The following is a 57671-nucleotide window of genomic DNA, read 5'->3' as shown; positions in this document are numbered from 1 at the left end:
CAAGATCCATCGATGTCACAAACGCTTTCGGCAGATCTTCTTCATCAGCCTCTGGGTTGTTTTTCAAGTATTCAGTAACGATATCCGCTTTCACTTCAATAAACTTGCCGAGACGGCCGCTGCGATAGTATGTGAATGAATAATAAGGTTCTAGTCCTGTCGAAACGCCTACCATTGTTCCGGTCGATCCGGTCGGTGCAACCGTCAATAAATGAGAGTTGCGGATCCCGTTTTCGAGAATCGACGCACGGACCGTTTCCGGCATTCCTTGCATAAAGCCTGTTTCAGTGAAAGCTTTGCGAAGCGCTGCTGTTTCTTCATCTGTATTGCCGATTAGGAACGGGAAGCTTCCGCGTTCTGCTGCAAGTTCAGTTGATTGTTCATAGGCTGCGATGGCAATCGTCTTGAAAATTTCATCGACCAGTTCATTGCCTTCCGGAGAACCGTATTCCTTATCGCAATAGATCAGTAAATCTGCAAGGCCCATGACGCCTAGTCCAACGCGGCGTTCGCCAAGAGCCTGGACACGGTTTTCTTCAAGGAAATACGGCGTTGCATCGATTACGTTATCTTGCATGCGAACACCTACGCGCACGGTTTCTTTCAGTGCTTCAAAATCCACTTGCTTTGTTTTCGGATCAGCAAATTGCGCCAAGTTTACCGCTGCCAAGTTGCAGACTGAATAAGGGGCAAGCGGCTGTTCGCCGCACGGGTTGGTTGCCACAACTTTTTGTCCGTAAGCACGGGCATTTGTTTTTTCGTTGGCATTATCGATAAAGAAAATGCCCGGTTCTGCTGAGTAAGTGGCACAGACGTTGATCAAATTCCAAAGGTCGCGGGCTTTCATTGTCCGGTATGTGCGGACTTTGTGTCCCATGCGCTCCCATTCGCGGACATCTCCGATTTCATGCCATTGTTCGTTGTAAACAGCCATTTCTTCTTTTGAATAAGACTCCACTGCCGGGAAGCGAAGTTCAAAGTCAGCGTCTTCTTCGACTGCCTTCATGAAATCGTCCGTCAATGTTACGGAAATATTTGCACCTGTCAAAAATTCTTCATTATGGACCGTGTAAGTACCGCCGTCACGCAGCTTCGTTTCAGCATCGCGCATAATTTTTTCATTGAATCCGCCCATTCCAGGAATCGCCCGGTAATTCAGGATTCCTTGATACATCGCTTCTTCTTGTTGAGTAAGCGGTTTGAATTTCAGTTTCTCGTGAGCGAGTTTCTTGATCGTCTCGTCATTCGTATTTTCAATCAAATAGCGCAGGATGCGCGGATTCTGCATTTTCGAGATGATGAACTCAGCAATATCCGGATGCCAGTCAGCAAGCATGATCATTTGTGCGCCGCGGCGAGATCCGCCTTGCTCCACCAAATGCGTCAATTTCGCAATATCGTCGAGCCATGAAACCGACCCTGATGATTTGCCGTTTACTCCGCGCGCCAGCGTATTGCGCGGACGCAATGTCGAACCGTTTGTTCCGACGCCTCCGCCTCTCGACATGATTTCCATCACTTGTTTGCGGTGGTCAGAAATGCCTTCACGCGAATCAGCTACGAATGGCATCACGTAGCAGTTGAAATACGTAACATCCGTATCAGCGCCTGCACCGTAAAGAACGCGCCCTGCTGGAATGAATTTCAAATCCACCAACTGTTTGTAGAATTTCTCAAACCATTCCTGGCGTTTTTCAGGTGTTTTTTCAACAGAAGCAAGCCCTGTTGCATTGCGTTTTGCAATTTGTTCATAGTAGACTTCCAACGGCTTTTCAATCACGTCAAGAGAACGGTTGACGATGCCGCTTTGGATTTCGTCTTCTTTGTCAATCGCACTTCGGTAATCTTCTTCAATCCACACTTTAGCGGTATTCGCTTCTTTATCGACTGATACGATAAAGCCGAGTCCGCGGGCCGGGAACTTCGGATCTTCCTTGACGGTAAGCACGACAAAATCGCCAGCTTTCAGCGTAGTCTTCGCTGTGTCTTTGAAAGAGTACCGGTCGATCATGACCAGACGAGAAACCCCTTTATGAGTTGTCTTCATGTCCGGCGTAATTTCATGCACCTGCGGGAAAAGTTGAATGTCCTTGTTTAATAAATTTGGATCAAGTGTATATTGGGATTGTGCAACGGAAACCATTTGACAATTCCTCCTTTATATTATATGGAGATAAACACTATATATAGTATTAGTACATTTCCCATCATACTAGATGTTGAAACGTTTTTAAATAACAAAATTATATTTTAAAGTTTAAAAAACCCGCAAAGCCGAATGCAGCGGGCTTTCCATTTTGAAAATGAGTCGAAAGTCTCCTCACGCTTTAAAATTCCACGAATCTGTTGCATATTTTTCTTCCTCTAAGCTCTTGACATATTCCATTTGCTCTGAAGTCAATATGTATGGTTCCAGCTCAATTTCAAGAGAAGTCTGAAAACCATTCTTGAAGGCTTCGACGCATTCTTCCATCGTCGCTTGCTCGCTGCGCAAGGAATTGATGGATACTGCCTTATGCGGAATTTTGCGGCGCATCTTTTCTTTTGCTTCAGCGTTTGAAAAGCGGAAAAGAGACAACAGCTTTTCGGCATCCAAATCGATTAAAATAGCGCCGTGCTGCAGAATCACGCCTTTTTGACGTGTCTGTGCGCTGCCTGCCACTTTTTTTCCTTCAACGACCATTTCATACCAGCTCGGCGCGTCAAAACAAACTGCCGACTTCGGTTTTTTCAAGTCCGCCAATTTTTCTTCAGTATCCGGCACTGAAAAATACGCATCGAGGCCTAAATTTTTAAAGCCCTCCAGCAAGCCGCCGCTTATAATCCGGTAAGCTTCCGTGACGCTTTCGGGCATGTCGGGATGCCCCTCGCTGACAATGACGCTATACGTCAGTTCGTGTTCATGCAGGACTCCCCTGCCGCCTGTGGGCCGCCTCACGAATCCGAGGCCAAGCTCTTTCACCCGGTCTAAGTCGATTTCCGTTTCCGCTTTTTGAAAATAGCCGATCGACAAGGCGGCCGGCTGCCAACCATAGAACCGGATGACCGGCGGAATCAACCCTTCGCTGTGCCAATTCAACAAGGCTTCATCAAGCGCCATATTGTACGAAGGGCTGCAATACCCGGAATTGATAAAAAACCATCTGCCATATTTCACAAGATCGCCTCCTAAATCCATTAATAAGTGTAACATTGCCATTGAATAAGAGTCACTCCTTCTTTTATAATAGAAGGAGAATAGAAAGGGGCAAGACAATGGATTTTCTGTATGTTATTTTAGCAGTATTATTGATCGTCATTATCTTTGCGGTTATTTCCTACTACCGCATTAAGAAAGCTGTTACTACATTGACCCAGGAACAATTTATCGAAGGGTACCGAAAAGCGCAGCTGATCGATGTCCGCGAGCCGAAGGAATTTGCAGGCGGACATATCTTAGGAGCCCGCAACTTGCCGCAATCCCAATTGCGCCAGCGCTACAAAGAAATCCGCGCCGATAAGCCCGTCTACCTTTACGACCAAAATGGTGCACGCAGCGGCCGCGTAGCTTTATTCCTCAAAAAACAAGGCTATACGCAGCTCTATCAATTGCAAGGCGGATTCAAGCAATGGACCGGCAAAATCAAGTCTAAATCATAATCAAAAAGCCTTTCCGGGATGGAAAGGCTTTTTTTCTACCTATCAGGTGGATATCATCTAAATTCAGGAGGCAGCACATGAAAATACCTATCCTATTTCCGAATACGGTTGAAGTTCAAGAAGCTTTGCCCCATTACGCCGCTTTTTCCGTGGTTTCGGATAAAATCTTTTCTATATTGACGAATCGTTCGAATGGACCATGGAAGCAGATCGATATCTCAGAGCCCATCATCCAGCTGAGCACGCACCTTCTGGATATGATGGAAAACGGCCATTTGCCCTACGAGACGCTTTCCTATATATATGAAGCCAAACCGCTCGCCAAAATTTCCAACCTTTCTGACAGCAGCGACAAAGGCCATATTAAAATACAGGAAACTTTCGAAAACCGCTTAATTTATTTTCCAAGCCACGATGTCGCGCTTGCACAGATTTCTTTTTTTACGCCATCTGAGAATAGCTGGCCAGAATTTCAGTGCTTTGCCAAGACCGTAGAAGATGCGTTTGCATTTTTGGAACATGCCAATGAGATGGTGCGCCTAGCCCTGATGAACAACATCACTTTCCTTGTCGATACGGAAGACGGAGTGAAACGGCGGAATTACGGAGAAATGGCCATCGTCTCCAGAGAAGATGTCATGCTTGAAACCAAGGTGAAGACGGATATTTTCCGCTCCATCGACGAATTTTTCAAGGACGGCGGCCAGTTCTTTAAAGAGTACGGCGTTCCTTATAAACGCGGCATTTTATTGTACGGGGCTCCAGGCAACGGCAAAACGACGCTGGTCAAATCCATCACAGGCTCTACCAATGCACCTGTGATCTATTGGCAAATCACGGAATACACAAACAGCTATACCGTCCAGGAAGTTTTCGGCATCGTTTCACGCTTAGCACCTGCCATCCTGGTCATTGAAGACATTGATTCCATGCCCGAATTCACCCGGTCGGTTTTCCTCAACACGCTAGACGGCACACAATCACGCGAGGGCTTGTTTATCATCGGAACGACCAACTATCCGGAAAAAATCGATCCCGCTTTGATCAACCGCGCCGGGCGCTTTGACCGGGCATATGAAATACCGTCACCAAATAAGAGTCTGCGAAAATCCTATTTGAAAAAACTCGACGTCAAGTCGATTTTCACCGACTCCCAACTGGAGCATATGGCCGACTTGAGCAAAGGGCTTTCCATTTCTCAGATGAATGAACTGTATATGTCTTCTGCACTGAACTGGCATTACGAAGGCGATTCCAATTACGAAAACAGCATCCGTGAATTGCAAAAGCAAAACAAGCGCACTCAGCAGAACGACTGGGTCGAACAAGATGCCACAATCGGTTTTTGAACCTAAAGAAGCCCGATGGAAAAATTCCATCGGGCTTCTTTTTTAGTTCTATTCTGGTTTGGTATAGCGCAGCACCGGTTTGCGGGCTGCTTGGGTTTCATCCAAACGTTTGATGACCGTCGTATGCGGTGCATCTTGGACGATTTCCGGATTTTCTTCCACTTCTTTCGCGATTTGGATCATCGCGTCGATAAAGGCATCCAATGTTTCTTTGGATTCAGTTTCAGTCGGCTCGATCATCATACCTTCTTCCACATTCAATGGGAAATAGATGGTCGGCGGATGATAGCCGAAATCGAGCAGGCGCTTCGCCATATCCAATGTACGGACGCCGAGTTTTTTCTGGCGGCGGCCGCTTAGTACGAATTCATGTTTGCAATGGCGGTCATATGGCAAATCGAAATGCGGCTGCAATTTCCGCATCATGTAATTTGCATTCAATACCGCATATTCCGTAACAGCCTTCAAGCCATCTGGCCCCATTGAACGGATATACGTATAAGCCCGGACGTTGATGCCGAAGTTGCCGTAGAATGGCTTGACGCGCCCGATGGATTCCGGACGGTTATAGTCGAACGTCAAGCCTTGTTCCGTTTTAACAAGTACTGGTTTTGGCAGGTACGGGATCAAATCTTTTTTCACGCCGACTGGGCCGGATCCCGGGCCGCCGCCGCCGTGAGGGCCTGTAAACGTTTTGTGCAAGTTTAAGTGGACGACATCAAAGCCCATATCTCCCGGGCGTGCTTTTGACATAACCGCGTTCAAGTTCGCGCCGTCGTAATACAGCTTGCCGCCGACTTCATGGATGATGGCAGCCATTTCAAGAATTTGCTCTTCAAACAAACCGAGCGTATTCGGGTTCGTCAACATTAGAGCAGCTGTGTCTTCGCCCACAACCCGCTTAAGATCTTCCAGATCCACAAGGCCCTGTTCATTCGATTTCACCGTTACGGTTTCAAATCCGGCAACTGTAGCTGAAGCCGGGTTCGTCCCGTGCGCAGAATCGGGAACAATGACTTTCGTGCGCTTCATGTCGCCTCTCGATTCATGATAGGCACGGATCATCATCAGGCCTGTCCATTCGCCGTGTGCTCCGGCAGCAGGCTGAAGCGTGACTTCATCCATTCCTGTAATTTCTTTTAAATGTTCCTGAAGATCAAACAATAATTCCATTGCGCCTTGGACAGTTGATTCATCCTGCAACGGGTGGATATTTGCGAATCCCGGGAAGCGCGCAACCGATTCATTGATTTTCGGATTGTATTTCATTGTGCACGACCCGAGCGGATAGAATCCGGAATCCACGCCATGATTGCGTTTTGAAAGAGCCGTGTAATGGCGCATGATATCCAGTTCGGAAACTTCCGGAAGGTCTGCTGCTTCATCGCGCACTAATTCTTCCGGAAAGAGCTCAGCAAGATCGATTTCCGGCACGTCCAAATCCGGCAGGCTGTAGCCGATGCGGCCTTCTTTGGTCATTTCAAAAATGAGCGGTTGATTGTCCTTATGCATGAGTAGCCCCCACTTCTTGCACTTTCGCAGTCAATTCCTGCACAAATGCATCGATTTCTTCTTTTGTCCGCTGTTCCGTCACACAAACAAGCATATGGCCGTCCAATTCATCGTAGCTGCGGCCAAGATCGTAGCCGCCGATAATCCCTTTAGCCAATAAACCGTCATTCAATTCTTTGATCGGCGCATTGACTTTCACGACAATTTCATTGAAGTGAGCGCCGCTGAATGGAAGCTCGAAGCCGGCTCCTTTTAATTGCTGTTTCATATAATGGGTTTTCGTGATGTTTTGGACTGCCATTTCTTTTGTTCCGACTTTTCCAAGTGCTGTCATTGCAACAGAAGCAGCGAGTGCATTAAGCGCTTGGTTTGAACAGATATTTGAAGTCGCTTTGTCGCGGCGGATGTGCTGCTCGCGCGCTTGCAGCGTCAAAACAAACCCGCGTCGGCCATCTTCATCGACCGTTTCGCCGACTAAGCGTCCGGGCACTTTACGCATCAATTTTTTGGTAACAGCGAAATATCCGCAATGCGGGCCGCCGAAAGCTTCAGCAATTCCAAAAGGCTGGGCGTCTCCGACTGTGATATCCGCGCCTAGCTTGCCTGGAGCCGTTAAAGCGCCAAGTGAAAGCGGGTTTGCTGATACCGCAAATAATGCGCCAGCCTCGTGGATGATCGGCTCCAATTCTTTCAAGTTTTCGACTTGGCCGAAGAAGTTCGGATATTGCACCATGACGGCTGCAACATTGTCGTCGATCATGTTTTTCAAAGCTTCCAAATCAGTATGGCCGTCTTTCAGCGGAATTTCTTCCACTTCAATGGATTGTCCAAGCGCATACGTGCGCACAACATCGCGGGATTCCGGATGGACAGCACGTGATACGAGAATTTTTTTGCGGCGCGTATGTCCGGCCGCAAGCATTCCTGCTTCCGCCAAAGCCGTTCCGCCGTCATACATGGAAGAGTTGGCGATGTCCATGCCCGTCAATTCACTGATCATCGTTTGGAATTCGAAGATCGCCTGCAATTCACCTTGGGAAATTTCCGGCTGGTACGGTGTATAAGCCGTATAAAATTCTGAACGGGAAATGACATGGTCAACGATAATCGGTTTGTAATGGTCATAGACGCCGGCTCCAAGGAAAGAAGCAAAGCGGTTGGAATCCGCGTTTTTCGCTGCCAGGGCCGCAAGTTCCTTCGTCAAAGAAGACTCCGATTTGGCAGGTTTGATCTTGTATTCGCCTTTAAAACGGACTTTTTCAGGAATATCTGCAAACAATTCATCTATTGATTCGATTCCGATAGCTTCCAGCATTTCTTTTTCGTCTTGAGACGTCATTGGTAAATAGCGATGTTTCATAGAGTGCTGACCCCTTTTCAAATTGAATTATTTGGAACGTTTGTAAAACGGCGTTTCAACAATTTTTGCCTTCAGGCGCTTGTTGCGGATTTCGATTTCAACTTCTGATCCAAGCTCTGCATGTTCTTTGGAAATAAGGGCTAAACCAATATTTTTTTTCAAGCTCGGCGATTGGGTGCCGGTTGTGACTTCGCCGATTTTTTCACCGCTGGAGTAAACTGCATAGCCATGGCGCGGAATTCCTTTGTCGATCATTTCGATTCCCACAGATTTTCGCGGGATCCCATTTTCTTTTTGGAAAGCGAGAGCTTCTTTGCCCATAAACGCTTCTTCTTTATTCAATTTCACGACAAAATTCAATCCCGCTTCCAGAGGCGTGATGTTTTCGGAAATTTCCTGGCCGTAAAGCGCAAGGCATGCTTCAAAGCGCAAGGTGTCGCGTGCACCGAGACCGCACGGGACCAGTCCGTCTTCAGCGCCTTCAGCCAAAATTGCATCCCAAAGTGCCACTACAGCTTCCGGGCTGCCGTAAATTTCAAAGCCATCTTCACCGGTATAGCCTGTCCGGGAAACGATTACGGAATGCCCATCGATCGAAACATCCGTTTTAAAACGGAAAGCTTTGATTTCGGCCAAGTCTTCCCCAGTCAGCCGTTGAAGGATTTTTTCCGCGAGCGGTCCCTGCAAAGCAAGCAATCCATACGCTTCTGAATGGTTTTCCAATTTCACATCACCAAAAACCGTTTTTTGCATCCACTCAAAATCTTTTTCAATATTAGATGCATTGACCACCAATAAATAATGGCCATCTTCAATTTTATAAACCAATAAATCGTCGACTGTGCCGCCATTTTCATAACACATTGCTGTATATTGGGCTTGCCCGTTTTGGATTTTGGAAACGTCGTTGGTAACGAGCTGCTGCAAATAAGCCAAACTGTCCTTGCCTGTGACGAAAATTTCACCCATATGCGAAACATCGAAAAGGCCGGCTTTTGTTCTTACCGCTTCATGTTCTTCTTTAATGCTTGAGAATTGCACCGGCAATTCCCAGCCGCCAAAATCGATGGTTTTTCCGCCATACTTTGCATAAGATTCAAAAAGTGGTGTTCGCTGTAATTGGTTTGTCAGTTCTCCCATTCAACTTCCTCCTTAGTTGTCAGATCCTTCAGCATGGCTAATCCGCCAATATTCGCTCCCAATCGGCATTTTTCCATGAAAAAAGGACAGAGATTCCCCTTTTAAAGGGAAATCTCTGTCCTGGAACCTGAAAGTTTACCTTTACGGCTTTCCTCTTTGGTAGCTGCTGTGCAGCATTCTCCAGAGATGCGTCCCGTACGAGTCTTTTTGCCTGAGAGATTCATGACTTTTTGTCATTTGCTCCTTCGGCGACGCTTTTGCGTTCTCTCCCCGTACAATCATCCGCCCAAATCAATTTGATTGGTCCAAAACGTTATACTGAATAGTACAACTTTGACTATATCCTAACATTGAAATGGCGTAAGCGCAAACTTTTTTCTATTGAGTTGTAAAATGCGAACAATAAGAATTAAAATTCTTAGATTATTCGCCTTTCAAGCGATTTGCCTGGAAGGCTGCATATTGCGTAATTTGCCGAAGCGTACGAAATTCTGTGCGGATGGTGATGTGGGCAGCAGCTTTGTATGTCCGGTACCGCGATTTAAACATCGCTTCAATTTCTTCTCTCGTGGAATCCCTGACAATCGGACGGTTTGGATCTTTATGGATCCGCCGCCAAATTTCCCGAAACGGGGCATCCAAAAATAAGACAAGGCCGGTTTCCCGCATGATTTTGCGATTGCGCTCTCTCATTGCCACACCGCCGCCCGTCGAAATAATGCATCTGCTGTTGCTGAAATTCTCTAAAAACGCGGTTTCCAAATCCCTGAAATGCTCTTCTCCGTATTGATCGAAGATTTCAGGTATCGTCATCCCTGTTTGCCGTACGATTTCTTTATCCATGTCGTAGAAAGGCAACTTCATTAAAAAGCTGAGCCTTCTGCCAACCGCGCTTTTGCCGCAGCCCATGAATCCGATCAAATAAATTCTTTTCATCCTACCACCCAATGCCACCCTACTGTTCAGGTATTTTATTTTTCTGAATTTCCATTAGTAGTTGTATAGTAGCATGTCTATGCATATTTTCCAATCCGTCATATGTTTTATAATGTACGGCGTACAAGGAAAGGCTATGGGATAGCAGGATTAAAGCAGACAGAAAAAACACAAGCGAAATCGGATACAAGGCCCCTTTTTCATTTTTCAGCATGCGTATAAACATATTCAGCCTCCGCTGTTCGGCCATTTGCGAAAACCGCAAACACCATCAAGTTTGTGCCATTCAATCGAAAAGAGCAGGATTTCAGCTTAGTGGCCATCACTTCGTGCCCTTGCCTGAATTTCTGCTTCCGGAGCATATTCCCGTACAGTTCGATATCGTATTCCACTTCTTCCTGCATGATCCTTATGCCGCTGCCGCTGTTAATCACTTCGATGGAATCGACTTTCGTCAAATAGCTTTGCAGTTCGTAGGAAAATAAATGCCATTCCGCATTGCCGGCATCTGTTTGTTTATCGACATGAATCATCAGGCTGAAGAAAATGACGATCAACGGCAGAAAAGCCATGAGGATGAAGAGTTCAAAAAGCGAACCGATAAAAGTAAAGCCGTCCTCATTCAACCGTTTTAATTTAAACATACAGTTTCATGCTCGCCTCTGTAGTTTTCATAGCTGACGCATAAATCGCCTGAGAACTCCCAACGATAGAGCGTGCCGTCCACTGTTCTCTGGCCGGATACCGTCCCGCTCGCTATTTGCTTTGCGCCTTCATGCATCGTCTCAAAAGCGACCATCTTTTCTTTTTTCAAATGCATCGCTTGCTGCGTGTATTGGAATGTCGGCAAAAGCGTTCCGAAGACGATAAAAAACATGGATAGGCTAAGCATGGTTTCCGCCCAGGAGACCCCTTTTTCATTCAGAAAACACCACCCTCCCTTTGCCCAAATGGACCACAATGGATTTAATGCCTGCACTCGTTTCGAAATTCAATGTACCGGACCCCGATATGGAGCCATTGCCGGTAAAATGGATTTCTTTCAGGTTGCTGGTCTTTTTCAGCTGCACGCTTTCCGGCATTTTCCTCGATAACAGCGCACCTCTGAACGTCTGCACGACTTCGCTTGAATGGCTGGCTTCCCTAAAGACGACCATAATCGGCGTTTTGGACCGGTAGCTTTCGCTTTGGGCAAAATAAACATCCTGCTGCAGCAATTCAAAATAGCGCTGTTCTTCCTTTTCGATTTCAAACGCCCGGTAATTCGGAACGGCGATGCCTGTCACAGTCATCAGCACGAGCAGCACCAGCAGCATTTCAATTAACGTGAAACCCTGCTCCCCTTTAATTATGGCGTGCCTTTCTTAGAAGTCGTCACGACGCCAGCGGTTGAAATCGATACCGGGTCGCCGTTCGGGCAGCTTGTTTCATTTTCTTTCAAATAGCCTTTATCTACGAGATTCGTCATCGTCGGCACCGTCTTTTCATCCATACGGTAGGATTCGACCTGGCCCTGGACCATATGCACATAAGCTTTGCAGCCCTTGTCTTCGACGGCCGAAGTCTGCTTGGTGACATTGGGTATCGCAATCGCGATTAAAACCGTGATGATCAACATAACAATCAGCATTTCAATTAATGTAAATCCTCTTTGGCTTTTTAGAATTTTCATCTTTCTCCTCCTCAAATCGTATGGACTAGATTGTACATCGGCAATAAAATCGCCAAATATGCACCGACAATGCAGCAGGCGATGATAACAAAAAAAGCTGGCTGGATGATCTTCAGCATCGCTTGGGACTTTTTCTCGATCCGTTCCATTAATACTTCGCTGTACAGAATCAGTTCTTTCCCAAGATGCCCCGTCAATTCCCCGTGCTGGACGAATGAAGCCATATCGTCCGCAAAAAAGGACTGGCGGGAAAGCGCTACGGATAGATTCTGGCCGCTAACGATTTCATCACGGCAGGCAGCAGCCATAAACTGGATGATTGAATGGTACGTCTGGTCTTGCAGCAATTGCAAGGATTGCTGCAAAGAGATGCCGCTGTGCAGCAAGGTGCCGAGCTCCCGGGAAAAAAGATGCGACCAGTAGAGCCGCATATAGCTCCGCAGCAGCGGCAATTTCAAAATCCAGCTGATTTGGACCGGGATTTTCTGTTTTTGCAAGACGATCCAAAAAACCGCAGCCGCTAAGCCGAATGCTGCAAAGAGGCCGATGAAAACATCCGGCAAATTCAATAAATACGTCGGCACACCGGAAGTGTCGTCGCCGGATTGCAGCGATTCCATGAGTTCCGTCAAGTTTGGCACATAGTTCGTCCGAAAAAATAAGAACAGCATGGAAGTGAAAAGCAGCAAAGATACGGGATAGATCAAAATATTTTTTAATTTCTTCTGGACTTGTTCTGTCCTCGAGAAACTTTTGGCGATGCTCTCGATCGACTCAGGCAAACGGCCATGGAATTCCGCAATTTCCACCGGAAACAGCACACGGTCTTTGAAGCCAAGAAATTTCAGGATTTCTGCAGCCGTACCGCCACTTTTCAAAATAACGCCGATGCCATCGAGTGCTTCTTCGAGTTTTTTCGTGTGCACCGGAAGCAAAAGCTGCAGTGCGGTTGGCAGCAGGTAGCCTTCTTTCATTAATACGGACAGTCTGCTGAGAAAATGCTCCCGGTCATGAATAGGGATTGTTCTCGGCTTCAGGGATCGCTTCAATCGCACCGATTTTCACCCCTTCCCGGATCTGACCGCCAAACGACAAATGTTCAGGCAGCCGATACGGTTTCTTTTCTTTCGCCGAATCCAGCGCTTCCATCAAACGTTCCCCGTGCAAAATTTCATATAATGCACGGTACGAAGTTTCCAGCTGGTCCATGCTGTTGTATACAGGTATGATTTTCTGCGCAGATATCGCAATCAGCGTCTGCGCCATATCTTCATAAGATACGCCGAGGTCATAAAGCCGGTGAAGGCAGCCGACCGAATGCCTTGCATGGATGGTCGATAGCACGAGATGCCCTGTCAATGCTGCCCGGACCGCTATTTGTGCAGTTTCGGCGTCCCGGATTTCGCCGATCATGATAATATCCGGATCATGCCGCAAAATCGCTTTCAAACCTGCTGCATAGCTTAATCCCGCTTTTTCATTCACTTGTATTTGCAGAATCGAATGGTTTTTCCGCTCCACTGGATCTTCCAGCGTGATGATATTGCGGTTTAGCCGTTCAGCACAATGCTTCAAAAGCGAATACAAAGTTGTGGATTTGCCGCAGCCGGTAGGGCCGGTGAACAGCAGGAGGCCTTGCGGCGCTCCTGATAACTTCTCGAGCAAATGGGCGGAATCCCGAAATGCCGCAAGCGTATGGATGGAAACGGCCGCATCATCTGCCATAATCCGGATCACGATGCTTTCTTTTGTTAAAACTGACGGCAAAGTTGATATTCTAAAATAATAAGGATGATTTTCAATTGGAAGTTGAAATGAGCCTGTTTGAGGTTTTCGCTTTTCGCTCATATCCAGAAGGGAAAGGTATTTAAAATACGCAATCATGCGATTGCCTAATTCTAGGGGGATTTTGGTTACTTGCTTGAAAGCCTGAAAAGAACGGAACGAAATGGAATAGCCATCTTGCTCAGGTTTAATATGGATATCGGTTGCAGCATTTTCCACTGCCTGGCTCAGCAGATCGCTGCACCGCCGTTCGACGATTTCCTGCATAGCCACCTCCTATTAGTAGTAGAACGAAGGCGCCTCTTCATTCCCCCCACAGTATAACCGGCTCGATTTGCTTTGTGAATAGTTTCCTTCAAAATAAATATTTGATCGCCCTATAGTGGGGAAATCTCATTTTTAGACACTTTTCAGCCGGTCAGGCTGCTCCGGTTTTCCCCTTGCTTTTTCCTCAACAATTGCAATAAACCAATTCTTGAGGTAAGCTCACTTTCAAAGCGGCTTTGGAAAACACGATTGTTTGATCAGCACGGCAACAATACACCTGTTTGTCACAAAGAAAGGACAACTCGCTGTTTACACAATCGCTTCCTTTCCTATATAATAAATAGGAGATTATTGTGTTGTGGCAAAGGAGGGATTACCCATGGATAAGATGTTCAAATTAATGGGATGGTGGACTGGGATATTCGCAGTTCTTTTTTATGTAGGTGATATGGTAGAGGTATCATTGATAATGGTAGCTAATACTGGATTTTTCGTTCTTCTTGGATTCTTAAACATTTCCGAACGCATGTATCTGTACATTTTCGGAGCATACTTGACCGTATTCTTTGTAGGCTTCACTTACTACACAACGTTCATCCATATTCCCGGAGCTGGACATTAATCAAAAAATCAAAACGAAAAGCGGCCCATTGCGGCCGCTTTTTTAATTCCCCTTTTTAATTGAACGATTGCAAAAAAGGATTGAATTTCTTTTCTTGGGATGGAGTCGTTTCCGGCCCATGCCCCGGGTAAAGGATCATATGATCCGGCATCGTCAACAGAGATTCTTTGATCGATCGGAGCAATTTCGCTTCAGACCCATCAATCAAATCCGTTCTTCCGATACTCCCCCGAAATAACGTATCCCCGACAATCGCAAACCCTTCAGCGCCGAAAGAAAATGTCATGCTTCCCGGCGAATGGCCCGGTGTATGGAACAATTCCATTTCAAAGCTGCTGATCTGGAGCGACTTCTCTTGGTCAAGCAAGATATCCGCTTCCCGCATCCGGTAATCCGGCAAGGCCGGGTACTTTCCAGAGCCATTGAGATTCGGACGTCGAAGCCAGTCTCTTTCCAAGCGATGCAAGTAAACCGGAATGCCGAACTGGTCCCGTAAATCGTCAATCGCTCCGATATGGTCAAAATGGGCATGCGTCAGCAAAATCGCCAGCGGCTTCAACTTTTTCTTTTTCAGGAAATCCGCCACTCGTTTGCTTTCTTCCCCTGGATCAAAAATTAAACATTCCTCCAAGTCATTGGAAATGATGTAGCAATTTGTCTGAACAGGCCCTAATTCCATTTGATTGATTTTCAACATGTGCAATTCACCTCTTTCAAATTATAGCATCTCAAGTGTTCAACGGAATGACAATATTATCCCTCGACAAACATCAGGTTATTCATTACAATAATAAGAGAACACGGCGGCACTGGCTGTTAATGTTGAAGGGAGTGTCATAGATGAACTTGCTTATGGTTATATTTGGGCTGATTGCTATTTTAGCAGCAGTAGGCACTGTACAAACCTTGAAAAACAAACAATTTTTAGGATTAATTTTCAACTTCGGTACGTTTGTGATTTTCGGCGGTTTCACGATCGCAACGATCATTACACAAGGATATCCACCAAGCCTACATTAATCCAAAAAAGCTGATGCCTTCCGGGCATCAGCTTTTTTTATCGCTTTTCACTATGTGGAAAAAGATAGATAAGAACATGGTATTCGCTGTTTTGCTCCATATCTTTCGAGAATGCTCCAGCACCGGCGCGGTTCCGGGCAGGATGGATCAATAAGACGAACCGGTTTCTCGGCAATCTGAAAAGCGGATGCTGCATGAGCATCCGCTTTTCTTTATTGCTGGGGCACGACTTCAATCGCCTCTTTTTCTTTCTGCTCTTTTTCCAATTTCTCCAGTTCTTTTTCCGATAAAATCAATTGGCCATTATCCTCGTCGTAAAAGCGAAGGAGGTCTCCGTTGATAATCGACTCAGAATATTCAAGTTCGGTAAAAGCAGGCTCGATATAAGGTTCACAAGCTGCTCCATCTATTTCTTCACCGGTTTCCCTGTCATAGCAACTGTTTCCGGCAAAGACGCTTTTCTCGGTGATGAAACGGCCGTCGCGGAACACAACAAACTCTTCATGCTCTTCTGAGAACAGGTCCCCGCCGAACTGGATATCGTCTTTGGTTTCCACACCCATTAAATGCATGATGGTTGGACGGATATCCACTTGGCCGCCAATTTCTTCATCAATACCTCCTTGTCCATATCCCGGAATATGGACAAAGAACGGAACGCGCTGCAGCTGCGCCGTTTCGTAAGGCGTAATTTCTTTTCCAAGATACTGTTCCATCGCGGCATTATGGTTTTCTGAAATGCCGTAATGGTCCCCATACATAACGATAATCGAATTTTCATAAAGCCCTTGCTGCTTCAATTCATCAAATAGCACTTTAACGGATTCATCTAAATAGCGGGCCGTCTGGAAATAGCGGTTCAGCGTGCCGGAATCTGAATCGAATTCATCAATCAGTTTGTCTTCTTCATCCAAGTAGAATGGATGGTGATTCGTCAAGGTCAACAAGCGCGTATAGAACGGCTGAGGCAATTGGGCCATGTGTTCGACGGATTGCTCCATGAACGGAATGTCTTTCATTCCCCAGTTCACGGCCTCCCCTTCACCGATTTCATAGCTGTCGATATCCAAAAATTCATCGACATTCAATGATGCATACATCATGTCGCGGTTCCAGAAGCTTTTCGTGTTCGCATGTTGGACAGAGGTATGGTAGCCGTTCTTCCCGAGGCTCTCTGCCATCGAATTATAGGAGTTGCCGCTATGCGTAAAAAAGACGGCGCCTCCGCTAAGCGGGTAAAGCGAGTTTTCAAGCAGGAATTCCGAATCGGAAGTTTTCCCAAGCCCGGTCTGATGGTAAAAGTTCGGGAAATAAATGGTGTCTTCATCTTCAGTCAGCTCGTTCAGGAAAGGAGTGATGGTTTCTCCGTTCATTTCATTGTTGATCGTAAATGACTGAAGCGACTCCAAAGTGACGACGATGAGATTCCGGCCTTCCGCAAGGCCGAACATGTCCGGATTCGGCTCCGGCTGATTTGAACTTACGTAGTTATTGATTTCGACAAGCTGCGACCCGTCTGCCAGGGCGCGCTGTGCTTGTGATTTTGATTGGATGTATACATCATAGAGGTGGTAATTATACATGCCGATATTCTTCACAAGCATTTCGCGGTCAAAACTGCGCGTCAATAACTGCGGACGTTCCGCTTCCGCGAGCCCCAAATTGAAGAACATCACTGCAGCAGAAAGGATAAAATAGGCTTTCCGCTGCCCTTTAACGGCTATTGCGCCGGATTTGACCTTTAGCAACTTGATGGCCAATAGGATCACAAAAACGTCCGCGAAATAAGCCAAATCTGTCCAAAAAACGCTTTCAGCGGCACTGGCCCCTAAATCACCGAAATTATCTTTCTGGAATAGGAGCGGCAGCGTGATGAAATCGCTGAAAAAGCGGTAAAAGGCCACATTGGCGTAGAGCACAACCGATGAAATGACAGCGATTGCAAGAATAAACCGATTTTTGGCTCTGTCGCTCTTGAAAAATAGCGAAGCGCCATATACGAACAGGAGCCAGCTAAGCGGATTGATAAAAAGGATAAATTCCTGCAACGCATTATCAATCGTGATGGAAAAACTGGTTTTATAAGTGATGTAGGTTTTTAGCCAAGTAGCAACGATGGCGATTGCCAGGATTGAATGTTTGGGCCATTCTCTTTTCAGCATCCCTCGCATCCTCCTTTACAAAGAGTAATTTCCGTATTCTTAAGCCGCCTCCGATTCAATTCCCAATAAGGCGGTCTACTCAAAATTGCCGATAGTAGCTTCAACATACTGAGTACCCTCATTCAGCCGAATAAAACCTCAAATTGCTTCTTTTTATGAACTATTTGCCTTCACTGCGCTTTTGGCGAAGAATCATCAACGCGGTAGTATATTCTTTCGCCGTGATAAACTGCATCCGGTAAAGTTCCCGCACTTCATCTTCCATCAAGGCGAGATCTGCCTGAAAATCCGCTGTATAGATTATGGTGCCGTACCGTTTCAGCAATTGCATCACATCATATAAGTTTTTCATTTTCTCCACCCCATCGTATCAATCCATTCATTTTCCGTAATAATATGCTGCACAGGAATATCATGGGTTTCCACCGGCACTGATTCTGCCAGTTGCATATCAAAAGCAAGTGAAACGGTTTTTCCGCTATACGCAGAAAGGTACCGGTCATAGTAGCCGCCGCCAAAGCCAATGCGGTAGCCTGATTTGCTGTAGACGACGCCAGGGACCAGCATCAACTCGATTTCCTCCGGAGAAACGTAGCGGCTCGGGTCGATGCGGGGTTCCCGCAATTTCATATAAACGTTTTCCAATTCATCGTAGTCAGTCAATAAGTAAAAGTCCATCCCCCTGCTGCTCGGGATGCATCTTGGAACAGCCACTCTTTTACCGACGCTCCAGCAATAGTCGATCAATAGCGAAGTATCGACTTCCGGAAAAGTTGAAATTGTCGCACCGATCGTCGATGCGCCTGCAAAAAGAGGGTCTTCCACCAATCGCCGGATGATTTTCCCGCTTCTTTCTCTATGTACTTTTTCGGGCATTTCTTTTAATTGTGCAAGGATTCTTTTTCTGCTTGTGGATTTATCCATCTCCAAACATCTCCTTATATAAAGAAAAAAGCCAAAACCCGTATAGGTTTTGGCAGTCAATGAATTACTTCGTTTCACGGTGTAGAGTCATTTTCTTTTCACGTGAGCAATATTTTTTCATTTCAAGACGCTCAGGGTTGTTGCGCTTATTTTTAACAGTGCTGTAGTTACGTTCGCTACATTCTGTACAAGCTAAAGTGATGTTAACACGCATCGGTATCCCTCCTAATTCTTTCAAAGATCATTTGTTAATAAGCGGTTGATCTATACGACTTAACTATTATAGCATATCTAGAGGCAAAGTCTACTGAAATTATTCATTATTTCTTTCATAAAAAAAAGAAACTTCCCAGCAGTGCATGCTGCCGGGAAGCGGTTAGCTATTTAAATCATAATGGCGCCCTTTTACCAGATAAAATAATTGTTCCGCGATATTTGTCGCATGGTCAGCTGAACGTTCCATGTATCGGCTCACAAAAGCGAGCTGCGTGATTTGGCTCAATTTTTCAGGATCCTCTCCGCCTGCATGCATCAGCTTTCGGATGACATCCCCGTATAAACCGTCAACTTGGTCATCCAATTCCGCAATCTCTTTCGCTTTCAAGACATCTTCCTCTACAAAAGCGTCGATCACTTGATGGAGCATGGCCACTGCGAGGTCATGCATCTGTTCGATTTGGCGGATCTGCGGAAGCAACTCTTCTTTGCCGATACGGATGGTTTCTTTTGCAATATTCACCGCATAATCGCCGACCCGCTCCATATCACTCGCTACTTTAATGGTGACGATCAGCCTGCGCAAGTCGGTTGCGACCGGTGATTGTTTGGCAATCATCAAAATGACTTGGTCATTAATTTCTTCTTCCAATTGATTGATCTCGATATCATCTTCGATGACTTCAAGTGCCGCATCCACGTCATGGGCCATTAAAGCCTTTACCGATTTGCTCAAAGCTTCAACCGCCATTTTGCTGATCAGAATCAACTGGTCTTGCGCAGAACTCAATTCATAATCAAATTTTTCGCGTACTGACATAATGCATCCCCGCTCCTTATCCGAATCGCCCTGAAATATAGTCTTCCGTCCGTTTATCGGAAGGGTTTGAGAAAATAACATCCGTATCATCATATTCGATAACTTCCCCGTTCAAGAAGAAAGCCGTTTTATCAGAGATCCGTGCAGCCTGCTGCATATTATGCGTCACAATAATGATGCTGTAGTCTTTTTTCAATTCCTGCACCAACTCTTCGATTTTCAATGTCGAGATCGGATCCAGTGCAGAAGTTGGTTCATCCATGAGGATGACATCCGGCTCGATCGCCAGTGCCCGCGCGATGCAGATCCGCTGCTGCTGGCCGCCAGAAATGCTATAGGCATTTTCATTCAGCCGGTCTTTCACTTCATCCCAAATGGCCGCGCCGCGCAAACTTTTTTCGACAATTTCATCCAGGATTTTCTTGTTCTTAATGCCGTGGATTCTTGGCCCATACGCCACATTGTCATAAATCGATTTCGGGAACGGGTTTGGCTTCTGAAACACCATGCCGACTTTCGTGCGCAATTCTTCGACACCGTAATTGGCATCGAAAATATTCCGCTCACGGTAAAGGATTTCCCCGGACGTTTTTACAGACGGCACCAATTCCACCATGCGGTTCAAGGTTTTGATATACGTTGATTTTCCGCAGCCGGATGGCCCGATAATTGCCGTTACTTCATGTTCTTTAATATCCAAGTCGATATTTTTCAAAGCATGTTTGTCGCCGTACCAAAGATTCAGCTGTTTTGTTAAATATACCGATTTTTTCGGGCTATTTTGTTCTTTAGGCTTGCTTTCTTTTACAGTTTTGACCGGACTGATGGTTGTCATGTGTGTTGCCCCTCTCACATAAATCGCATTAATAGCGTTTTTGGAATTTATTGCGGATCAGCGCTGCGATGGAATTCATCGTCAAGAGTACGGCCATGAGCACGATAATTCCTGCTGCTGCCACTGCCTGAAACTCTTGCTGCGGACGGCTTGACCAATCATAGATTTGCATCGGCAAAGCGGTAAAAGTATCCATCACACCTGAAGGCAGGAACTGAATGATGACCGGCACCCCGATGACAATTAATGGCGCCGTTTCGCCGATGGCTCGGGATAAGGCTAGAATGCTCCCTGTCAGGATTCCCGGAATAGCAGCAGGCAAAATGATTCTGACAATCGTTTGCCATTTTGTCGCCCCCATTCCAAGCGACGCATCTCTGAGTTCATTTGGAACCGCCCGTATTGCTTCCTGCGCAGCGACAATAATGACCGGCAGTATCAGCAGACTCATCGTAAAGCCGGCTGCCAGCACACTGTTGCCAAGCGACAGCGCACGGACAAAAATCGTTAGCCCGAGCAAGCCGAACACGACGGACGGGACGCCAGCCAAATTCGAGATATTCGTGCGGATGAATGCAGTCATCCGGTTTTTCTTCGCGTATTCCTCTAAATAAATGGCGGATCCGACTCCTAAAATAATCGAAGTCGGAGCCACAACTGCCATCAGCCAAAGAGAACCGATCAAAGCAGCTTTAATTCCTGCTTTTTCCGGGAAGCGGGAAGCAAAGTTGTTCAAGAATTCCCACGATAGGTTTCCCGCTCCTTGCGTGACGATGCGGTAAAGCAAAATAGCTAATGCAAGCAAGGCAATGGTGGTCGCCAGCATGAAAAGGCCTTTGAACAGATAATTGACGATTTTTCTGCCGCCCATCCTTTTCACAACTAAGTCATGGTCTACATATCTCATCTCAATACTCCTCCTTGAAACGTTTTGAAACATAAGTGGCAAGGATGTTCATAAGCATCGTAAAGATGAACAAAGTAAAACCGACGGCATAGATGGAGTAATAAATCGTCGTGCCGTACCCTGCATCGCCTTTTGAAACTTGCACAATGTAGGAAGTCATCGTCTGGATGGAACCCGTGAAGTCTCCGTCGAACCGCGGAGTCGATCCTGCCGCGAGTGACACGATCATCGTCTCCCCGATCGCACGGGAAACGGCCAGCACCACTGATGCCACAATGCCGGATAAAGCCGCTGGCAAAATGACTTTCGTCGCCACTTCAAATTTAGTGGAACCCATTGCAAGGGCGCCGTCCCGAATTTGCCTTGGCACCGAAGACATCGCGTCTTCGGATAAAGAAGCGATCATCGGAATGATCATGATGCCCACTACAATTCCTGGTGAAATGGCGTTGAAGATTTTAATTTCCGGAAATAAGCCTTGCAACACAGGCGTAACAAACGTCAAAGCGAAGAATCCGTAAACGATCGTTGGAACGCCAGCCAGGATTTCGAGTACCGGTTTGACGATCCTGCGGACGGTTTCGCTTGCATATTCACTTAAATAGATAGCAGCGCCGATGCCGATTGGCACTGCTACAATTACTGCAATCAATGTAATTTTAAGTGTACCGACGATCAATGGCAGGATGCCGTACTGCGCTTCTTTGTTTGAGAACGGAAGCCAAGTGGTGCCCGCGATAAAATCGATAAAGGAAACACGCGAGAAGAACGTGAAAGTTTCCACAATCAAAGTCAGAACAATGCCGATTGTCGTCAGCACTGACACTGAAGCAATCAGGAATAATAAAATTGGAATGATTTTTTCAATGATTTTTTTGCTTTTCTTGCCTTTCGACTGCGCGATCATTTCCTGCACAGATGGACGCATATGAAATCCCCTTTCAACCGCAAAAGGCGAGCAGCGGCTGCTCACCCTAAGACCCGATCTTTAACCCGTATTATTTAAGAGCCTCTAAATCTGCTAGCCCTTTTTCATATTCTTCTTCTGGAAGCGACACATAACCCACTGCTTCAGCCATATCGCCGGCATTTTCTAATGCATACTCCATGAAATCATAAACAGCTGGATCTTCTGAAATGGCTTTGTTTGCCGCATATGTGAACAACGGACGCGATAATGGTTCATACTCGCCTGATTCGATTGTTTCGTGAGTCGGCTCCACTCCGCCGATATTCACTACTTTCAATGTATCTTTGTTAGCGACGTAATAAGCAAACCCGAAGAATCCGATCGCGTTCGGATCAGCTTGGATCCCTTGAACCAACACGTTGTCATCTTCTGATAGCGTCGCGCTGCTGACGATGTCTTCATCTTCTAGAATGACTTCATTGAAATAATCAAATGTTCCTGAATCAGTTCCCGGGGCGTAGAAGACCACTTCTTCATCCGGCCATTCAGGATTGATATCCGACCATTTTTTCGTAGAGCCATCTTCAACCCACAGCTTTTTCAAGTCTTCTACAGTCAAATCTTCGACCCAGTCGTTATCTTGGCTGACAACTACTGATAAGCCGTCGTATGCGAGCAGGAACTCCGTGTATTCAATGCCTGCTTCTTCCAGGCTTGCCGCTTCTTCTTCTTTAATCGGACGTGATGCATTTGAGAAATCCGTTTCACCTTGGATGAACTTTTCAAATCCGCCGCCAGTACCAGAAACTCCAACTGTTACTTGGACCTTCGGTTGGTCTCCAGCATATTCTTCAACAATTCCTTCCATGATAGGTGCAACTGTCGATGATCCATCACCCGAAACAGCGCCTTCTACTTCTGCTGACTCTTCACCTGCTGTATCAGATGTTGTTTCTTCAACGTCAGAACTTGAATCCGCAGATCCTTCTTCTCCGCCGCATGCCCCTAAAATTAACGCTGAACCTAGAATTGCCGATGCCATTGCGAACTTCCAATTTCTCATTTCTCATTTCCTCCTAAGGGTTATGTTATTTACACTCCTAACTATAAAGAGGGATTGTTGAGGAAGTATGGAGCGAATGTTAAGAAAATGTAAACCGGGTTTATTTCTATGCATTTTGGCTTACAAATTGATTTAACGTGAAAAAAAGCGATGGACACAGGCTTAAAGCCCGTATCCATCGCTTTTGATCAATTTTCTTCCCCTTCTTCAACTGCTGTATCAGTGGCAGGTGATTTGATAACGGAAGGTGATTCATTCACTTCTTTGTTTTTCAGTTCGTAGTATTTATCCAAAGCGGCACGAGCAATTTCATTGCTTGCCGGCGGCACATGGCGCGGGTCTGTCGTAATATAAGGAATCACGACAGCGTAGGCAACTTCAGGATTTTCAAAAGGCGCAAATCCAACATGGGTCGTATTGACCGATGCTTTCGTATAGAACGGACTTTCTTTATCGTCGTAATAATTGATTTCCGCTGTACCTGTCTTGCCAGCAGCAGAATATTTAAGGTCGTTAAAGTATTTGCGGGCAGTCCCGTTGCTGCCTGTGTAAACCATGCGCATGCCTTGTTTCACCCGGTCGATTTCGGCCTGGCTATTATTGATGCGATTCAGAATTTTGGGTTCAACGACTGTTTCTACCGCCCCTAAAGTTTTGCCGTCGCTTGAAGGCTGGCGGATTTCTTTGACCACATGCGGCTGCATGCGGTAGCCGTCATTGGCAATAGTTGAAACATACTGCAGCAATTGCAGCGGCGTATACGTATCATATTGGCCGATGGCGAAATCGAGGAAGGTCCCCGGTTCCGTACGCAAGAAGCGCCCAGTAACCCCTTTTCCTTCATTCGGCAAATCGATGCCTGTGCGGACGCCAAGGCCGAATTCAGCAAACGAATTGCGCATCGTATCCCAATCATCCTGCGTTACGCTGAATCCTCTGTAGCGTTCATAGGCGTTGCCGGAAATCGCCAAGGCAATTTTAAACATATACACGTTGGATGAACGCTCAAGGGCCGTCTGGTCATTGACCGCTACCCGATTTCCGATGGTTCTATTGAAGAGAGAGGCTTTCATCAACCCGCCTGGAAGCAGCATCGGTTCATCGATCATCGTCTGCCCCATAGCGATTGCGTCGTTGCTGTATCCGGCAAGCACCGTCGCCCCTTTGACGACTGAACCTGTCGGATAGGCAGCAGTGATCGTTCCGAACGAATAGTCACGGACAATCCGTTTGCCGTTTTCATCACGGTCCAATTGCTTGCCGACCAATGAAATGATTTCCCCTGTCCGTGGATCCATCATGACAAGATACGCGTCTTTCACCAATTGGGAGTTGGGGCCTGCTTTCAGCTCCAGCAATTTCTTTTCGACAATGTCTTCCATGGCGTTTTGGATTTCCGAATCGATTGTCAACACGACATCTTTCCCGGGCTCTCCTTCATCAACTGTCACCGTTTCAACAACGCGTCCCCGGCCGTCCGTGACGTTTTTCACGATCGATTTCTGGCCTTGCAGCACTTCTTCGTATTCTTCTTCGAGGAAACTGATGCCGACACGGTCATTACGGGAATAATCCCGGGCCAGATAGTAGTCGATTTTATCTGCCGGAAGCCCTTGTTCAGGCGTTGTCGTATTTCCTAAAATGGTCAGATCCGATGTTTTCACCCGTTTCCAATCCGTAATCGTGTTGACTCCCTTTAAATCGGGATCGGTCAATCGCTCGGAAACCCGGGCAAATTCCTCATCTGTTACACCTTCGTTTTTGATGATCTGAGGTGAAAGTGCATAGCCGGATGTCATTTCACGATAGATTGCCAGAACTTCCAGCTGCTGGTCAGTCAAACTCGCCAGCTCTTCATCGGTGATTCGTTCACGGATCAATGCATCAATTTCACGCTGTTTTTCTTTTTCCTGAATATCTTTATTGGCGATTTCCAGGCGCTCTTCTTCCGTGACTTTGGCCGTCGCTTCCTCGGTATGCAAGGATATGTAGAAGTCCTGCTTATCGCGCAGCGTCACTTTTTTAGGATCTTTTTCAATCAAGGAAGCCAGCTTTTCCGCCACTCGCATCATTTCTTCCCTTTTGGTCGTCTGCATGGCCGTATAAGTAATGGCGTTTACCGGATTGTTATCAACTTGTACACGGCCTTCGCTATCAAAGATCCGTCCCCGCGGCACGCTGGTGTTGACCGGAACTTCTTCCGTACGGGCCAGGGCACGCGTGAAATCTTCGCCTTTAACAATCTGCAAGTAGCCGAGCCGAAGAATCAATACAGAAAATAGCAAGAAAATGGAGAAAAAGAGGATATTCATCCGAAAGACGGTATGCGACTTCAGTTTCGCTTTTGCAAGCGACACACGCCTTTTCTGAGGGGTATTCATTGTCAGTGCACTCCTTTCACCAAAATAGGCAATTGCTAGTATAGCATTTTACATAAAAAAACACACACTTTTTCTGACGAAAAAGTGTGTGCAAAGTTCCAATGAACTCGGATTATTTTGCTGCTTCGTAGCGTTTTGAAACTTCATCCCAGTTTACAACGTTCCAGAATGCCGCCAAGTAGTCAGGGCGTTTGTTCTGGTATTTCAAGTAGTAAGCATGTTCCCAAACGTCCACTCCAAGGATCGGCGTTTTGCCTTCCATTAATGGAGAATCCTGGTTAGGAGTCGAAGTCACTTCCAACTCGCCGTTTGAAACTGCTAGCCAAGCCCAGCCTGAACCGAAGCGTGTTTTGCCGGCATTTTCGAATTTCGTTTTGAATTCGTCAAAGCTGCCGAATTTAGCATCGATTGCTTCAGCAAGTGCACCTGATGGCGCGCCTGTGCCATTTGGCGTAAGCAATTGCCAGAACAACGAGTGGTTAGCGTGTCCGCCGCCATTGTTGCGCACTGCTGTACGGATATCTTCAGGAACTGCGTTCAAATCAGAGATCAATTCTTCAACTGATTTTGAAGCAAGGTCTTCGTGGCCTTCTAAAGCCGCATTTACGTTTGTTACGTAAGTGTTATGGTGTTTTGTGTGGTGGATGTTCATTGTTTCTTTGTCGATGTGTGGTTCAAGTGCGTCATACGCATAAGGTAATTCTGGTAATTCATAAGCCATGATTAAATTCCTCCTTGAGTCTATTGTTCTACGTTCATAGCGTATCAAAGTTTTTCGAGCGATACAATTAAAATGCCCAGACAATTCATTTAATCAGTCTTTTGACTGAATCAAATCACCAGGAAGAACAGGGCGACCATAATAATTTGTATGATTCCTTTGGTGAAGACCGAAGTGATAAACCCGACGACCGATCCGATGCCGGACTTTACCGATTGTTTGATGGTCGATTTATTGAAAATCAATTCAGCGAGAATCGCACCGAGGAATGGCCCGACCAAAATACCGGCAATCGGAATGACGAAGGGTCCGACAATCAACCCGATCGTGCTTCCCCATAAGCCAGCTTTTGAACCCCCGAATTTTTTTACGCCAAAAGCATTGGCAAGTGCATCCGCCCCGAAGAGCAAAATCACAAACAAGCTTTCGATCAGCCAGAACCACCACGGCAAATCGCTGAACTCAAAGAACAGCCCATAAACGACAAATCCGCCGAAGATAAATAGGACCGCTGGAATGATTGGATAAACCAAGCCGACAAACCCGACAGCAAAAAATAACAAAATGACAATCCAAGCGAAAATCTCCATTTTCAACCTCCTAACAAAAACTCCTCTTCACCGTGCCTTACATGATTAAATGTAAAGAAATGAAAAGGAGCCATTAAATCTATTCTACTGTATGAGCCTGCAAAAGTTCCACTATTCTATAAAAGGCTTTCTGCTTCCGATCCCAGAGCGGATGGGATTCAGCTTTTATGCACGGTTGCCAAGAATAGCTTCAGCGATGTTGACCGAATGGTCACCGATACGCTCCAAGTTACTGACGATGTCGACAAAGACAATCCCAGCTTGCGCCGAGCATTGGCCTTCGTTCAAACGCATAATATGTTTTTTGCGGAATTTGCGCTCCATCTTATCAATCAGATCTTCTTGCTCTGCAACTTCACGAGCCAGCTCGTGGCTTGTTGTATCGAGAGCATCCAGCGCTTTTTTCACGGTGGCGATCGTTAAGGTGAACATTTCTCGCAAATCTTCCATCGCATCTGCTGTGATTTTAACCCGGTTATTCTCCTGATAATCGACCAATTCGATGATATTTTCAAAATGGTCGCCGATCCGTTCAATATCCCGAACCGTTTCCATTAACATCGTATGGCGTGTTGAATCTGTAGCCGAAATGGATTCAGCTGAAATCAACACAAGATAATCGGTGATTTTGCCGTCAAGGTTGTTGATGGCATCTTCCAGTTGATAAGCCATCTCCGCACTTTTCTTGCTCTTTGTTTTTAAGTATTCGTAAGTTTCTTCAAGCCCTTGCACTGCATACCCGCCCATTCGCAGCACTTCTTCCTTTGCCTGCCCTAAGGCAATAGAAGGAGACTGCTCGATAAAATGGACATCCAAGTGCTTCGGCTTGAATTCGATCAAGACTTCTTCACCTGGTATGAATTTGGTTACCAGATAAGCCCAGAAGCCGATCAACGGAAATTGAATAATTGTATTGGCTACGTTAAATGTACCGTGGGCAAAAGCGATTTGCATTTTCGGCTCCAGATTCAAAATTCCTGCAATCCATTCCACATAGGCTGTGAACGGCATCAAGAGAAGCAGAAAAATAATTGAGCCCACAACATTAAACAGGACATGGACAGCTGCAGCTCTGCGTGCAGCAATTGAAGTGCCTAATGCTGCTAATACTGCAGTAATCGTTGTTCCGATGTTATCTCCGAAAAGAACCGGCAGCGACGCGCCTAATGATAGAACGTTCTCTGCGTAAAGGCCTTGCAGAATCGCGACGGTCGCACTTGAACTCTGTACAATCAATGTGAACACTGTACCGACGACTACGCCTAGAATCGGCAGATCACTTAAACTGATCGTTAAGTCGATGAACGCTGCGGATTCGCGCAAAGGTTTCATTCCGTCACTCATCAGTTCAAGACCGAAGAACAGCCCGCCGAAACCGAAGACTACCTGGCCAAAGTTTTGAATCTGATTCTTCTTAAAGAAGAAGATCAGAGCAGCACCCACAGCCATGATCGGCAGTGCATAAGCCCCGACATCCAAACCGATGATAAAGGCGGTTACAGTTGTCCCGATATTGGCCCCCATAATAACGCCAATCGCTTGTCTTAAAGTCATAAATCCGGCACTGACTAAACCTACGACAATGACCGTCGTCCCCGAACTCGATTGAATCAGCACCGTGACAATAATCCCTACTAGAACTCCCATGAAAGGATTGGTCGTAAAGCGGTCGAGGATTCCCCGCAGCCTGTCGCCTGCAGCTTTTTGCAAGGCATCCCCCATATATTTAATGGAGAACAGGAATATCCCTAAACCGCCAAAGAAAGTAAAAAGCATTTCTTGCCAATTCGTTTCCACGATATACATTCAACTCCTAATTTACGATTTCACACCCTGTCTATTATGAAGAGTTCGATAAGACCTTGTAAATACCTTTATTTAAAATTTACATTGCCGTAACAAAGCACTCCGATTGGATACACTTCCGCATGTTAGGATATAATTATCAGTTGAAAGGAAGATGCACGTGAACCTTTATCAATTATTCAAAGCCAGTTTAATGGAACCTAAAAAGCAGGCAGCCGTCCGTATAATGACGATAGGAAAGATTCTGCGTTTTGTTTTCGTGTTTATCCTATTTATGACGGTAATTTCCTTCATTGAATTATCACTCGGTTTGAGCGACACAGCCAGTGATGTTGAAGGCCTTCTCCAATTTGTCGAAGAAATTGAATTTCTGCTCTACCCTTTTGCTTTTGTGTTTTTATTTGTTTCGACGACCCTCTACCATTTTTTGAAAATCAGTTTTTTCGCGTTGGTCGGGCTGCTGTTCATTAAACTAAAAAAGCGCAAAGGCGAATATCGCCATCTTTGGCGCACGGCTGCTTTAGCAGTCACAATTCCGACACTTATTTCATTTGTGTTCAGTTTTATCGGAGCCGATCTTTGGGTTTCTGCTGCAACCAGTCTGTTGACGGTCCTCTATTTATATTTGGCCACGAATTATTATCCGAAACAGCCGGCAAAAAAAGTATAGACATTACACAATCCTGGATTCTACCCGAGAATGGACCCTTGAAGTACAAAGAATTCTTGCCATTATTCAAAAAATGGCAGCTCAACCGTTCTTTCTTGTCTTTTAGGTTGTCAGACTGCTAAAATGGCAATAGGTAACTGTAACAAACTAGTCAACTAGTTGGAAAAAGCGGTAGGCCGAGTGAAGCCTATCCTGCTAAAAAGGAGAGAATTTTAATGAGTGAAAGCATTCACCGTACGAAAACACGCCCCGTTAAAGTTGGTGATCTGACGGTCGGCGGAAGCAATGAATTATTCATTCAAAGTATGGCAACAACAAAAACCCACGATGTGGAAGCGACAGTTGCAGAAATTCTGCGCCTAGAAGAAGCGGGCTGCCAAATTGTCCGTGTTGCTTGCCCGGATGAGCGTGCGGCTTACTCCATCGGTGCCATCAAGGCACGCATCAATATCCCGCTTGTTGTTGATATTCATTTTGACTATAAATTAGCTTTGATCGCAATTGAACAAGGTGCTGACAAAATCCGCATCAACCCGGGCAATATCGGACGCCGCGAAAAAGTGGAAGCGGTTGTCAACGCAGCAAAAGCAAAAGGCATTCCGATCCGCATCGGTGTCAACGCGGGTTCATTGGAACGCAAAATCCTTGAAAAATACGGCTACCCGACTGCTGACGGCATGGTTGAAAGTGCGCTTCACCACATTAAAATCTTGGAAGACTTGGATTTCCACGACATTATCGTTTCGATGAAAGCGTCAGATGTAAGTTTGGCGATTGAAGCTTACGAAAAAGCTTCAAAAGCTTTTGACTATCCGCTTCACTTAGGCATCACAGAGTCGGGTACGTTGTTCTCCGGAACGGTGAAAAGCGCGGCCGGCATCGGTGCATTGCTTGCGAAGGGCATCGGCAACACACTGCGCATCTCGCTGAGTGCGGACCCAGTCGAAGAAGTAAAAGTGGCACGTGAACTCTTGAAAGTTTTCGGTTTGTCTTCAAATGCCGCAACGCTGATTTCTTGCCCGACTTGCGGACGCATTGAAATCGATTTGATCAAAATCGCAAATGAAGTGGAAGAATACATCTCCCACATTAAAGCTCCATTGAAAGTAGCGGTTCTTGGCTGTGCTGTAAACGGCCCCGGGGAAGCACGCGAAGCGGATATCGGCATCGCTGGTGCGAGAGGCGAAGGTTTGCTGTTCATGAAAGGCAAAACGGTCCGCAAAGTGCCGGAAGAAACAATGGTGGAAGAATTGAAAGTTGAAATCGATAAGCTTGCACAGGAATACTTTGAAAAACAAGCTGCTGAAAAAGCAGAATTGGAACAACAACAAGTATAGGGTCGTGAAGCTATGAGAAGCCGTTTCGGCATTGACATCGATGGTACGGTGACTTCACCGACATCATTGATTCCACATATTAATGAAGCATTCAACAGCAACCTGACGCTGGATGATATAAAAGAATACGATTTGACTGCAGCTCTGCCCCACCTTCCAAAAGGCGAATTTTTTGACTGGTTCCGGGAAGCTGAACCGAAAATTTATGCAACTTCTCCCATTTCAGAGAACGCTAAAAATATTTTGGAAAAATGGAAAGAGCACTACGAATTGTATTTCATTTCAGCGCGCGGCGAAAATGCCCGCGACGTAACATACGATTGGTTTGCCGAGCATGCCATTGCGTATGACCACATCGAATTGATCGGCACCCATAAGAAAATCGAAACAGCGAAACGCCATCAAGTGGATCTTTTCTTTGAAGATAAGCATGATAACGCGGTCGAAATTTCTGAGGAGCTGGACATTCCGGTCATCCTGTTCGATACGCCTTATAACCGCTTGCCAACACCGAAGAATGTGGTGCGCGTGTTCAATTGGCTGGAAGCTGAGCAATGGGTCGAAAAAGAATTTGCTCTTCAGCAAAGCATTCGTTCAAAATAAATAAAAACCATCAGCGGTTCAGTTCCGTTGATGGTTTTTTGTTTGGTTCTTTGCAATCAAAGGAAGTTTGTTTGCACTTGGCGGCGGTTTACTTGCGCTTAAAATTTTTTATTTGCGGTCACCAGTAAGTTATTTGCATTAGTTGAATAAATGCATAAAAAAACGCAAGCGGCATCAGACCGCTTGCGTTTTCTTATTGTCCCGTTAGCAACAGCCAGCCCTTATGCCTGTCGGGGCTAACCGGCCGCTTCCGCTTTTCTTACTGTCCAGACGCAAGCGGCCAGCCCCTCGGGGTCTTAAGGCAAACCACTACGGAAATCAGGATTTCCTGCGTGCTTTGCCTTAAGCCTGTCGGGGCTAACCGGCCGCTTCCGCTTTTCTTATTGGCATTCCGGGCATTTGCCGTAAATTTCGAATTTGTGGTTTGCAATTTCATAGGCCGGCAATGCGGCGCCCAGCATATCCATCGGACACACGGGTATTTCTTTGATTTTCCCGCAGTCCATGCAGATGAAGTGGTGGTGATGATGTTCGCTTTCGCATTGCATCCGGAAATGGCGCTCACCCGAAAGTTCCGTTTCTTCCAATATGCCAAGCGATACGAACGTCGCCAGGTTGCGGTATACCGTATCGTAGCTCATGCTCGGATAATCCTTTTGCATGACATCGAGCAGATCACGCGCCGTCAAATAGCGATCGTCATCTGCAAACAATTCAAGGATTTGCGACCGCTTCGTCGTTTCCTTATAGCCGTTTTCCTTTAAAATGTCCCACGCTTTTGTGATGTTCATGCGACAGCCCCCTTCTTCATTGAAACAGAGATCTTTTTGAAGCCAATGACCAGCAATAACAAGAAAATTGAAGTGACAACAATGGTGCCTCCTGGCGCCAAGTTAAAGTAAAAGGCCGTAACTAAGCCCGTGATGACGGAAAATTCGCCAAAAAAGATGGATAATAAGATCGTTTGTTTGAAGCTTTTCGCTACCCGCATGGCCGCCGCTACCGGGATCGTCATCAATGACGACACCAGTAAAATCCCGACGATCCGCATCGAACCGGCAATAACAAGCGCAGTCACGATCATGAAAAGGAAATGAATCCACTTGGCCGGCAATCCGGAAGCTTTTGCGTATTCATCATCAAACGACAATACAAACAATTCTTTGAAGAACAAGAAGATAAATGCCAGAACGACGATGGCGATGGCACCTACAATCAGCAGGTCTTCCCGGCTGACGGCCGAAACAGAACCGAATAAATAGCCGAATAAATCATTGGAAAAGCCTTGCGCCAGCGAAATGAAAATCGCCCCAAAGCCAATTCCCGCCGACATGATGATCGGAATCGCCAATTCTTCATAATGTTTATAAAGGCTTCTCAGTCGTTCAATCAGAATGGAGCCCCCAACAGAAGCGGCTATACCAAGAAATAGCGGGTTCAATAAAGCAAAGGCAGCTACGCTCTGGCTTAAAAACAGGCTTCCCGCTATTCCGGCTAACGTTACATGGCTCAAGGCATCCGCGATAAGCGAAAGGCGGCGGACCACAATGAAAACGCCGAGAAGCGGTGCGATGACGCCGATGATCAAACCGGCGGCAAATGCATTTTGCAGAAATTCATACGTAAAAATGGCTTCAAACATGGCTATGGCTTCCTCCGATATGATGAATTTTACGGACCGAATGGCCATACCATGCTTCGCGCTGGGCGTCGCTCATCGTATGGAGCTGTTCTTTAAATCCGTGGAAATGGATGGTCTGGTTAAGGCAAGCTACATGAGTGATGCGGTCGGTTACCGTATCCACGTCATGGGTCACCAGCACCAACGTGATGTTTTGATCGCGGTTAAGCGAAGCAAGCATATTATAGAAAGATTGGACATTTTGGTGATCAATGCCCACTGTCGGCTCATCCAGGATGAGCACTTTCGGCTTTGCCACCAAAGCTCTCGCGATAAACACACGCTGCTGCTGCCCGCCGGATAATTCATTGACGCTGCGTCCGCTAAAAGCTTCCATCCCGACTGAAACCAGTGCGTCTTTTACATGCTGTTTGTAATTTTTCGGAAGCCTGTGGAATAAACCTGCTTTTTTCGCCAGCCCCCCAGCGACCACTTCTTCCACAGTTGCCGGAAAACCGGAATTGAAGGAATTGGATTTTTGGGAAACGTAGCCGATCCATTCGCGGTGCTTGAAGTTTTTCGAATCAACGCCAAAAAGTTCGATCTGCCCTTTTGTCGGCTTGATCAACCCCAGCATGACTTTCAGCAAAGTGGATTTTCCGGATCCGTTCGGTCCAAGTATGGCCAGGAAATCGCCTTCCTCTACTTTCAAGGAAATGTTCTCGAGTGCCCTCGTTTGTTCATATTCATAACTGATTTCTTTAATATTGATCAATGGCGCGTCCATAAAGCCGCCTCTTTTCTAATTAATAATGATTACGATTTACATCATTAAATCAGTATAGAGGACTCTAGCCCTCTTGTAAATAGTTAAGCACTCAGAAAATCACCGGTTCCCGCCATTCGGATAAAAATAAAAACCGCAAGCTTGCCGGAATTTCCGGTTCAGCTTGCGGTACCATGATGCTTTTGATTAAAGCGGCGCTTTCATTTCTTCGATGACGCCCGGAGTAAAAATCCCGTTTTTGAACATTTCAATTTCAAAAGCGTATGGCGGTTTTTTATTTTTTGCATCGGTTCCGACATACGGAGTTTCGAGAATTTTCGGCACATGCTGCAAGTCGCGGTGATGCACAATGCCGTTCAAGGCTTCAAAGCCGATTTCCCCGAATCCGATGTTTTCGTGGCGGTCTTTGCCGGCCCCGCGGACATTTTTGCTGTCATTGATGTGAAGCACTTGCAGACGGTCGATTCCGACAATGCGGTCGAATTTTTCGAGTACGCCATCAAAATCTTCCTGGATATTATACCCGGCATCATGCGTATGGCACGTATCAAAGCAGACCGACAAACGCTCATTATGGGTCACGCCATCAATGATCGCTGCGATTTCTTCAAAGCTGCGGCCGCATTCGGTGCCTTTTCCGGCCATCGTTTCCAGAGCGATATTGACCGCATAATCCTCTGCCAACACCTCATTCAACCCTTCAACGATTTTCGCGATTCCCGCTTCTGCACCTGCGCCTACATGGGCACCTGGGTGCAGAACGATCTGCTTCGCGCCAAGCGCCGCCGTCCGTTCGATTTCTTTTTGAAGAAATTCAATGCCAAGTGCAAAAGTTTCAGGCTTAACCGTATTCGCTAAGTTAATGATATAAGGTGCATGCACCACGATATGGCTCAAATTGTGGGCAGCCATATGGGCTTGGCCCGCTTCGATATTCAGCTCTTCAATCGGCTTGCGGCGCGTATTCTGCGGTGCCCCCGTATAGATCATGAATGTGCTCGCTCCGTAGGAAGCCGCTTCTTCACTTGCTGCAAGAAGCATTTTCTTTCCGCTCATGGATACGTGTGAACCTATTAACATCTAAATAATCTCCTTACTTTTTGCGGTTTTTGCGGCGTTCGATTTTCTTGATTTCGTCCATTTTCCATTTCATTTTCTTTTTGTACATCGGTTTTACAGCTTTTGGTTTATGGACCATCGTTTTCGCTTTCGCATCCGCTTCATTTGTCTGTCTAACGCGCGTTTTCCGGCTATGGCGGTCTTTCAAATCAACAAACTCGCCTTTGACGATATCTTTTTGCTGGAAAGGAATGCCCATTTTCTCGACGCGGTTAATCGCATCTTCCTCTTCCGGATTGAAAATCGTGATTGCAATTCCTTTTAATCCGGCACGTGCCGTACGGCCGACGCGGTGAACAAAGAATTCCAAGTCTTCCGGCAGCTCATAGTTGATGACATGGCTGACGCCTTGGATGTCGATGCCGCGTGCCGCAAGATCGGTTGCCACGATGTATTGATATTCCAAATCACGGATTTGCTTCATCATTTTCACGCGTTCCCGCGGAGCCAAATCGCCATGGACCCGGCCGACACGGATGCCCGCTTTTGCCAGTTCGTCTGCCACGTAGTCGGCATTTGTTTTCGTATTGACGAAAATGATGGCCAAATACGGATTAATGATGCCCATAATTTCTTTCAGGCGCTCCACTTTCCGTTTGCTCCTGGCTGGCACCAAGTAGAAATCTAAGCCTTCAGCCGTCGGGCGTTTGTCGCCGATTTTAACGTGGACTGGTGATTCCATGTATTTTTTCAGGAATGGCTTCAATTTTTCCGGAATGGTCGCTGAGAATACATACATCTCCAAATCGTCTTTCATCTTGCCGGCAACTTGGTCAATTTCTTCGATAAAGCCAAGATCAAATGCCAAATCCGCTTCGTCAACCACAAGGATTTTTCCTGTGTGGACCAAAAGCGCATTTTCATTGACCAAGTCTTTTAAGCGGCCTGGTGTACCGATAACGATATGCGGCTGGGTCTTCAGTTTGTTAATGGAACGTTTTTTGTCTGTTCCGCCGATAAAGCTTTTCACTTCGATATCGGATCCTTCAACAAGCTTCATCATTTCTGCATAGATTTGCGTGCCGAGTTCGCGTGTCGGTGCACAGATCACTGCCTGAACTTCTTGGCGGCTTGTGTCGATGCGTTCTGCAATCGGAATGATGAAGCTATGGGTTTTCCCTGTTCCTGTATGGGATTGGCCGATAGCTGAGTTGCCTTTCAATATATGGGGCATCATCTCTTTTTGGATCGGGGTCGGTTCCTGAAAACCGAGTTTTTCCACCGCTTCTAATAGGAACGGCTTGAATGGATAATCATTAAATTTTGTCATGGGATCATATTCCCTCCTTACGCTCTTGACATTATAGCATGAATTCGCTTTTTTCGTATTGCAACTTTTGTAAAGACACGCCGTCTCGTTTATAATGAAGGTATGATTTTGAAAGGAGTGCGGTTATGAAGGTAATGAAAATATCGCCAAGAGGGTATTGCTATGGCGTTGTAGATGCAATGGTCATTGCAAAAAATGCGGCAATGGACGAAACTTTGCCCCGCCCTATTTATATACTAGGCATGATTGTCCACAATAAACACGTAACAGACGCATTTGAAGAAGATGGAATCATCACGTTGGACGGCAAAAACCGCCTTGAAATTTTGGAGAAAGTCGAATCCGGCACGGTCATTTTCACAGCGCACGGCGTTTCGCCGCAAGTCCGTGAACTTGCCCGGAGAAAAGGGCTGGTGTCCATCGATGCAACTTGCCCGGATGTCACCGTTACCCACGATTTGATCCGGGAAAAGACGGCAGAAGGCTATCACATCATCTATATCGGCAAAAATGGCCACCCCGAACCTGAAGGGGCGATCGGTGTCGCGCCTGACTTGGTCCATTTGGTGGAAAGCGTTGAAGATGTTGATCAGCTTCAATTAACAGCAGACAAAATCATCGTGACCAACCAAACGACCATGAGCCAGTGGGACGTTGTGGACATGATGAAACGCTTAAAAGAGAAATACCCGCATTCAGAAGTCCATAAAGAAATTTGCCTTGCGACACAAGTTCGCCAGGAAGCCGTCGCAACCCAAGCTGGCGAAGCGGATCTATTGATTGTCATCGGCGACCCGATGAGCAACAACTCGAACCGCTTGGCGCAAGTTTCCCAAGACATCGCCGGAACGCCTGCTTACCGTATTTCCGATCTTTCGGAACTGAAATTGGAATGGCTGGATGGCGTGGAAACGGTAGGTATCACAGCCGGCGCTTCGACGCCGACCCCGATTGTCAAGGAAGTGATGAACTTCCTTGATAAATATGATCCGGAGGATCCGGAAACGCACGAATTGACGCGCAGTGTTCCGTTGAATAAAATCTTGCCGAAGATCAAGCATCCGAAACCTTCGGAGCGCATTGAACCTTACCCAGTCGAATAGTTTATAGTGTCCTTTTGGCCATTGACATAAACCGTGAGCTTTTATCAAAGTCTCACGGTTTTGCTTTACAGACGATTACAGCGGGGTGAAATTGCATGGAAAAGATCGCGATCATCGGCTCGGGTGGCTCCGGAAAATCCACTTTCGCACGCAAACTGGGCGCTAAACTTCAGCTTCCCGTCTACCATCTTGACGCCATCCTCTGGAAACCGAACTGGACTGCTGTCTCTCGGGGCCAACAAGAAGCCATCCAACTTCAACTGGTCAATAAAGAAGAATGGATTATTGACGGCAATTACAACGGCACACTGGACCTCCGCTTAGAAGCTGCTGATTGCATCATTTTCATGGATATGCCGCGCAACTTATGCATTTACCGGATATTGAAACGCAATTTCCTTTACCGGAACACGCAGCGCCCTGATATGGCCACTGGCTGCCAGGAACGCTTCGATTTGAAATTTTTGAAGTGGGTGTGGAATTATTCCCGAGACCAGCGCCCTCGCGTTTTGCAGAAGTTGCAGCGTTTAGCAATTGAAAAAGAGTTGGTCATTTTGGCTTCTCCTAAAGAAGCGAAAGACTTTCTCGAACAACTAAAAACAGAGAATCCAGTCGCCGTAAAGTAGACTGGATTCTCTGTTTTATTTGAATGTAAACGGTTCTGTATCGACTTCGGACGGCAGGAATTCGCACTGCCAGTTCTGCACCTTTGCCATCCGGTTGACGACGCCTTTGATCATGACTTTTTCGACATGGTGGCCAGGGTCTACAACGGCGAGGCCCATCGCTTCTGCATCTTGCGCTACATGGAAATAGAGATCGCCTGTGACGTAGACGTCCGCTCCTGCACGCTTTGCTGCGTGAATGTATTTATTGCCGTCGCCGCCGAGCACGGCCACTTTCCGGACAGGTTTTGCAAGATCGCCGACAATCCGAACAGCCGGTACATCAAGCCTCCCTTTCACGTGTTCTGCGAAATCTTCAAGGCTCATTTCTGTATCCAGCACTCCGACGCGCCCTAATCCCATCGGCAATTCCTTGTTTTCCAACGTAAACACATCGTATGCCACTTCCTCGTAAGGATGGGCTGCAATCATGGCTTTAATGGCCCGGTCTTTTTCGTTTTTCCGGATGACCACTTCGATTTTCGATTCTGCAGTCATTTCCATCTTTCCGGCTTCGCCGATATACGGGTCGGCATCTTTTGTCGGTCTGAACCGTCCTGTGCCGCTTAGCGTATAACTGCAATGTTCATAATTCCCGATGGCTCCAGCTCCCGCATTCCCGAGCGCCTCGCGCACTTGCTCTTCATGGCTTTCCGGGACAAAAACAGCGATTTTCACCAGCTCCGCCTCATATGTAGGAACGAGAATTTTCGTATCGCTGAGCCCAAGCGCGTCTGCGAGAAGATCATTGACGCCGCCTTCTGCCACATCGAGATTGGTATGGGCTGCATACACAGCGATATCGTGTTTGATCAGCTTTTCCATTAAACGGCCTTGCGGAAAATCCGTCTGCAAATTTTTGAGCGGGCGGAAAATCGGCGGATGATGGGCAATGATCAATTCGACACTTTTAGCGATTGCTTCATCCACCACTTCTTCGTTGACATCCAACGTTACCAAAACCCGTTCAATTTTCTTGTTCAACGTTCCGACATGCAGTCCGATCGGATCGCCTTCCATCGCCAAATATTTAGGCGACCATTTCTCAAACTCCTCGATGATCTGCTGCCCATTCGGTATTTTCATTGTTCAGCACCTCTTCTACTAGTTGGATTTTATGCACCAAATCTTTTTTCCGCGAAAGGATTTCCACGGTCTGTTCCGTAGCCTCCATCGAAGCGACAATCTTTTTCCATTGCGTACTTTCACGCCGCCATTTCTCGATGAAAACCGGAGAACGCTCTTTCATCAAATACGGTCCCATCAGGAGTTCCGTTTCCGTTAAAACGGAATTCGCTTCGCCGCGTTCCAATACGAGAATTTCATAGATTTTGTCGTTTTCTTTCAAAATTTCTTCTGAATGGACGTTCCAGCCGTTTTGCTGTGCCCAATCGCGGATCGCTTTCGCATGGACATTTGGCTGAAGAATCAAACGTTCAACTCCTTCTAGCCGCGCTATCCCTTCTGTTAAAATGGAGACAATCAAGGGCCCGCCCATTCCTGCAATGGTGACGGCTGTCACGCCATCTTCAGGATGGATAGCTGCAAGTCCGCTTGCCAGCCTTACGGTAATCTGATTCTCCAGCTGTTCTTGCTGAACTTGTTTTTTGGCCGATTCAAAGGGGCCTTTTACTACTTCCCCGGCAACCGCCCGTTTAACCATCCCATTTAATACCAAAAAGCAAGGTAGGTAGGCATGGTCGCTGCCGATATCTGCAACGATGGCGCCTTTTGGAACATGCTGTGCCACCCGTTCCAAACGCAGCGATAATTGTTGTGCATTCATCCGTTATCCTCCTATCAACAAAACCCCCTTAGCTCAAGAAGAACTAAGGGGGTTTTCAAACTATTCGAGAGATAAAACCCACTCCGCCATAGCTGGAATGTTCTCTTCTTCGATGAGTCCGCCTGGCATTGCGCCTTTACCATTTGCAATAATCTCTTCGATTCCTGCTTGGTCAAGTTCAGTATCAACCAATGATGGCCCTACTGCGCCTTCATAGCTTGAACCGTGACATGATACACAGCTTTGCTGCGCTTGTGATTCTGGATCGAATTCAGCAGACTCCGTGCTTCCGCCGTCGTTGCCTTGCTCTTCGCCGCCAGCGCCGTCTTCTTCAGCATGTTCTGCAGCAATCTCTTCTTGGTTATTCGCTCCTTCTAAAGATAAGAAGAAAATAAGACCAATACCGAAAGCCATGATTAAGATATAAGGTACAATTGCATTTTTTTGCATCCGTTACCCCTCCCTCTATAAAGTTCTGCTTGATGATAGTGTTCGTATCATTCATTATTGTACTGTATTATTAGCAAAACGAAAAGTCTTATGGGAGAAGTTTTGAGTTATTGTGACAAATTCAGCAACTTAACAGCCGATTTGTCTGGCAATGACCATTTTCTGCACTTCAGACGTTCCTTCGCCGATTTCCAGCAACTTCGCATCGCGCATATAGCGCTCCACTTCATACTCTTTCATATAGCCGTAGCCGCCATGGATTTGAATCGCTTCGTCCGCCACTTCCATGGAAATTTCCGATGCATAAAGTTTCGCCATCGAAGCTTCTTTCGTGAACGGGCGCCCTTGGTCTTTCAGCCAAGCTGCTTTGTAGACCATATTGCGCGCCAATTCAATTTTGAGCGCCATATCCGCCAGTTTAAATTGCGTGATCTGGAACTCGGATAAGCTCTTGCCGAACTGTTTGCGTTCTTTTGAATAATTCAATGCACGGTTGAACGCCGCCTGTGCGATCCCAACGGCCATGGCAGCGATGCCGATGCGGCCTCCGTCCAAAGTCACCAGGAACTGCTTGAAGCCTTCTCCGCGCTTGCCGAGCAGGTTTTCTTTCGGTACCCGGACATTTTCTAATACCAGTTCCGTTGTATTGGATGCATGGAGGCCCATTTTTTCGTAATTGTCGATGATCGTGAAGCCTTCAGCATCCGTCGGCACGATAATGGCGCTGATTTCTTTCTTGCCGTTTTCCATTCCTGTGATGGCAGTGATCGCCAAATGTTTCGCATAGCTCGCGTTTGTGATATAAACTTTCGAGCCATTGATGACCCAGTCATCGCCGTCTTCCACTGCACGCGTTTCTGTTCCGCCTGCATCCGACCCGGCATTCGGTTCTGTCAATCCGAATGCGCCAAACGATTCGCCTGAACAAATCGGCGCCAAGTATTTTTCTTTTTGCTCTTCCGTGCCGAAAAGGTTCAATGGCGCACCGCCGAGTGAAATATGCGCCGAATACGTAATGCCCGTTGATGCACAGGCCCGGCTCAACTCTTCCGTCACAATTGCAAAACTTGTTGTGTCGGCGCCAGCGCCGCCGTATTTCTCATCAAACGGCAATCCCATCATCCCCATGTCGGAAAGCTGTTTGAAAATCTCTTTCGGAAACTCATTCGTGCGGTCGCGGTCGACTGCTCCAGGCGCCACCACTTTATCCGCAAACTCTTTAATTGTTTTCTTGATCATTTGCTGTTCTTGCGTCAAATCGAAATTCATCTCATTACATCCCCTTTGTTATGAATACGCTTACAACTTTCATTATATAGGAAAAATTTAGACAAACTCAACTCATAAGGGGAAATAAATAAAAAACGCGAATGCCTAGATAGCATTCGCGCTTGTTTTTTTGATAGTTTATTTAATTGGCCTCTAAAAAACGGGCTGTTTCGAAGATTCCAATCGCTATTCTATTCCAGGAAATCTTTCAAACGCTTGCTGCGTGATGGGTGGCGAAGTTTGCGAAGCGCTTTTGCTTCGATCTGGCGGATCCGTTCACGGGTAACGCCGAAGACTTTGCCCACTTCTTCAAGCGTGCGCGTACGTCCATCATCCAAGCCGAAGCGAAGGCGCAATACATTTTCTTCACGGTCCGTCAATGTATCCAATACATCTTCCAACTGTTCTTTCAACAATTCGTAAGCTGCATGATCTGAAGGCGATTGGGCATCCGAATCCTCGATGAAATCGCCAAGATGCGAATCATCCTCTTCCCCAATCGGTGTTTCCAATGATACCGGCTCTTGCGCAATTTTCAGGATTTCACGGACTTTTTCCGGCAATAGGTCCATTTCTTCGCCGATTTCTTCCGGAGAAGGTTCACGGCCAAGATCCTGCAGCAGCTGGCGCTGGACGCGAATCAATTTATTGATCGTTTCCACCATGTGCACCGGAATGCGGATCGTACGTGCCTGGTCGGCAATCGCACGGGTGATCGCTTGGCGAATCCACCAAGTGGCATACGTACTGAATTTAAAGCCTTTTGAGTAGTCGAATTTCTCGACCGCTTTGATCAAGCCCATGTTTCCTTCCTGGATCAAGTCCAGGAAAAGCATGCCCCGTCCAACGTAGCGTTTAGCGATACTGACAACAAGGCGCAAGTTCGCTTCTGCCAAGCGTTTTTTCGCTTCTTCGTCGCCTTGTTCGATCAATTTGGCCAATCTTACTTCTTCTTCCGCTTTTAAGAGGTCCACCCGGCCGATTTCTTTCAAGTACATTCTGACAGGGTCGTTGATTTTGACGCCTGGCGGCACACTTAAATCATTCAAGTCGAATTTCTCTTCAGTCGGTTTCATGAGACGGTCCAAATGCTCTTCATCATCCGATTTCCGTTCCAATTCAATGCCATGCCCCTCAAGCTGATCGATGAATTCTTCAACGGCGTCCGATTCCATTTCAAAAATTGCTAATTTATCGGCAATCTGTTCATAGTTCAGTTCTCCCGTTTTTTTACCTGCTTCGATCAATTGTTTTTTTGCTTCTTCTACAGTTGCTTCAGGACCTTCTGTAGTGCTTAATGAGACATTGCTAGCTTCAACTTCGTTTGGACGTTCTGATTTCTCAGCCATACGATTTTCCTCCTTTAAAAAAACGGGATTAACCTATAATGATTTCTTCAAAGCAATCACTTCTTGCGCCAAAACTAAGGCACGCTTCAAGTCATGCTGTTTTTCAGCTTCTTTCGACTGCTGGATCTTTAATTTGATCTGCTGCTCGATCCGATGCTTCTGCAGATGGGCCAAGCAATCCGCAATCTCTTCTTCTGCATGTTCAGGATCGCGTTCGCTCAAAGCCGTTTCCATCACCAGCTTCCGAAGTTCAGGATCGCGCAGCGTTTCCAAAAATTTATGGAAATCCGCTTTTTCCCACTCTTCGTAAAAACCAAGCAGCTGCACATACAGCGCTTTGAATTCCTCGCTGACAAACGGCATGCCATCCTCCGCCGCGGCTAGTTTTTCCATGGTACGCGGATTCGCTAAGGCATGGGAAAAAAGCAGCCTTTCAGCGCGATGAAGGGATGTCACTCGTTTCGGATCCCGCTTTGGCGCTTTTTCTTGAACTGGCGCGCTTGGGCGGCTCCGTTCAATGGTTTTGTTTTCAAGCTTCCGGTACTGCTGGAGAATCGCTTCCTCTGACAGGCCGGTCTCATTAGACAATTGCTTGATGTAAAGATCACGTTCAATCGGCGACGACCGCCCTGCTAAGAGCTGGAGCACTTCTTGAATGTATTGCAAAAGGTCATTTTCGTATTGAAAATTTTTATGTCTGCGGGCATGCATCATCGCAAACGCAATAAACGCATGCGGTTTGCCGATGATCTGCTCTTTAAAAGCTTCCTCGCCGTGTTCCCGGACAAAATCATCAGGATCCATTTTGCCTGGGAGGACGGCAACTTCCACTTTGAACTTTTCTTCATTCAATGCAATGGCCGCTCTTTTCGCAGCTTCCCATCCGGCATCATCCCCGTCAAAGCAGAGGACAATATCCTGGGCAAAACGCTTCATCGCTTTGATATGCTGCGGCGTAAGGGAAGTTCCCATTGTCGCTAGCGCATTATCTACGCCTGCTTTGCCGGCAGCAATTACATCCATAAATCCTTCAAATAAGACGATTTTCCGATTTTTCCGGATGGCATTGCGTGCCAGATGCACATTATAAAGTACCTGGCTTTTCTGGAAAATCGGCGATTCGGGACTGTTCAGATACTTGGCTTCTTCCTTGCTTTTCACTAAAATCCTGCCGGAAAAAGCAATAACTTTCCCCGATTCATTGGTAATTGGAAACATGATTCTACCGCGGAAGCGATCAAAAAATCCATTTTTTTGCTCACGCTGGATCCCGAGCCCGCTCGACACCAATTCCTCTTCGCTGAAGCCTTTCCGCTGCAAAGCGGTGGCCATGTAATTCCATTCGGGCAATGCCCAGCCAATTCGGTATTTTTCGATCATTTCCTTTGTGAATCCCCTATTTTCCAGATAGTCGAGGGCTTCCTGCCCTTCTTCTGTATTCATAAGGATATGGTGGTACATATCGGCTGCAAATTCATGCATCAAAATAAGCTGATGGTCTGTTTTTGTAGGTGCCGGACCGGAATCGCTCGGAACCGAAACGTCAACATCGATCCCTGCCCGGCTGCCGAGGCGGGCCAATGCATCTTGGAAAGTGATATTTTCAATGTCCATCAGGAAAGTGATGACGTTTCCGCCCGCTCCACAGCCGAAGCAATGGAAAATCTGCTTGTCGGAAGTAACCGAGAACGAAGGCGTGCTTTCACCATGGAATGGACAGAGCCCGAACCAATTGCGCCCTCTTTTTGTTAATTGTACATACTCACCGACGACGTCTACTATATCCGTAGAAGAGCGGATCTGTTCGATCACTTCTTCAGGAACTCGATTTGACACATTATCACCATCTTTTTTTGCTTAACATACTTAATTCGTGATAGTTTACGGAACTCCTTCATCTTTCCTTAAAAAGATCAAGGCAAATTCCTGGCCATTATAATTGTTTTAGCCACAATTCTTCATTATAAAACGTTTTCGACAAAAAATCCACAACTTAAATAGAAAAACCACCTGATCAGGAGGTTTTTCTTTAATTCCGTTATTTTATTGGGAATAAATGCCTGCATGGGTGTAGTTTGCGATTATTTCCGTTTGCTTAAGATCAGATTGGCCGTTTCTTCAACAGCGCGGTTCGTGACGTCGATCACTTCGCAGCCGATCCGGCTGACAACTTTCTCGAAATGGGCTATTTCTTCGTGGATCCGGTTGATTTTCGCATAATTGGCATCGTCACTCAATCCCAATGCAATCAGCCGCTCTTTCCGGATGGAATTCAACTTTTCAGGAGAAATGACCAGCCCGTAGCATTTCGATGGATCGACACGATAAAGCTCTTCTGGCGGGTCCACTTCCGGCACTAGCGGGACGTTCGCCACTTTCAAACGCTTATGTGCGAGGTATTGCGACAACGGTGTTTTGGACGTTCTCGAAATTCCGACTAATACGATATCGGCCATTAAAATTCCACGTGGGTCGCGCCCGTCGTCGTATTTGACCGCAAACTCGATGGCTTCCACTTTTTTAAAATAATCATCATCCAATTTGCGGACGAGCCCCGCTTCTTCTAAAGGAATGGAATCCAATTCATTTTCCAGCGCATCCATCAGCGGACCCATCAAATCCACAGCAGTTACATTGAACTTTGGCGTTTCCGCCTGGATATACCGCCGCAATTCTTTCGACACTAACGTATAGACAATGAAGGCCTGCTGCTGTGCAGCCAGTTTGATGATTTCCTCAAGATGCTCAACGGAATCAATATAAGGGAACCGCTTCAATACAGCATTTTGATCTGCATATAAATATTGGCTAATAGCCGCCTTTGCAACCAGTTCGCCTGTCTCTCCTACAGAATCAGAGACAATGAACATACGGAGCTGTTTCATTTCGTGCACCTCACAATTCGTGGTTTTCCGACAATGATAAAAATGCCCGGGTGATATTCGTTTTTGTCAACCGGCCAATAACTTTAAAGCCTTCCGGTTGTTCTTCTACGACCGGCAAAGCATCAATCTGCTGATTGATCAGCCGGTGAGCGGCCTGGATCAGCGACTCGTTTTTCACGCAGTACGTAATATTCGGCATTCTTGTCATGATGATATGTACTGGGATGGCAGTTAAATTTTGGCTTCCGAGGCTTGTCCGCAGCAAATCTTTGCGGGACAACACACCCGTCAGAAACGAATTCTTGTCTACGACGAACAAAGTTCCGACATCATCAAGGAACATTTGGCTAATTGCGTCATAGACGCTGACGTCTTCCCTGACCACTACCGGAATCGACTGAAAGTCTTTCACTTTCATATTATTCATCGTATCCGTTATGTCTTGGCCGGGTTTTTTGCCGGAATAGAAATAGCCGACACGCGGACGGGCATCTAAAAATCCTGCCATCGTCAAAATTGCCAAATCCGGCCGTAATGTTGCTCTTGTCAAATGCAGGCGTTCAGCAATTTGCTCGCCCGTGATCGGACCATTGCCTTTCACAATCTGCAGGATTTCCTCTTGTCTCTTATTGAGTTCGATCGGACTCACCGCCTCAAAATATGTTATACTCAATGATGATTATTATATACTAATGGATGCGATATTGCGAAGAAAACTTTCGCATGATACAATACTAAAGAATCGAATAGCAGACAATGATGGAGTTATAAGTACCGTCGCAATCAGCGAGCAGGGTTGGTGGAAGCCTGCATGGATGGGAAAAGGCACTCCGGAGTCGCACTTTCTTTAAAGAGGGCTGTTTTATGCAGCCAATCGAGGTGGAACCGCGGGTCTTAACGTACTCGTCCTCGGACATTATGTCCGGGACGTGTACGATTTTTTATTTTATGGAGGTTTTTTTATGTCAATGGAAGAAATAGTATCGTTAGCAAAACACAGAGGCTTTGTATTTCCGGGATCTGAAATCTACGGCGGACTTGCCAACACGTGGGATTACGGCCCGCTTGGCGTAGAGCTGAAAAACAATATCAAAAAAGCATGGTGGAAAAAGTTCGTCCAGGAATCCGCGCATAATGTCGGCCTTGACGCTGCGATTTTGATGAACCCGAAAACTTGGGTTGCATCCGGCCACGTCGGCAACTTCAACGATCCAATGATCGATTGCAAAAGCTGCAAAACGCGCCACCGTGCAGATAAATTGATCGAAGATGCCCTGGATGCAAAAGGGATCGAAATGATCGTAGACGGTTTGTCTTTCGAAAGAATGGCTGAATTGATCAAAGAACACGAAATCAAATGCCCGACTTGCGGCAAAGAAGATTTCACGGATATCCGCCAATTCAACTTGATGTTCAAAACCTTCCAAGGTGTTACGGAATCTTCAACAAATGAGATTTTCCTGCGTCCGGAAACTGCGCAAGGAATTTTCGTGAACTATAAAAATGTCCAGCGTTCAATGCGCAAAAAGATGCCGTTCGGGATTGCACAAATCGGCAAAAGTTTCCGCAATGAAATCACGCCGGGGAACTTCACGTTCCGCACACGTGAATTTGAACAAATGGAACTTGAATTCTTCTGCAAGCCCGGCGAAGATTTGGAATGGTACGCTTACTGGCGCGACTTCTGCAAAAATTGGCTGCTGAACTTGAATATGTCGGAAGGCAATATGCGCCTTCGTGAACACGACGAAGACGAATTGTCGCATTACTCGAACGCTACTGTCGATATCGAATACAAATTCCCATTCGGCTGGGGCGAACTATGGGGCATCGCTGACCGTACCGACTTCGATTTGAAGCGCCATATGGAGCATTCCGGCGAAGACTTCAATTACATCGACCCGGTGACTAACGAGCGCTACGTGCCTTATTGCATCGAGCCGTCCCTTGGCGCTGACCGCGTAACGCTTGCCTTCCTGGTAGATGCATTCCACGAAGAAGCGCTTGAAAACGACGACAAACGCACTGTATTGAAGTTCCACCCGGCTCTTGCACCGTATAAAGCAGCGGTTCTTCCGCTTTCGAAGAAACTGGCTGAAGGCGCAACAGAGGTATTTGCTGATCTGGCGAAGCATTTCATGGTTGATTACGACGAATCGCAGTCAATCGGGAAACGCTACCGCCGCCAGGATGAAATCGGCACACCGTTCTGCATCACGTACGACTTTGATTCCGTGGAAGACGGCCAAGTTACGGTCCGTCACCGCGATTCAATGGAGCAAGTCCGTATGCCGATTGCTGAAGTACAGGCTTATATCAAAAAACACATTCAATTTTAATTAATCGTATATGAAGGGGACCCGCAATTTTGATGCGGGTCCTCTTTTTTAGGATCGGAAAGTAACTCTAAATAAAGCTTCCCGATTCTGCAAACAACCGGCTTTTCCTTCAGTAAAAACATCAAAAAAAGACCCGCTCAGGTAATTTCATCCTGCTGCGGGTCTTGCTCTTCTTTTCGGGGCATAAATTCAGGTGTCCGTTCCAACTGTTCCAGGAATTTCCTGGATTTCAAGCGGATCCCCGCCTGCTCTTCGTAGATCGTCCGCACAATCCCTTTAAGCAGCGATTTGGATTCCTTCTTCAATTTCAAGGAACCGACGCGTTCGATCGGGACAAAATAAAAAGTGCGGATCAGCTTCACGAGCGCCGGGCTCAGACGGATGATGTAGCGGTCGACTTCAAAGCAGCGGTGGCACAGGAATCCGAGTTCCTGAAACGAAAAAGCGAATTCCCCTTCTGTTGCCCCACAGTTCGCACATTCATGCAAAGTCGGCGTCAGTCCTGCTGAAGGCAGCATCTTCCATTCCACAAACAAGGAAATTGCTTCGGGATCATAACCCTCTTCAATCGCATGAAGGGCCTGATAGAGCATATCATAGATTGACGGCTGCGGTTCATCTTGTTCCGTCAGCCGATCAATCAATTCGGTAATGTAACTGGCATAAGCCGTTTTCATAATGTCTTCACGGATGTGGCGAAGCGACTCGAGCGGATCCCCGCTTTGAAGTGTGCCCATTCCACGCCCTTTGAAAACGGAATAGCTGCCATGGGTAAACTGCTGGGTTACAGCAGCCAAGCGGCTTGAAGGCTTTTTGGCCCCTCTCGCCATGCAAGTGATTTTTCCGGCTTCGCGGGTGAACAGCGTCACAATTTTATTGTTTTCACCGTAAGCCTGCGTCCGGATCACAATTCCCTCTAATTGATTCAGCATGGAACCGACTCCTTAATATTCGTCGTCTCTAAAACCGAAGTCGCGTAAATGCACTGCTTTATTGCGCCAATCTTTTTGCACTTTTACCCAAAGTTCCAAATAGACTTTTGAGCCAAGGAGGTTTTCAATGTCCTTGCGTGCGCGTGAACCGATTTCTTTTAAGAGGGCACCTTTTTTGCCGATAACAATTCCTTTTTGGGAATCCCGCTCAACCATGATTGTTGCCTGGACGCGAATCATGTTTTCATTGTCGCTGTCCGGTGCAATTTTCTCGATGACCACTGCAATCGAATGCGGGATTTCTTCGCGCGTCAAATGCAAAGCCTTTTCCCGGATCAGTTCCGAAATGATGAAGCGCTCCGGATGGTCTGTCACTTGGTCCGCCGGGTAATATTGCGGCCCTTCAGGCAGATATTCCGTAATTTTTGCGAGTAGATTCTCCACGTTATTGCCCTGCAATGCCGAGATTGGAATCGCTTCTGTAAAATCGTATTCGTTTCGGTAAGACTCGATCAATTTTGGCAGTTCATCGGGGTGTACTTGATCGATTTTGTTCAATACTAAAAAGACCGGCACGTCCAAGCCTTTGATCATTTCAAGGACGAAGCGGTCCTGCTTGCCGATGCGGTCATCTGCACTGGCTACAAATAACAGCACATCCACTTCACGGAACGTGTTTTTCGCCACTTTCAGCATGAAATCGCCCAATTTATGGCGCGGTTCGTTAATCCCCGGCGTATCGATGAAAATCATTTGGCTGTCTGTATTTGTCACAACGCCTTGCACTTTATTGCGCGTCGTTTGGGGCTTGTCGCTCATGATGGCAATTTTCTGGCCGATTACCCGGTTTAAAAATGTCGATTTTCCGACGTTCGGACGTCCAATAATTGAGATAAAGCCTGATTTAAATCCGTTATTTCCCTGCTGCATACTCTAAATCCTCCGTTGAAAACGCTCCCGGCAACAATTCGCTGACTGTTGTTTCCTGGACGTCTCCATTTAAATTTGTTAAATAAACCGGCATATTCGGCGAACAGAATTCGGCGATTACTTGCCGGCATGCACCGCATGGCGATACCGGTCCTTTCGTATCGGCTACAACGGCCAATGCTGCAAAGTTTCGTTCGCCCTCTGAAACAGCTTTGAACATCGCTGTGCGCTCTGCACAGTTTGTCATGGAATAACCGGCATTTTCAATATTGCAGCCGTGGTAGACCTTGCCGTCAGCCGTCAGAAGCGCTGCCCCGACCTTGAACTTTGAATATGGTACATAAGCCCGTTCCCGCGCCGTTTTTGATTCTGTCATCAATTGTTCTTTTTCCATTGCGCTTCACCTCTGTAAGTTAAAACCATTTTGGTATGAATATCAGTAAACCAATTATAGCACTTGCCACTGCAAATACCAAAACCGCACCTGCTGCCATGTCTTTTGCCTGTTTTGCAAGCGGATGGAGCTCAGGCGAAGCGAGGTCCACGACGCGCTCCATCGCTGTATTGACAAGTTCGAACGCGAGCATGCCGCCGATCAGCAAAATGACGATGAGCCATTCTGTTTTGGAAAGGCCGGTCAGCCACCCGGAAAGGACTACAACAACTGCCGCCAATAAATGAAATCGGATGTTCTGTTCTTTCTGGATTGCCGCATAGATCCCTTGTGCTGCATATTGAAAAGACCGGAAAAATCTACTCAGTTTCATGTGCGTCACGGGTGATGCCTAGCGATGTCAAAATCGCCTCCTGTTTTCCGAACATTTCCTTTTCATCCGTTTCATTCATATGGTCATAACCTAACAGGTGCAAAAATCCGTGGACAGCAAGAAAGCCCAGTTCGCGTTCGAAGGAATGCCCGTAGTCGGCAGCCTGTTCTTTTGTCCGGTCCAAGGAGATGATGATATCTCCCAGAACTCTCGCTTCAGGAGAACCGACGATTTCCATTTCCCCTTCGCCCAATTCTTCCATCGCAAAAGAGATGACATCTGTCGGCGCATCCTTGCCGCGGTATTCTTTATTGATCGCTTGGATCATATCGTTTGTCACAAACGTTACCGATACTTCCGAATCTCCCACTCGTTCCTCTTCTGCTGCATGCTTCAAAATTTTCTCAACAAATTGCAGCTCGCTTTCTTCTAACGTCGCTGTTTCATCAATAAAATCGATGGCTAACATGTTTTTTTCCTCCTGTCATTTTGGCTCCTGCGGATATTCGATCCGTGAATGGAAGATGCCATTCAGCGTTTCGCACATCACATGTTTGACTTTCTTCAACTCTTTCATCGTCAAGTCACATTCATCAAATTGCCCATCCTTTAGTTTATCCTCAACTATGGCATCAACCAATTTTTTTATTTTTTCTGATGTCGGCTCTTTCATCGAACGGACGGCCGCTTCGATGCTGTCTGCCACACTGATGATGGCAATTTCTTTTGTCTGCGGTTTCGGTCCGGCATACCGGTAGTCCTTTTCACAGACCTCCGGATTTTCTTCTTTCGCTTTATAATAGAAAAATTTCAGTAAACTGGTGCCGTGATGCTGTTCTGCCACATCGATGATTTCTTTCGGCATTTTATGCTTTCTCAACAATTCCGCACCTTCAGAACCATGCGCCAAAATGATGTCCCGGCTCTTTTCAGGTGGCAAGGAATCATGCGGGTTTTTGATGCTGACTTGGTTTTCGATAAAGTACTGCGGACGGTTGGTTTTGCCGATATCATGGTAGTAGCAGCCCACTCTCGCCAAAAGGCCGTTTGCACCGACCGCTTCGCAGGACGCATCTGCAAGGTTCGCCACCATGACGCTATGGTGATAGGTTCCTGGTGTTTCGGTTAAAATTTTCTTTAATAATGGATGATTCGGGTTCGATAGTTCAATGAGGCGCATGGTTGACAATAAGCCGAAAACCGACTCAAAAAACGGCAGCAAACCGATCGTCAAAGCCCCGGAAAATAACCCGGAAATGACAGCAGCTGCAAAATAGAAGCCGATTTCTGTCCAGTCGTACTGGCTTTGGCCCACCAATAGATAGAAACCGATAAAAAGGGCATTTCCTACGGCTACAGCTAAACTTGTCTGCAGCAAATGAGAGCGGCGGTCTTGCTGCGCAATCAAATAAACGCCGGCAAGCCCTCCGAAAATGATGTACAGCGCAATGTCCATCTGCAATGTCGAAGTGTTTTCCCCTTGCAGCATCATTCCGCCCACTGCCCCGATCAGTAATGTCACATAAACAGCGATCCGTTCATTTAACAGCATGCGCACCAGCATTCCAGCCAACGCTGTCGGAAAAAGAAAGGCGATGGTCACGTCAAAATTATCGCTGACTAAACTTAAAAGCTGCATCAGCGTCAATGAAATCAGAACAACCGCAAGAATAACCGAGAACTTAATCAGCTTCTGCTGATTCGAAGATTTCGAACGAATCGTTAAGATGACAAGAATTCCCATCGTGATCACAACGAACAGCAATAAGCCTGCCAGCGGCTTAAAATCTTCCTTTTCTTGCGTCATGCCTGCTAATTCCAATTGACGGTAAACTTCACGGTCAATCATTTGCCCTTCCTGGACCAATACCTGGCCTTGCAAAATGCGGGTCGGTTCGACACTTGCCCGTGCGGACTCTGCCTGCGCTTCCGTTAATTCTTCGTCGATGACTTCATTCGGCACAATGGCAAAACGTCCGATGACAACAGCTGCCTGCAAAGCGGAAGCAGGAATTCTCGTACTTTTCCGGAGCTCCTGCTCTACTTCATTTTGAACATCTGCGACGTCTTCTTCCCTTAGGGGTTCGCTTAATCTGGATTTGACCAGTTCCGTCAATTCCTGCTCCATTTTCGTTAGATTTTCATCCGGCACCAGAAGCAACGCTCGGAGCATTTCATCCGTTAAGCGGAGATTCGTTTCGTTTGTATCCAACAACTGGAGATTTTTTCTCACATCTTCAATCATTTTATTGATGGCTTGCGGCTTCAGCGTCTCTTCATTTTCAGGAATTTCCTTTACATCCGATATATACCCGAAAATCGACTTGATCAAAGCTGCCTGGTTGTCCGCATTTTCTGCTGAAAATTGATAGCTCGGCCCCAGCTCAGCCGCAGCCCGTTGGCGTTCTAATTCCGTTTTCACCGGATCTTCCACCGTTTTAGCGGACCGGATGGTTTCTTCAGAAAGCTGGAAAAGTTCAACCTTATATGTATCGCCGTTCACCGAGGCAAAAAGGAACCCATAAATAATCGCGCCGATCAGAAAAATCAGCGCCGCTGCAATTACCCGGTAACCCATCTTATCGTAGACTTGTTTCGCCCAATTGCGCATTGAAACACCTCTCTTCTTGTACTTTCATCATATCAATTTAAAGAAAGTATTTCATTGTCTATTTGTAATTTTTTGAAATTCGCTATGTAATATTACTTTCATTTTTTTCATCAATCGATGGATTTTGTATGGATTGATAAAACTGCAAAAAACCGGCAAGGAAAAGTCGTTCTTTCCCTTGCCGGCTATAAATGATAGCTTTTTAAATTTACGAAGGCTGGTCTTCGTAAGCTGCGATGATTCTCGCAACTAGCGGGTGGCGTACCACGTCTCCTCGTTCTAAATACTGGAAGTGGATTCCACGTACTTTGGCTAGTGTCGTTTCTGCCGCTATCAAACCGGATTCTGCGCCTCTCGGCAAGTCGATCTGGGTCTTGTCGCCAGTAATGATCATTTTCGAACCAAATCCAAGGCGGGTCAAGAACATCTTCATTTGCGCTTTCGTCGTGTTCTGCGCTTCATCAAGGATAACGAATGCTTCATCCAGCGTCCGCCCTCTCATATAAGCAAGAGGCGCAATTTCTATAGTGCCCCGTTCGATAAACCGGTTTGTCTGTTCCAGGCCGAGCACATCATGAAGTGCGTCATATAAAGGCCGCAGATAAGGATCCACTTTTTCCTTTAAATCGCCGGGCAAAAAACCGAGGCTTTCGCCTGCTTCAACCGCCGGCCGGGTAAGAATGATTTTTTTGACATGGCCATTCTTTAATGCCTGCACCGCCATCACCACTGCCAAATATGTTTTGCCTGTTCCGGCAGGGCCGATGCCGAAGACGAGATCATTGCTGCGCACAGCGTGAATATAATGCCGCTGGCCGATGGTTTTTGCACGTATTGCTTTGCCGCCTGCATTTCTGGCAACTTCTTCATCATATAGTTCTGCAAAATATTCAATGGTGCCGGCACGGGCCATCTCAATCGCTGAGACGATATCGCGCTGGTCAATATTGATGTTTTTGCGGATTACTTTCAATAATTGTTCAATCAGTAATTTCCCAATATGTTTGCCTTCTTCAGAGCCAGATAATTTAATAACGTCTCCACGCGTGATGATTTGAATTTGAAATGCTTCTTCGATTAAAGTCATGTGACTATCAGAAATCCCGAGCAGCTGCACCGCTTCATTTGGATCTTTCACATGCAGTTCTAATAGTTGGTTTTCTGTCATGTAGACGCTCCTTGGAATCGAATATTTAGTACAATTTCACTGTATCACTATTAATTTGGAATTGTAAAACATTTTAATCATTTTGTTTACATAACATTATTATTTAGAAAAATAAAACCGATCAGCATGAACTGATCGGTTTACACATTACCTTTTCGATTTTGGCGGCATCAATACTTCTGCTAAAATGATGCCTTTTCGGATATCGTTGGCTTCCAGCGGGAAGATATCCTCTTCCTGCTTTGGTTTTGCAGGAGCAGCTGAACGGGCATTTTGGTGTGCTGATAGCCTGCCCGACGGCTGCCGCTCCTGAATCTCACGCTGTATTTCCTGGCGAGTTTCGCGAAGCGGCGTCCGGTCTATTGCTTTTTCCACTCTCTGCTGCACCTGTTTCGTTTTTTCGGGCTGTTCTTTCATTTGAGTCTGCAAATCGCCGTAGATTTCTTTGGCGTAGTCTTCCACTCGTTTAAAAGTTTTTTGTCCGGCTTCACGGGCTTGTGCTTGCCGGCTTTGGCGGGTCTGGGGGCTTTTTGGAACCGGTTTGCTTGCCGGATCCTTGTCTTCGCCGCCTTTTTTATTGCCGAATATCGCTCCGAGCGCCATCACAATAAGTGCGAAGATAAAACCTTCCATTCAATAACCTCCCTTGCTGTCGACGGTTATTGTTTATCGTCGGATTTTTCTGTGCCGGTCTTGGCAATTGAATCACGCATGCCAGTATCCGCTTGGACGTTCTTGTAATTTACGTAATCCATAACACCGATATTGCCAGAACGAAGCGCTTCTGACATTGCGAGCGGCACTTCCGCCTCAGCTTCAACAACTTTCGATCTCATTTCGACAACTTTCGCTTTCATTTCCTGCTCGCTTGCAACAGCCATTGCGCGGCGTTCTTCCGCTTTTGCCTGTGCAATTTTCTTATCCGCTTCCGCTTGTTCGGTTTGAAGTTCAGCACCAATGTTCTTGCCGATATCAACGTCTGCGATATCAATGGATAAGATTTCAAACGCTGTACCTGAATCCAGGCCTTTTGCCAAAACCGTCTGGGAAATCAAATCCGGATTTTCAAGCACTTTTTTATGGTTTGTGCTGGAACCAAGTGTAGAGACAATCCCTTCGCCGACACGGGCAACGATCGTTTCTTCACCGGCACCACCGACTAAGCGGTCAATATTCGCACGAACCGTGATACGCGCTTTTGCTTTAACTTCGATCCCGTCCATCGCCACACCCGCAATAAATGGTGTTTCGATAACTTTCGGGTTAACAGACATTTGCACCGCTTCTAATACGTCGCGGCCTGCCAAATCAATGGCAGCCGCACGTTCGAACGGCAGCTCGATGTTGGCACGGTGTGCCGCAATCAATGCGTTGACAACGCGGTCAACGTTACCGCCTGCTAAGTAATGGCTTTCCAGTTGGTTGATCGATACCGTCAATCCAGCTTTTGAAGCTTTGATCAACGGATTTACGATGCGCGACGGAATAACGCGGCGCAATCTCATTCCGATTAACGTAAAGATGCTGATTTTAACCCCTGCCGCTAAAGCAGAGATCCATAAGGTAATCGGTACAAACGTGAAGAATATTGCCAGAACAATGATGACGCCGATTATTGCTGCGGCTAAACCTATAAGACCTAATTCCATGCTTCTATTCCTCCTCTTCTTTTTCCACTTCTCGAACTACGATCCGTGAACCTTCGACTTTGATGATTTTCACTTCTTTTCCAGCATCGATAAACCGTCCGTCAGAAACGGCGTCAATCCGTTCATCCATCAATTTAATCGTACCGGAAGGGCGAAGTGCTGTGGCGGTCTTGGCAAATTGCCCAACCAATTCATAGCGGTTTACATTCGATACATATCCGCTCTCCGTATTGGTCGAATCTGTCAAGACCACCCGTTTGAATAGATGAAGCCTCTTGCCAAAAAATTTCACAATAATCACCATCCCTGCAGTTGCTACAATTAATGCGATCAAAATGGCGATGGCAGTGGTTTTAAGATCTCCGCCTGCCAATAACACGCTGCCAAGAATAGCTAACAACCCGAGAAATCCAATAAGCCCGATTGGAATAATCAGTTCAACTAAAAGGAGAGTGACGCCAAGAATTAACAGGAACAACGTGCTCCATCCCGCTAACCCAGCTGCCCAATGGCCATAAAAATAAATAGCTAAAGCGGTAAACCCAATCAACCCAGGCACGCCCATGCCCGGTGTAAACATTTCCAGAAGAATGCCTAGGGCTGCAATCGACAGCAGAACCGGCACAACAACCGGATGAGTGATAAATTCAACCAATTGGCTGCCGAACGTGCTGCCCGCTTCAGCAGACTCTGCTGCCAATGCACCAGGCATGAAGAATACCGACAACGCACTTAGCGCCATGAATGCAGAGAAAATCCTAAACGGATGCAAACGAATCTCTCCTTTCGTTTTACTGCTACCTTTAATACGGACCAAAAGGGAAAAGGTTTCATTTTTTGTAGCTAATTTCATTATAAAGGAACAGTTTTGAAACACGAAGGAATGCGCTTACAGAATTTGAAAGCGGAGGCAGCCATCTAGTCAAACGTATTGGGACGACCGCTTCCAGAAGAAGGCATAGAAAAACCGGGTACACGATGATACGTGTACCCGGCCATGGCTGATCGTTCATATTTTTTAATGTCTTTTATGGAGTAAGGTCAATTAAAATTTACGTTTACGCGCAGCTTCTGATTTCAATTTACGTTTAACACTTGGCTTATCATAATACTCGCGCTTTCTTACCTCTTGCATTGTTCCGGATTTAGAAACAGTGCGTTTGAAGCGGCGAAGAGCATCTTCAATCGATTCGTTTTTACGAACTACAGTTTTTGACATCTCTTTTTCCCTCCCTCCGAACACACGTTGAAGCATATAACAATACGTGTTATATATCAAAAATTATAACGTATATATCGACCTAGGTCAATACTTAATAATCGGAATTTGAAATTAATCCCTGCATGATTTGGACGCCTGAACTTGCGCCGATGCGAGTTGCTCCCGCTTCTACCATTGCGTTTAGATCTTCTAAGCTTCTAACGCCGCCTGAAGCTTTGACGCCAAGGTCCGGACCTACTGTTTCGCGCATGATTTTCACATCCGCCACAGTCGCTCCACCTGTTGAGAAGCCAGTTGAAGTTTTAACGAAATCTGCACCCGCTTCTTTTGAAAGGCGTGATGCAACTGCTTTTTCTTCATCTGACAATAAGCAAGTTTCGATAATGACTTTAACGATAGCTTTGCCTTTGGCAGCTTCTACTACTGCCGCAATATCATTTTTCACAAGTTCAAGATCGCCGCTTTTCAAAGCGCCGATATTGATGACCATATCGATTTCGTG

General features: G+C 46.4%; 61 protein-coding genes and 2 riboswitches (2 of these 63 only partly in view). Of the genes, 10 read left to right on the top strand and 51 right to left on the bottom strand.

The features are described 5' to 3' along the window. Positions 1–2143 carry the 5' portion of a vitamin B12-dependent ribonucleotide reductase gene (locus MTR82_RS09620; RefSeq protein WP_246808838.1) on the bottom strand. 416 nt of this gene lie to the left of the window's left edge, so the window shows 2143 of its 2559 coding nt (coding positions 1–2143); the start codon lies at positions 2141–2143; the stop codon falls past the left edge of the window. Positions 2144–2320: 177 nt separating this feature from the next. Beyond that, complete coding sequence (locus MTR82_RS09615; RefSeq protein WP_481859806.1) at positions 2321–3199, bottom strand: lipoate--protein ligase family protein; 879 nt, start codon at positions 3197–3199, stop codon at positions 2321–2323. Between the two features lie 56 nt (positions 3200–3255). Here MTR82_RS09615 and MTR82_RS09610 point away from each other — a divergent pair, with 56 nt between their 5' ends. Together MTR82_RS09610 and MTR82_RS09605 are read left to right on the top strand one after the other, a co-directional pair. Beyond that, a complete protein-coding gene (locus tag MTR82_RS09610; protein WP_052651746.1) occupies positions 3256–3639 on the top strand; it encodes a rhodanese-like domain-containing protein in 384 nt (127 codons plus the stop codon). 77 nt (positions 3640–3716) lie between these two features. Beyond that, on the top strand, positions 3717–4988 hold the full coding sequence (locus MTR82_RS09605) for an AAA family ATPase (RefSeq protein WP_246808837.1): 1272 nt from the start codon (positions 3717–3719) through the stop codon (positions 4986–4988). Between the two features lie 48 nt (positions 4989–5036). Here MTR82_RS09605 and gcvPB read toward each other — a convergent pair whose 3' ends face one another. The 10 genes from gcvPB to comGA all read right to left on the bottom strand — a co-directional run bounded on the left by gcvPB (position 5037) and on the right by comGA (position 13660). Continuing rightward, a complete protein-coding gene (gene gcvPB, locus MTR82_RS09600) occupies positions 5037–6500 on the bottom strand; it encodes an aminomethyl-transferring glycine dehydrogenase subunit GcvPB (RefSeq protein ID WP_052651748.1) in 1464 nt (487 codons plus the stop codon). After that, positions 6493–7860 carry an aminomethyl-transferring glycine dehydrogenase subunit GcvPA gene (gene gcvPA, locus MTR82_RS09595; RefSeq protein WP_246808836.1) on the bottom strand — a complete coding sequence of 456 codons (1368 nt, stop codon included), beginning with the start codon at positions 7858–7860 and terminating at the stop codon, positions 6493–6495. The genes gcvPB and gcvPA overlap by 8 nt, the downstream gene beginning before the upstream one ends. Positions 7861–7887: 27 nt before the next feature. Next, complete coding sequence (gene gcvT, locus MTR82_RS09590) at positions 7888–9000, bottom strand: glycine cleavage system aminomethyltransferase GcvT (RefSeq protein ID WP_425024004.1); 1113 nt, start codon at positions 8998–9000, stop codon at positions 7888–7890. A 111-nt stretch (positions 9001–9111) separates the two neighbouring features. After that, positions 9112–9188: riboswitch (glycine riboswitch) on the bottom strand. A 1-nt stretch (position 9189) separates the two neighbouring features. Continuing rightward, positions 9190–9282, bottom strand: a riboswitch (glycine riboswitch). A gap of 141 nt (positions 9283–9423) precedes the next feature. Further along, positions 9424–9936, bottom strand: a complete 513-nt coding sequence (locus MTR82_RS09585) for a shikimate kinase (protein ID WP_052651751.1) — start codon at positions 9934–9936, stop codon at positions 9424–9426. A 200-nt stretch (positions 9937–10136) separates the two neighbouring features. Then, the gene (gene comGF, locus MTR82_RS09580) at positions 10137–10580 is read right to left on the bottom strand and encodes a competence type IV pilus minor pilin ComGF (protein WP_246808835.1); all 444 of its coding nucleotides are present in this window, start codon (positions 10578–10580) and stop codon (positions 10137–10139) included. Beyond that, positions 10568–10828 carry a hypothetical protein gene (locus tag MTR82_RS09575; protein ID WP_052651753.1) on the bottom strand — a complete coding sequence of 87 codons (261 nt, stop codon included), beginning with the start codon at positions 10826–10828 and terminating at the stop codon, positions 10568–10570. Before MTR82_RS09575 ends, comGF begins: the two co-directional genes overlap by 13 nt. Positions 10829–10853: 25 nt before the next feature. Continuing rightward, positions 10854–11285, bottom strand: a complete 432-nt coding sequence (comGD, locus tag MTR82_RS09570; protein ID WP_246809054.1) for a competence type IV pilus minor pilin ComGD — start codon at positions 11283–11285, stop codon at positions 10854–10856. Beyond that, the gene (gene comGC, locus MTR82_RS09565; RefSeq protein WP_052651755.1) at positions 11285–11608 is read right to left on the bottom strand and encodes a competence type IV pilus major pilin ComGC; all 324 of its coding nucleotides are present in this window, start codon (positions 11606–11608) and stop codon (positions 11285–11287) included. The genes comGD and comGC overlap by 1 nt, the downstream gene beginning before the upstream one ends. Before the next feature lie 11 nt (positions 11609–11619). Beyond that, the gene (gene comGB / locus MTR82_RS09560) at positions 11620–12663 is read right to left on the bottom strand and encodes a competence type IV pilus assembly protein ComGB (RefSeq protein ID WP_246808834.1); all 1044 of its coding nucleotides are present in this window, start codon (positions 12661–12663) and stop codon (positions 11620–11622) included. Then, positions 12617–13660, bottom strand: a complete 1044-nt coding sequence (comGA, locus tag MTR82_RS09555; RefSeq protein WP_052651757.1) for a competence type IV pilus ATPase ComGA — start codon at positions 13658–13660, stop codon at positions 12617–12619. Before comGA ends, comGB begins: the two co-directional genes overlap by 47 nt. Before the next feature lie 379 nt (positions 13661–14039). Between comGA and MTR82_RS09550 the strand changes: the two genes are divergently transcribed. After that, on the top strand, positions 14040–14282 hold the full coding sequence (locus tag MTR82_RS09550; RefSeq protein WP_052651758.1) for a DUF2626 domain-containing protein: 243 nt from the start codon (positions 14040–14042) through the stop codon (positions 14280–14282). Between the two features lie 55 nt (positions 14283–14337). Here MTR82_RS09550 and MTR82_RS09545 read toward each other — a convergent pair whose 3' ends face one another. Further along, complete coding sequence (locus tag MTR82_RS09545) at positions 14338–14979, bottom strand: MBL fold metallo-hydrolase (RefSeq protein ID WP_246808833.1); 642 nt, start codon at positions 14977–14979, stop codon at positions 14338–14340. A 143-nt stretch (positions 14980–15122) separates the two neighbouring features. On the opposite strand from MTR82_RS09545, the gene MTR82_RS09540 reads away from it, so the two are divergent. Further along, a complete protein-coding gene (locus MTR82_RS09540; RefSeq protein WP_052651760.1) occupies positions 15123–15302 on the top strand; it encodes a DUF2759 domain-containing protein in 180 nt (59 codons plus the stop codon). A 212-nt stretch (positions 15303–15514) separates the two neighbouring features. On the opposite strand, the gene MTR82_RS09535 is transcribed toward MTR82_RS09540, so the two are convergent. The 13 genes from MTR82_RS09535 to MTR82_RS09475 all read right to left on the bottom strand — a co-directional run bounded on the left by MTR82_RS09535 (position 15515) and on the right by MTR82_RS09475 (position 28628). Then, entirely contained in the window at positions 15515–17464 is a 1950-nt protein-coding gene (locus MTR82_RS09535; protein WP_246808832.1) for an LTA synthase family protein, read from the bottom strand. Positions 17465–17624: 160 nt separating this feature from the next. Beyond that, positions 17625–17816: a YqgQ family protein gene (locus MTR82_RS09530; RefSeq protein ID WP_052651762.1), complete on the bottom strand. Its 192-nt coding sequence runs from the start codon at positions 17814–17816 to the stop codon at positions 17625–17627. After that, complete coding sequence (locus MTR82_RS09525; RefSeq protein WP_246808831.1) at positions 17813–18388, bottom strand: 5-formyltetrahydrofolate cyclo-ligase; 576 nt, start codon at positions 18386–18388, stop codon at positions 17813–17815. The genes MTR82_RS09530 and MTR82_RS09525 overlap by 4 nt, the downstream gene beginning before the upstream one ends. A 64-nt stretch (positions 18389–18452) precedes the next feature. Then, on the bottom strand, positions 18453–18602 hold the full coding sequence (gene rpmG, locus MTR82_RS09520; protein ID WP_036809376.1) for a 50S ribosomal protein L33: 150 nt from the start codon (positions 18600–18602) through the stop codon (positions 18453–18455). A gap of 162 nt (positions 18603–18764) precedes the next feature. Further along, the gene (gene phoU, locus MTR82_RS09515; protein WP_246808830.1) at positions 18765–19424 is read right to left on the bottom strand and encodes a phosphate signaling complex protein PhoU; all 660 of its coding nucleotides are present in this window, start codon (positions 19422–19424) and stop codon (positions 18765–18767) included. Between the two features lie 16 nt (positions 19425–19440). Further along, positions 19441–20259, bottom strand: coding sequence for a phosphate ABC transporter ATP-binding protein PstB (gene pstB / locus MTR82_RS09510; protein WP_052651765.1), 819 nt, complete (start codon positions 20257–20259; stop codon positions 19441–19443). 28 nt (positions 20260–20287) lie between these two features. Then, positions 20288–21166, bottom strand: coding sequence for a phosphate ABC transporter permease PstA (pstA, locus tag MTR82_RS09505; protein WP_246808829.1), 879 nt, complete (start codon positions 21164–21166; stop codon positions 20288–20290). A gap of 1 nt (position 21167) precedes the next feature. Next, positions 21168–22094: a phosphate ABC transporter permease subunit PstC gene (pstC, locus tag MTR82_RS09500; protein WP_052651767.1), complete on the bottom strand. Its 927-nt coding sequence runs from the start codon at positions 22092–22094 to the stop codon at positions 21168–21170. Positions 22095–22164: 70 nt separating this feature from the next. Continuing rightward, positions 22165–23139 (bottom strand): PstS family phosphate ABC transporter substrate-binding protein, encoded by a 975-nt coding sequence (locus MTR82_RS09495; RefSeq protein WP_052651768.1) that lies wholly within the window; start codon positions 23137–23139, stop codon positions 22165–22167. A gap of 188 nt (positions 23140–23327) precedes the next feature. Then, positions 23328–25520, bottom strand: a complete 2193-nt coding sequence (locus tag MTR82_RS09490; protein WP_246808828.1) for a peptidoglycan D,D-transpeptidase FtsI family protein — start codon at positions 25518–25520, stop codon at positions 23328–23330. Between the two features lie 112 nt (positions 25521–25632). After that, positions 25633–26241 (bottom strand): superoxide dismutase, encoded by a 609-nt coding sequence (locus MTR82_RS09485; RefSeq protein WP_235199071.1) that lies wholly within the window; start codon positions 26239–26241, stop codon positions 25633–25635. Positions 26242–26351: 110 nt separating this feature from the next. Then, entirely contained in the window at positions 26352–26831 is a 480-nt protein-coding gene (locus MTR82_RS09480; RefSeq protein ID WP_246808827.1) for a DUF456 domain-containing protein, read from the bottom strand. A 165-nt stretch (positions 26832–26996) separates the two neighbouring features. Next, positions 26997–28628 (bottom strand): Na/Pi cotransporter family protein, encoded by a 1632-nt coding sequence (locus MTR82_RS09475; protein ID WP_246808826.1) that lies wholly within the window; start codon positions 28626–28628, stop codon positions 26997–26999. Positions 28629–28797: 169 nt separating this feature from the next. Here MTR82_RS09475 and MTR82_RS09470 point away from each other — a divergent pair, with 169 nt between their 5' ends. The 3 genes from MTR82_RS09470 to MTR82_RS09460 all read left to right on the top strand — a co-directional run bounded on the left by MTR82_RS09470 (position 28798) and on the right by MTR82_RS09460 (position 31247). Then, a complete protein-coding gene (locus MTR82_RS09470) occupies positions 28798–29307 on the top strand; it encodes a DUF1189 family protein (protein WP_052651772.1) in 510 nt (169 codons plus the stop codon). 215 nt (positions 29308–29522) lie between these two features. After that, the gene (gene ispG / locus MTR82_RS09465; protein ID WP_052651773.1) at positions 29523–30644 is read left to right on the top strand and encodes a flavodoxin-dependent (E)-4-hydroxy-3-methylbut-2-enyl-diphosphate synthase; all 1122 of its coding nucleotides are present in this window, start codon (positions 29523–29525) and stop codon (positions 30642–30644) included. Positions 30645–30656: 12 nt separating this feature from the next. Further along, positions 30657–31247 (top strand): nucleotidase, encoded by a 591-nt coding sequence (locus MTR82_RS09460; RefSeq protein WP_052651774.1) that lies wholly within the window; start codon positions 30657–30659, stop codon positions 31245–31247. Between the two features lie 380 nt (positions 31248–31627). Here the strand turns inward: MTR82_RS09460 and MTR82_RS09455 are convergent, their stop codons facing one another. The 5 genes from MTR82_RS09455 to MTR82_RS09435 form a co-directional block, all read right to left on the bottom strand. Then, positions 31628–32038, bottom strand: a complete 411-nt coding sequence (locus MTR82_RS09455) for a Fur family transcriptional regulator (RefSeq protein ID WP_246808825.1) — start codon at positions 32036–32038, stop codon at positions 31628–31630. After that, positions 32035–32889 (bottom strand): metal ABC transporter permease, encoded by an 855-nt coding sequence (locus MTR82_RS09450; protein WP_052651776.1) that lies wholly within the window; start codon positions 32887–32889, stop codon positions 32035–32037. The genes MTR82_RS09455 and MTR82_RS09450 overlap by 4 nt, the downstream gene beginning before the upstream one ends. Continuing rightward, the gene (locus MTR82_RS09445) at positions 32882–33655 is read right to left on the bottom strand and encodes a metal ABC transporter ATP-binding protein (protein ID WP_246808824.1); all 774 of its coding nucleotides are present in this window, start codon (positions 33653–33655) and stop codon (positions 32882–32884) included. The genes MTR82_RS09450 and MTR82_RS09445 overlap by 8 nt, the downstream gene beginning before the upstream one ends. 186 nt (positions 33656–33841) lie before the next feature. Next, entirely contained in the window at positions 33842–34735 is an 894-nt protein-coding gene (locus MTR82_RS09440) for a deoxyribonuclease IV (RefSeq protein ID WP_246808823.1), read from the bottom strand. Positions 34736–34748: 13 nt separating this feature from the next. Then, positions 34749–36044, bottom strand: coding sequence for a DEAD/DEAH box helicase (locus MTR82_RS09435; protein ID WP_246808822.1), 1296 nt, complete (start codon positions 36042–36044; stop codon positions 34749–34751). 125 nt (positions 36045–36169) lie between these two features. On the opposite strand from MTR82_RS09435, the gene MTR82_RS09430 reads away from it, so the two are divergent. Together MTR82_RS09430 and MTR82_RS09425 are read left to right on the top strand one after the other, a co-directional pair. Then, positions 36170–37147 carry a 4-hydroxy-3-methylbut-2-enyl diphosphate reductase gene (locus MTR82_RS09430; RefSeq protein ID WP_052651780.1) on the top strand — a complete coding sequence of 326 codons (978 nt, stop codon included), beginning with the start codon at positions 36170–36172 and terminating at the stop codon, positions 37145–37147. Positions 37148–37242: 95 nt separating this feature from the next. Beyond that, the gene (locus MTR82_RS09425; RefSeq protein ID WP_246808821.1) at positions 37243–37773 is read left to right on the top strand and encodes a DNA topology modulation protein; all 531 of its coding nucleotides are present in this window, start codon (positions 37243–37245) and stop codon (positions 37771–37773) included. A gap of 15 nt (positions 37774–37788) precedes the next feature. Here the strand turns inward: MTR82_RS09425 and MTR82_RS09420 are convergent, their stop codons facing one another. The 8 genes from MTR82_RS09420 to ccpN form a co-directional block, all read right to left on the bottom strand. Further along, on the bottom strand, positions 37789–38898 hold the full coding sequence (locus MTR82_RS09420; RefSeq protein WP_246808820.1) for a Nif3-like dinuclear metal center hexameric protein: 1110 nt from the start codon (positions 38896–38898) through the stop codon (positions 37789–37791). Further along, the gene (locus tag MTR82_RS09415; protein ID WP_246808819.1) at positions 38858–39598 is read right to left on the bottom strand and encodes a tRNA (adenine(22)-N(1))-methyltransferase; all 741 of its coding nucleotides are present in this window, start codon (positions 39596–39598) and stop codon (positions 38858–38860) included. Before MTR82_RS09415 ends, MTR82_RS09420 begins: the two co-directional genes overlap by 41 nt. Positions 39599–39658: 60 nt before the next feature. After that, complete coding sequence (gene cccA / locus MTR82_RS09410; RefSeq protein ID WP_246808818.1) at positions 39659–40048, bottom strand: cytochrome c550; 390 nt, start codon at positions 40046–40048, stop codon at positions 39659–39661. A gap of 129 nt (positions 40049–40177) precedes the next feature. After that, complete coding sequence (locus MTR82_RS09405; protein ID WP_052651785.1) at positions 40178–41317, bottom strand: acyl-CoA dehydrogenase; 1140 nt, start codon at positions 41315–41317, stop codon at positions 40178–40180. Between the two features lie 191 nt (positions 41318–41508). Next, a complete protein-coding gene (rpoD, locus tag MTR82_RS09400; protein ID WP_052651786.1) occupies positions 41509–42666 on the bottom strand; it encodes an RNA polymerase sigma factor RpoD in 1158 nt (385 codons plus the stop codon). 33 nt (positions 42667–42699) lie between these two features. Next, positions 42700–44502, bottom strand: a complete 1803-nt coding sequence (gene dnaG, locus MTR82_RS09395) for a DNA primase (RefSeq protein ID WP_246808817.1) — start codon at positions 44500–44502, stop codon at positions 42700–42702. Positions 44503–44747: 245 nt separating this feature from the next. Next, positions 44748–45551 carry a pyruvate, water dikinase regulatory protein gene (locus MTR82_RS09390; RefSeq protein ID WP_052651788.1) on the bottom strand — a complete coding sequence of 268 codons (804 nt, stop codon included), beginning with the start codon at positions 45549–45551 and terminating at the stop codon, positions 44748–44750. 10 nt (positions 45552–45561) lie between these two features. Further along, on the bottom strand, positions 45562–46200 hold the full coding sequence (gene ccpN / locus MTR82_RS09385; RefSeq protein WP_052651789.1) for a transcriptional regulator CcpN: 639 nt from the start codon (positions 46198–46200) through the stop codon (positions 45562–45564). A gap of 313 nt (positions 46201–46513) precedes the next feature. Between ccpN and MTR82_RS09380 the strand changes: the two genes are divergently transcribed. Then, positions 46514–47890, top strand: a complete 1377-nt coding sequence (locus MTR82_RS09380; protein WP_246808816.1) for a glycine--tRNA ligase — start codon at positions 46514–46516, stop codon at positions 47888–47890. A gap of 137 nt (positions 47891–48027) precedes the next feature. On the opposite strand, the gene recO is transcribed toward MTR82_RS09380, so the two are convergent. The 12 genes from recO to deoC all read right to left on the bottom strand — a co-directional run. Further along, positions 48028–48822, bottom strand: coding sequence for a DNA repair protein RecO (gene recO / locus MTR82_RS09375; protein ID WP_246808815.1), 795 nt, complete (start codon positions 48820–48822; stop codon positions 48028–48030). A 12-nt stretch (positions 48823–48834) separates the two neighbouring features. Then, positions 48835–49752, bottom strand: coding sequence for a GTPase Era (gene era, locus MTR82_RS09370; protein WP_246808814.1), 918 nt, complete (start codon positions 49750–49752; stop codon positions 48835–48837). After that, positions 49736–50146 (bottom strand): cytidine deaminase, encoded by a 411-nt coding sequence (locus MTR82_RS09365; RefSeq protein WP_246808813.1) that lies wholly within the window; start codon positions 50144–50146, stop codon positions 49736–49738. The genes era and MTR82_RS09365 overlap by 17 nt, the downstream gene beginning before the upstream one ends. 19 nt (positions 50147–50165) lie before the next feature. Beyond that, complete coding sequence (locus MTR82_RS09360; RefSeq protein ID WP_052654528.1) at positions 50166–50519, bottom strand: diacylglycerol kinase family protein; 354 nt, start codon at positions 50517–50519, stop codon at positions 50166–50168. After that, positions 50506–50988: an rRNA maturation RNase YbeY gene (ybeY, locus tag MTR82_RS09355; protein WP_246808812.1), complete on the bottom strand. Its 483-nt coding sequence runs from the start codon at positions 50986–50988 to the stop codon at positions 50506–50508. The genes MTR82_RS09360 and ybeY overlap by 14 nt, the downstream gene beginning before the upstream one ends. 15 nt (positions 50989–51003) lie before the next feature. Continuing rightward, complete coding sequence (locus MTR82_RS09350) at positions 51004–53130, bottom strand: HD family phosphohydrolase (RefSeq protein WP_246808811.1); 2127 nt, start codon at positions 53128–53130, stop codon at positions 51004–51006. 208 nt (positions 53131–53338) lie between these two features. Then, entirely contained in the window at positions 53339–54298 is a 960-nt protein-coding gene (locus tag MTR82_RS09345) for a PhoH family protein (protein WP_052651796.1), read from the bottom strand. Between the two features lie 147 nt (positions 54299–54445). Further along, complete coding sequence (locus MTR82_RS09340; RefSeq protein WP_246808810.1) at positions 54446–54931, bottom strand: hypothetical protein; 486 nt, start codon at positions 54929–54931, stop codon at positions 54446–54448. 26 nt (positions 54932–54957) lie between these two features. Next, entirely contained in the window at positions 54958–55947 is a 990-nt protein-coding gene (floA, locus tag MTR82_RS09335; RefSeq protein ID WP_052651798.1) for a flotillin-like protein FloA, read from the bottom strand. 4 nt (positions 55948–55951) lie between these two features. Next, positions 55952–56719 (bottom strand): NfeD family protein, encoded by a 768-nt coding sequence (locus MTR82_RS09330; RefSeq protein WP_234398954.1) that lies wholly within the window; start codon positions 56717–56719, stop codon positions 55952–55954. 273 nt (positions 56720–56992) lie between these two features. Further along, positions 56993–57166, bottom strand: coding sequence for a 30S ribosomal protein S21 (rpsU, locus tag MTR82_RS09325; RefSeq protein WP_052651799.1), 174 nt, complete (start codon positions 57164–57166; stop codon positions 56993–56995). Between the two features lie 94 nt (positions 57167–57260). After that, a protein-coding gene (gene deoC, locus MTR82_RS09320) for a deoxyribose-phosphate aldolase (RefSeq protein WP_246808809.1) crosses the window boundary here: on the bottom strand, positions 57261–57671 show its 3' portion. Its footprint extends 258 nt past the window's final position; only the last 411 of its 669 coding nucleotides appear in the window; its start codon lies off the right edge, out of view; the stop codon is at positions 57261–57263.

The sequence above is a fragment of the Planococcus ruber genome (genome assembly GCF_022819085.1).
In the GTDB taxonomy this organism is placed as follows: domain Bacteria; phylum Bacillota; class Bacilli; order Bacillales_A; family Planococcaceae; genus Planococcus; species Planococcus ruber.
This window is presented reverse-complemented; position numbering and strand designations above follow the sequence as displayed.

Coding starts and splice junctions, on each gene's coding strand:
- MTR82_RS09495 (WP_052651768.1), bottom strand. CDS start 23,139: ATGAGAAATTGGAAGTTCGCAATGGCATCGGCAATTCTAGGTTCAGCG.
- MTR82_RS09350 (WP_246808811.1), bottom strand. CDS start 53,130: ATGCGCAATTGGGCGAAACAAGTCTACGATAAGATGGGTTACCGGGTA.
- MTR82_RS09420 (WP_246808820.1), bottom strand. CDS start 38,898: ATGAAAATACCGAATGGGCAGCAGATCATCGAGGAGTTTGAGAAATGG.
- MTR82_RS09490 (WP_246808828.1), bottom strand. CDS start 25,520: ATGAATACCCCTCAGAAAAGGCGTGTGTCGCTTGCAAAAGCGAAACTG.
- pstC (WP_052651767.1), bottom strand. CDS start 22,094: ATGCGTCCATCTGTGCAGGAAATGATCGCGCAGTCGAAAGGCAAGAAA.
- MTR82_RS09575 (WP_052651753.1), bottom strand. CDS start 10,828: ATGCTTAGCCTATCCATGTTTTTTATCGTCTTCGGAACGCTTTTGCCG.
- MTR82_RS09360 (WP_052654528.1), bottom strand. CDS start 50,519: ATGAAACTGAGTAGATTTTTCCGGTCTTTTCAATATGCAGCACAAGGG.
- MTR82_RS09440 (WP_246808823.1), bottom strand. CDS start 34,735: ATGTTAATAGGTTCACACGTATCCATGAGCGGAAAGAAAATGCTTCTT.
- MTR82_RS09460 (WP_052651774.1), top strand. CDS start 30,657: ATGAGAAGCCGTTTCGGCATTGACATCGATGGTACGGTGACTTCACCG.
- MTR82_RS09615 (WP_481859806.1), bottom strand. CDS start 3,199: ATGGCAATGTTACACTTATTAATGGATTTAGGAGGCGATCTTGTGAAA.
- pstB (WP_052651765.1), bottom strand. CDS start 20,259: ATGACAACCATCAGTCCGGTCAAAACTGTAAAAGAAAGCAAGCCTAAA.
- rpsU (WP_052651799.1), bottom strand. CDS start 57,166: ATGTCAAAAACTGTAGTTCGTAAAAACGAATCGATTGAAGATGCTCTT.
- gcvT (WP_425024004.1), bottom strand. CDS start 9,000: ATGGGAGAACTGACAAACCAATTACAGCGAACACCACTTTTTGAATCT.
- MTR82_RS09610 (WP_052651746.1), top strand. CDS start 3,256: ATGGATTTTCTGTATGTTATTTTAGCAGTATTATTGATCGTCATTATC.
- MTR82_RS09545 (WP_246808833.1), bottom strand. CDS start 14,979: ATGTTGAAAATCAATCAAATGGAATTAGGGCCTGTTCAGACAAATTGC.
- era (WP_246808814.1), bottom strand. CDS start 49,752: ATGCAGCAGGGAAATAACGGATTTAAATCAGGCTTTATCTCAATTATT.
- pstA (WP_246808829.1), bottom strand. CDS start 21,166: ATGAGATATGTAGACCATGACTTAGTTGTGAAAAGGATGGGCGGCAGA.
- MTR82_RS09445 (WP_246808824.1), bottom strand. CDS start 33,655: ATGGACGCGCCATTGATCAATATTAAAGAAATCAGTTATGAATATGAA.
- MTR82_RS09405 (WP_052651785.1), bottom strand. CDS start 41,317: ATGAATTTCGATTTGACGCAAGAACAGCAAATGATCAAGAAAACAATT.
- ybeY (WP_246808812.1), bottom strand. CDS start 50,988: ATGTTAGCCATCGATTTTATTGATGAAACAGCGACGTTAGAAGAAAGC.
- MTR82_RS09485 (WP_235199071.1), bottom strand. CDS start 26,241: ATGGCTTATGAATTACCAGAATTACCTTATGCGTATGACGCACTTGAA.
- comGA (WP_052651757.1), bottom strand. CDS start 13,660: ATGCAGGAAATCGTCGAACGGCGGTGCAGCGATCTGCTGAGCCAGGCA.
- MTR82_RS09435 (WP_246808822.1), bottom strand. CDS start 36,044: ATGACAAAATTTAATGATTATCCATTCAAGCCGTTCCTATTAGAAGCG.
- MTR82_RS09455 (WP_246808825.1), bottom strand. CDS start 32,038: ATGAACATCACAAAAGCGTGGGACATTTTAAAGGAAAACGGCTATAAG.
- MTR82_RS09550 (WP_052651758.1), top strand. CDS start 14,040: ATGGATAAGATGTTCAAATTAATGGGATGGTGGACTGGGATATTCGCA.
- MTR82_RS09540 (WP_052651760.1), top strand. CDS start 15,123: ATGAACTTGCTTATGGTTATATTTGGGCTGATTGCTATTTTAGCAGCA.
- MTR82_RS09340 (WP_246808810.1), bottom strand. CDS start 54,931: ATGGAAGGTTTTATCTTCGCACTTATTGTGATGGCGCTCGGAGCGATA.
- MTR82_RS09380 (WP_246808816.1), top strand. CDS start 46,514: ATGTCAATGGAAGAAATAGTATCGTTAGCAAAACACAGAGGCTTTGTA.
- MTR82_RS09605 (WP_246808837.1), top strand. CDS start 3,717: ATGAAAATACCTATCCTATTTCCGAATACGGTTGAAGTTCAAGAAGCT.
- MTR82_RS09425 (WP_246808821.1), top strand. CDS start 37,243: ATGGAAAAGATCGCGATCATCGGCTCGGGTGGCTCCGGAAAATCCACT.
- MTR82_RS09365 (WP_246808813.1), bottom strand. CDS start 50,146: ATGGAAAAAGAACAATTGATGACAGAATCAAAAACGGCGCGGGAACGG.
- MTR82_RS09390 (WP_052651788.1), bottom strand. CDS start 45,551: ATGAAACAGCTCCGTATGTTCATTGTCTCTGATTCTGTAGGAGAGACA.
- floA (WP_052651798.1), bottom strand. CDS start 55,947: ATGGAATTAGGTCTTATAGGTTTAGCCGCAGCAATAATCGGCGTCATC.
- rpoD (WP_052651786.1), bottom strand. CDS start 42,666: ATGGCTGAGAAATCAGAACGTCCAAACGAAGTTGAAGCTAGCAATGTC.
- MTR82_RS09415 (WP_246808819.1), bottom strand. CDS start 39,598: ATGAATGCACAACAATTATCGCTGCGTTTGGAACGGGTGGCACAGCAT.
- MTR82_RS09345 (WP_052651796.1), bottom strand. CDS start 54,298: ATGACAGAAAACCAACTATTAGAACTGCATGTGAAAGATCCAAATGAA.
- gcvPB (WP_052651748.1), bottom strand. CDS start 6,500: ATGCATAAGGACAATCAACCGCTCATTTTTGAAATGACCAAAGAAGGC.
- MTR82_RS09530 (WP_052651762.1), bottom strand. CDS start 17,816: ATGAAAAACTTATATGATGTGATGCAATTGCTGAAACGGTACGGCACC.
- recO (WP_246808815.1), bottom strand. CDS start 48,822: ATGCTGAATCAATTAGAGGGAATTGTGATCCGGACGCAGGCTTACGGT.
- gcvPA (WP_246808836.1), bottom strand. CDS start 7,860: ATGAAACATCGCTATTTACCAATGACGTCTCAAGACGAAAAAGAAATG.
- ispG (WP_052651773.1), top strand. CDS start 29,523: ATGAGTGAAAGCATTCACCGTACGAAAACACGCCCCGTTAAAGTTGGT.
- MTR82_RS09450 (WP_052651776.1), bottom strand. CDS start 32,889: ATGTTTGAAGCCATTTTTACGTATGAATTTCTGCAAAATGCATTTGCC.
- comGF (WP_246808835.1), bottom strand. CDS start 10,580: ATGTTTAAATTAAAACGGTTGAATGAGGACGGCTTTACTTTTATCGGT.
- cccA (WP_246808818.1), bottom strand. CDS start 40,048: ATGCAAAAAAATGCAATTGTACCTTATATCTTAATCATGGCTTTCGGT.
- MTR82_RS09480 (WP_246808827.1), bottom strand. CDS start 26,831: ATGGAGATTTTCGCTTGGATTGTCATTTTGTTATTTTTTGCTGTCGGG.
- MTR82_RS09430 (WP_052651780.1), top strand. CDS start 36,170: ATGAAGGTAATGAAAATATCGCCAAGAGGGTATTGCTATGGCGTTGTA.
- rpmG (WP_036809376.1), bottom strand. CDS start 18,602: ATGCGTGTTAACATCACTTTAGCTTGTACAGAATGTAGCGAACGTAAC.
- MTR82_RS09525 (WP_246808831.1), bottom strand. CDS start 18,388: ATGGATAAATCCACAAGCAGAAAAAGAATCCTTGCACAATTAAAAGAA.
- phoU (WP_246808830.1), bottom strand. CDS start 19,424: ATGTCAGTACGCGAAAAATTTGATTATGAATTGAGTTCTGCGCAAGAC.
- MTR82_RS09535 (WP_246808832.1), bottom strand. CDS start 17,464: ATGCTGAAAAGAGAATGGCCCAAACATTCAATCCTGGCAATCGCCATC.
- MTR82_RS09585 (WP_052651751.1), bottom strand. CDS start 9,936: ATGAAAAGAATTTATTTGATCGGATTCATGGGCTGCGGCAAAAGCGCG.
- comGC (WP_052651755.1), bottom strand. CDS start 11,608: ATGAAAATTCTAAAAAGCCAAAGAGGATTTACATTAATTGAAATGCTG.